General features: G+C 71.0%; 48 protein-coding genes (2 of these 48 cut by a window edge). 18 read left to right on the forward strand and 30 right to left on the reverse strand.

Annotation, left to right across the window (positions count from 1 at the left end; all coding sequences use genetic code 11):
* From IEY56_RS14240 to sigE, 3 genes are all read right to left on the reverse strand, one after another.
* On the reverse strand, positions 1–582 hold the beginning of the coding sequence (locus IEY56_RS14240) for a S1C family serine protease (RefSeq protein WP_229711878.1). 1,191 nt of this gene lie to the left of the window's left edge; only the first 582 of its 1,773 coding nucleotides appear in the window; it begins with the start codon at positions 580–582; the stop codon falls past the left edge of the window.
* Positions 583–687: 105 nt separating this feature from the next.
* Positions 688–1,740 (reverse strand): anti-sigma factor family protein, encoded by a 1,053-nt coding sequence (locus IEY56_RS14245; RefSeq protein WP_444544890.1) that lies wholly within the window; start codon positions 1,738–1,740, stop codon positions 688–690.
* On the reverse strand, positions 1,737–2,510 hold the full coding sequence (gene sigE, locus IEY56_RS14250) for an RNA polymerase sigma factor SigE (RefSeq protein ID WP_175439707.1): 774 nt from the start codon (positions 2,508–2,510) through the stop codon (positions 1,737–1,739). The genes IEY56_RS14245 and sigE overlap by 4 nt, the downstream gene beginning before the upstream one ends.
* A gap of 162 nt (positions 2,511–2,672) precedes the next feature.
* On the opposite strand from sigE, the gene IEY56_RS14255 reads away from it, so the two are divergent.
* Positions 2,673–3,359: an O-methyltransferase gene (locus tag IEY56_RS14255; protein WP_189037529.1), complete on the forward strand. Its 687-nt coding sequence runs from the start codon at positions 2,673–2,675 to the stop codon at positions 3,357–3,359.
* A gap of 136 nt (positions 3,360–3,495) precedes the next feature.
* Here IEY56_RS14255 and IEY56_RS14260 read toward each other — a convergent pair whose 3' ends face one another.
* The gene (locus IEY56_RS14260) at positions 3,496–3,663 is read right to left on the reverse strand and encodes a DUF3117 domain-containing protein (RefSeq protein ID WP_016469583.1); all 168 of its coding nucleotides are present in this window, start codon (positions 3,661–3,663) and stop codon (positions 3,496–3,498) included.
* A 306-nt stretch (positions 3,664–3,969) separates the two neighbouring features.
* On the opposite strand from IEY56_RS14260, the gene IEY56_RS14265 reads away from it, so the two are divergent.
* Positions 3,970–4,758: an enoyl-CoA hydratase-related protein gene (locus IEY56_RS14265; RefSeq protein ID WP_189037530.1), complete on the forward strand. Its 789-nt coding sequence runs from the start codon at positions 3,970–3,972 to the stop codon at positions 4,756–4,758.
* 42 nt (positions 4,759–4,800) lie between these two features.
* Here IEY56_RS14265 and IEY56_RS14270 read toward each other — a convergent pair whose 3' ends face one another.
* Both IEY56_RS14270 and IEY56_RS14275 read right to left on the reverse strand, forming a co-directional pair.
* Entirely contained in the window at positions 4,801–5,409 is a 609-nt protein-coding gene (locus IEY56_RS14270; protein ID WP_189037531.1) for a DNA-3-methyladenine glycosylase I, read from the reverse strand.
* A complete protein-coding gene (locus tag IEY56_RS14275) occupies positions 5,399–5,848 on the reverse strand; it encodes a DivIVA domain-containing protein (protein WP_189037532.1) in 450 nt (149 codons plus the stop codon). Before IEY56_RS14275 ends, IEY56_RS14270 begins: the two co-directional genes overlap by 11 nt.
* 178 nt (positions 5,849–6,026) lie before the next feature.
* Between IEY56_RS14275 and folP the strand changes: the two genes are divergently transcribed.
* Positions 6,027–6,896: a dihydropteroate synthase gene (folP, locus tag IEY56_RS14280; RefSeq protein WP_189037533.1), complete on the forward strand. Its 870-nt coding sequence runs from the start codon at positions 6,027–6,029 to the stop codon at positions 6,894–6,896.
* Positions 6,897–6,963: 67 nt separating this feature from the next.
* Here folP and IEY56_RS14285 read toward each other — a convergent pair whose 3' ends face one another.
* Together IEY56_RS14285 and dapE are read right to left on the reverse strand one after the other, a co-directional pair.
* The gene (locus tag IEY56_RS14285) at positions 6,964–7,710 is read right to left on the reverse strand and encodes an LOG family protein (protein ID WP_189037534.1); all 747 of its coding nucleotides are present in this window, start codon (positions 7,708–7,710) and stop codon (positions 6,964–6,966) included.
* A 141-nt stretch (positions 7,711–7,851) separates the two neighbouring features.
* A complete protein-coding gene (gene dapE, locus IEY56_RS14290) occupies positions 7,852–8,931 on the reverse strand; it encodes a succinyl-diaminopimelate desuccinylase (protein WP_189037535.1) in 1,080 nt (359 codons plus the stop codon).
* 45 nt (positions 8,932–8,976) lie between these two features.
* On the opposite strand from dapE, the gene IEY56_RS14295 reads away from it, so the two are divergent.
* Positions 8,977–9,981, forward strand: coding sequence for a VldE C-terminal domain-containing protein (locus IEY56_RS14295; protein ID WP_444544891.1), 1,005 nt, complete (start codon positions 8,977–8,979; stop codon positions 9,979–9,981).
* Positions 9,982–10,480: 499 nt separating this feature from the next.
* A complete protein-coding gene (locus IEY56_RS28460; RefSeq protein WP_229711879.1) occupies positions 10,481–10,951 on the forward strand; it encodes an ATP-binding protein in 471 nt (156 codons plus the stop codon).
* A 146-nt stretch (positions 10,952–11,097) separates the two neighbouring features.
* Here the strand turns inward: IEY56_RS28460 and dapC are convergent, their stop codons facing one another.
* Both dapC and fdxA read right to left on the reverse strand, forming a co-directional pair.
* Positions 11,098–12,201 (reverse strand): succinyldiaminopimelate transaminase, encoded by a 1,104-nt coding sequence (gene dapC, locus IEY56_RS14305; protein ID WP_189037537.1) that lies wholly within the window; start codon positions 12,199–12,201, stop codon positions 11,098–11,100.
* A 156-nt stretch (positions 12,202–12,357) separates the two neighbouring features.
* Entirely contained in the window at positions 12,358–12,684 is a 327-nt protein-coding gene (gene fdxA, locus IEY56_RS14310; protein WP_027764481.1) for a ferredoxin, read from the reverse strand.
* A gap of 138 nt (positions 12,685–12,822) precedes the next feature.
* Here fdxA and IEY56_RS14315 point away from each other — a divergent pair, with 138 nt between their 5' ends.
* Both IEY56_RS14315 and IEY56_RS14320 read left to right on the forward strand, forming a co-directional pair.
* A complete protein-coding gene (locus tag IEY56_RS14315) occupies positions 12,823–13,935 on the forward strand; it encodes a GNAT family N-acetyltransferase (protein WP_189037538.1) in 1,113 nt (370 codons plus the stop codon).
* Entirely contained in the window at positions 13,925–14,854 is a 930-nt protein-coding gene (locus IEY56_RS14320) for a transglutaminase-like domain-containing protein (RefSeq protein ID WP_189037539.1), read from the forward strand. Before IEY56_RS14315 ends, IEY56_RS14320 begins: the two co-directional genes overlap by 11 nt.
* Before the next feature lie 141 nt (positions 14,855–14,995).
* Here IEY56_RS14320 and IEY56_RS14325 read toward each other — a convergent pair whose 3' ends face one another.
* The 4 genes from IEY56_RS14325 to IEY56_RS14340 form a co-directional block, all read right to left on the reverse strand.
* Positions 14,996–17,119, reverse strand: a complete 2,124-nt coding sequence (locus tag IEY56_RS14325; protein WP_189037540.1) for a peptidoglycan binding domain-containing protein — start codon at positions 17,117–17,119, stop codon at positions 14,996–14,998.
* A gap of 128 nt (positions 17,120–17,247) precedes the next feature.
* A complete protein-coding gene (locus IEY56_RS14330) occupies positions 17,248–17,724 on the reverse strand; it encodes a DUF6113 family protein (RefSeq protein WP_229711880.1) in 477 nt (158 codons plus the stop codon).
* A complete protein-coding gene (gene mshB / locus IEY56_RS14335; RefSeq protein ID WP_189037541.1) occupies positions 17,721–18,650 on the reverse strand; it encodes an N-acetyl-1-D-myo-inositol-2-amino-2-deoxy-alpha-D-glucopyranoside deacetylase in 930 nt (309 codons plus the stop codon). The genes IEY56_RS14330 and mshB overlap by 4 nt, the downstream gene beginning before the upstream one ends.
* A 30-nt stretch (positions 18,651–18,680) precedes the next feature.
* Positions 18,681–18,875 carry a hypothetical protein gene (locus tag IEY56_RS14340; protein WP_045862799.1) on the reverse strand — a complete coding sequence of 65 codons (195 nt, stop codon included), beginning with the start codon at positions 18,873–18,875 and terminating at the stop codon, positions 18,681–18,683.
* Between the two features lie 218 nt (positions 18,876–19,093).
* On the opposite strand from IEY56_RS14340, the gene IEY56_RS14345 reads away from it, so the two are divergent.
* Positions 19,094–21,349 (forward strand): S9 family peptidase, encoded by a 2,256-nt coding sequence (locus IEY56_RS14345; RefSeq protein WP_189037542.1) that lies wholly within the window; start codon positions 19,094–19,096, stop codon positions 21,347–21,349.
* A 90-nt stretch (positions 21,350–21,439) separates the two neighbouring features.
* Here the strand turns inward: IEY56_RS14345 and IEY56_RS14350 are convergent, their stop codons facing one another.
* The 5 genes from IEY56_RS14350 to IEY56_RS14370 all read right to left on the reverse strand — a co-directional run bounded on the left by IEY56_RS14350 (position 21,440) and on the right by IEY56_RS14370 (position 27,684).
* Positions 21,440–22,546, reverse strand: a complete 1,107-nt coding sequence (locus IEY56_RS14350) for an ABC transporter ATP-binding protein (RefSeq protein WP_189037543.1) — start codon at positions 22,544–22,546, stop codon at positions 21,440–21,442.
* An 11-nt stretch (positions 22,547–22,557) separates the two neighbouring features.
* Positions 22,558–23,631: an ABC transporter ATP-binding protein gene (locus IEY56_RS14355; protein ID WP_189037544.1), complete on the reverse strand. Its 1,074-nt coding sequence runs from the start codon at positions 23,629–23,631 to the stop codon at positions 22,558–22,560.
* Between the two features lie 10 nt (positions 23,632–23,641).
* Complete coding sequence (locus tag IEY56_RS14360; RefSeq protein WP_045862803.1) at positions 23,642–24,619, reverse strand: ABC transporter permease; 978 nt, start codon at positions 24,617–24,619, stop codon at positions 23,642–23,644.
* 141 nt (positions 24,620–24,760) lie between these two features.
* Positions 24,761–26,554: an ABC transporter substrate-binding protein gene (locus IEY56_RS14365; protein ID WP_189037545.1), complete on the reverse strand. Its 1,794-nt coding sequence runs from the start codon at positions 26,552–26,554 to the stop codon at positions 24,761–24,763.
* Between the two features lie 86 nt (positions 26,555–26,640).
* The gene (locus tag IEY56_RS14370; RefSeq protein ID WP_074467702.1) at positions 26,641–27,684 is read right to left on the reverse strand and encodes an ABC transporter permease; all 1,044 of its coding nucleotides are present in this window, start codon (positions 27,682–27,684) and stop codon (positions 26,641–26,643) included.
* 466 nt (positions 27,685–28,150) lie between these two features.
* Between IEY56_RS14370 and IEY56_RS14375 the strand changes: the two genes are divergently transcribed.
* On the forward strand, positions 28,151–29,140 hold the full coding sequence (locus IEY56_RS14375) for a hypothetical protein (RefSeq protein WP_189037546.1): 990 nt from the start codon (positions 28,151–28,153) through the stop codon (positions 29,138–29,140).
* Here IEY56_RS14375 and IEY56_RS14380 read toward each other — a convergent pair.
* The 7 genes from IEY56_RS14380 to IEY56_RS14410 all read right to left on the reverse strand — a co-directional run bounded on the left by IEY56_RS14380 (position 29,104) and on the right by IEY56_RS14410 (position 39,546).
* Positions 29,104–30,225, reverse strand: a complete 1,122-nt coding sequence (locus IEY56_RS14380; protein WP_189037547.1) for an ABC transporter ATP-binding protein — start codon at positions 30,223–30,225, stop codon at positions 29,104–29,106. The genes IEY56_RS14375 and IEY56_RS14380 overlap by 37 nt on opposite strands.
* Entirely contained in the window at positions 30,215–31,243 is a 1,029-nt protein-coding gene (locus IEY56_RS14385) for an ABC transporter ATP-binding protein (RefSeq protein WP_229711881.1), read from the reverse strand. Before IEY56_RS14385 ends, IEY56_RS14380 begins: the two co-directional genes overlap by 11 nt.
* 11 nt (positions 31,244–31,254) lie before the next feature.
* On the reverse strand, positions 31,255–32,283 hold the full coding sequence (locus IEY56_RS14390; protein ID WP_189037548.1) for an ABC transporter permease: 1,029 nt from the start codon (positions 32,281–32,283) through the stop codon (positions 31,255–31,257).
* 95 nt (positions 32,284–32,378) lie between these two features.
* The gene (locus IEY56_RS14395; protein ID WP_189037549.1) at positions 32,379–33,302 is read right to left on the reverse strand and encodes an ABC transporter permease; all 924 of its coding nucleotides are present in this window, start codon (positions 33,300–33,302) and stop codon (positions 32,379–32,381) included.
* Between the two features lie 14 nt (positions 33,303–33,316).
* Positions 33,317–34,957, reverse strand: a complete 1,641-nt coding sequence (locus IEY56_RS14400) for a peptide ABC transporter substrate-binding protein (protein ID WP_189037550.1) — start codon at positions 34,955–34,957, stop codon at positions 33,317–33,319.
* 281 nt (positions 34,958–35,238) lie between these two features.
* Positions 35,239–37,107, reverse strand: a complete 1,869-nt coding sequence (typA, locus tag IEY56_RS14405) for a translational GTPase TypA (RefSeq protein WP_189037551.1) — start codon at positions 37,105–37,107, stop codon at positions 35,239–35,241.
* Positions 37,108–37,293: 186 nt separating this feature from the next.
* Entirely contained in the window at positions 37,294–39,546 is a 2,253-nt protein-coding gene (locus IEY56_RS14410) for an ABC transporter family substrate-binding protein (RefSeq protein ID WP_229711882.1), read from the reverse strand.
* 286 nt (positions 39,547–39,832) lie between these two features.
* On the opposite strand from IEY56_RS14410, the gene IEY56_RS14415 reads away from it, so the two are divergent.
* The 6 genes from IEY56_RS14415 to IEY56_RS14440 all read left to right on the forward strand — a co-directional run bounded on the left by IEY56_RS14415 (position 39,833) and on the right by IEY56_RS14440 (position 47,406).
* Positions 39,833–40,777 carry a bifunctional helix-turn-helix transcriptional regulator/GNAT family N-acetyltransferase gene (locus IEY56_RS14415; protein WP_189037552.1) on the forward strand — a complete coding sequence of 315 codons (945 nt, stop codon included), beginning with the start codon at positions 39,833–39,835 and terminating at the stop codon, positions 40,775–40,777.
* 282 nt (positions 40,778–41,059) lie between these two features.
* Positions 41,060–41,365, forward strand: coding sequence for an Rv0250c family protein (locus IEY56_RS14420; protein ID WP_189037553.1), 306 nt, complete (start codon positions 41,060–41,062; stop codon positions 41,363–41,365).
* 116 nt (positions 41,366–41,481) lie between these two features.
* Positions 41,482–42,357, forward strand: a complete 876-nt coding sequence (gene sdhC, locus IEY56_RS14425) for a succinate dehydrogenase subunit SdhC (RefSeq protein WP_373292087.1) — start codon at positions 41,482–41,484, stop codon at positions 42,355–42,357.
* Between the two features lie 30 nt (positions 42,358–42,387).
* Complete coding sequence (locus tag IEY56_RS14430; RefSeq protein ID WP_189037555.1) at positions 42,388–44,367, forward strand: fumarate reductase/succinate dehydrogenase flavoprotein subunit; 1,980 nt, start codon at positions 42,388–42,390, stop codon at positions 44,365–44,367.
* The gene (locus IEY56_RS14435; RefSeq protein WP_229711883.1) at positions 44,367–45,263 is read left to right on the forward strand and encodes a succinate dehydrogenase/fumarate reductase iron-sulfur subunit; all 897 of its coding nucleotides are present in this window, start codon (positions 44,367–44,369) and stop codon (positions 45,261–45,263) included. Before IEY56_RS14430 ends, IEY56_RS14435 begins: the two co-directional genes overlap by 1 nt.
* Before the next feature lie 349 nt (positions 45,264–45,612).
* A complete protein-coding gene (locus tag IEY56_RS14440; protein WP_189037556.1) occupies positions 45,613–47,406 on the forward strand; it encodes a serine hydrolase domain-containing protein in 1,794 nt (597 codons plus the stop codon).
* 125 nt (positions 47,407–47,531) lie between these two features.
* Here the strand turns inward: IEY56_RS14440 and IEY56_RS14445 are convergent, their stop codons facing one another.
* The 4 genes from IEY56_RS14445 to IEY56_RS14460 all read right to left on the reverse strand — a co-directional run bounded on the left by IEY56_RS14445 (position 47,532) and on the right by IEY56_RS14460 (position 53,352).
* Positions 47,532–49,325: an ATP-binding SpoIIE family protein phosphatase gene (locus IEY56_RS14445; protein WP_189037557.1), complete on the reverse strand. Its 1,794-nt coding sequence runs from the start codon at positions 49,323–49,325 to the stop codon at positions 47,532–47,534.
* A gap of 338 nt (positions 49,326–49,663) precedes the next feature.
* On the reverse strand, positions 49,664–52,114 hold the full coding sequence (locus IEY56_RS14450) for a SpoIIE family protein phosphatase (RefSeq protein ID WP_229711884.1): 2,451 nt from the start codon (positions 52,112–52,114) through the stop codon (positions 49,664–49,666).
* A gap of 90 nt (positions 52,115–52,204) precedes the next feature.
* The gene (locus IEY56_RS14455) at positions 52,205–52,441 is read right to left on the reverse strand and encodes an SPOR domain-containing protein (protein ID WP_189037559.1); all 237 of its coding nucleotides are present in this window, start codon (positions 52,439–52,441) and stop codon (positions 52,205–52,207) included.
* Between the two features lie 158 nt (positions 52,442–52,599).
* Positions 52,600–53,352, reverse strand: a complete 753-nt coding sequence (locus tag IEY56_RS14460; RefSeq protein ID WP_189037560.1) for a GntR family transcriptional regulator — start codon at positions 53,350–53,352, stop codon at positions 52,600–52,602.
* 1,074 nt (positions 53,353–54,426) lie between these two features.
* Between IEY56_RS14460 and IEY56_RS14465 the strand changes: the two genes are divergently transcribed.
* The 3 genes from IEY56_RS14465 to IEY56_RS14475 all read left to right on the forward strand — a co-directional run.
* On the forward strand, positions 54,427–54,744 hold the full coding sequence (locus IEY56_RS14465) for a hypothetical protein (RefSeq protein ID WP_189037561.1): 318 nt from the start codon (positions 54,427–54,429) through the stop codon (positions 54,742–54,744).
* A gap of 416 nt (positions 54,745–55,160) precedes the next feature.
* Positions 55,161–57,035 (forward strand): TIGR03767 family metallophosphoesterase, encoded by a 1,875-nt coding sequence (locus IEY56_RS14470; RefSeq protein WP_189037562.1) that lies wholly within the window; start codon positions 55,161–55,163, stop codon positions 57,033–57,035.
* Between the two features lie 31 nt (positions 57,036–57,066).
* On the forward strand, positions 57,067–57,671 hold the start of the coding sequence (locus IEY56_RS14475; protein ID WP_189037563.1) for a LuxR C-terminal-related transcriptional regulator. 2,083 nt of this gene lie beyond the right edge of the window; only the first 605 of its 2,688 coding nucleotides appear in the window; the start codon lies at positions 57,067–57,069; its stop codon lies off the right edge, out of view.

A 57,671-nucleotide genomic window follows, 5' to 3' on the forward strand; every position in this document is an offset into this window, starting at 1 on the left:
CGGGACGGGCGCGGGGGCGGGAGGCGTCGTCCACGGGTCGTAGCGCGGCTGCCGGGGCCCGGAGGGCCGCGGCTCCCGCGGCAGCGGCGCGGGCCGGGCGGCCGCCGCCCCGGGAGCGGGCGCCCCGGCGGCGGGCTCGGGAGCCGCCGCAGCGACGGGCGTGCCGGCGGCGGGCGTTGTGACGGGAGAAGGCAGCGGGACGCCGTGCGCAGGCGTCGCAGCGGGCCGCTGGACCAGCGGGGCGGGCGCCCAGGGGCCAGGGCCGCCGTAGGGAGGCGTGCTGTACGGGTCCGTGCCGTGAAGCGGCTCCGAGCGCTCAGGCGGGAGCCTGCCGTTCGCGCCGCTCGCGCCGGACGCGCCGGACGCGCCGGACGCGGCACCAGCGGTACGCGCGCTGACCGGGGGCGGTGCCGCACCGTCGAACGCGGGGCGTGCGAGCCGTCCGTCCGACGATCTGTCAGGCCCTCCCGTGCCCCGCGGCGCCGACATACCGGACGCGTCCGGGAGCGGCAGTCGCCAGGCCGGACTCTCACGGGGGCGGTCCGGCGCCTTCGGACACGACTCCGCGGACTTCTCGTCCATGCTCACCCCGTTGCTGTTCGTGCAGGGCAAATCGCCCTGTATGCAACGGAATTCAACCAGGCCCAGGGGCGGTTGGGCAGGGACGCGGCGCCGGAACCCTTCGGCTCAGCCCTGCGGAGGCGCCGCGGTGACGAACGGGGAAGGCGCCGGAACAGGTGCTTGCCCGTCCTGCGCGCCGATCGTGAAGGCGTCGACGGTCGTCCCCTCGTACTCTTCCGCGCCGCCGGAGCCGGCGAACGAGGGCAACTCGGAACGTGTGAACGGCGATTCCAGAAGCGCTTCACGGAGCAGCGGCAGCACCGCGTCCGGCCGCTCACGCGAGGAACGCGACGCGCTCGGCGCCGCCCACGGCGCTCCGCGGTGGAACGCGGCGGCCTCCTGCTCAGCGCTCGCGGACGCTCCGGCTGAAGAACCCGCCGCCGCGCTCACGCTGAGGGCACCGCCGCCGTACTCGTTCCGCGAGCCGCCGGTGTCCCTGCGCCGCCTGTCCCGTTCGGCGCTGGCGCCCGCCGTCGAAGTCGTACGGACGGAGCTCGCCGAGGCTCCCCCGGCGTCGCCCTTCGCCGCCGCCGGTGAACTGCCGGCAGGCCCCGATCCCAGCCCGCCGCCGAGCGCGAGGGCCGCGAGCGAGACCGCTCCCGCGGCGGCGAAGGCGAAGCGCCGCCCGCGCGAGGCCAGCCGGTCCGTCTCGTGCAAGCCGAGGCCGCGGCCCGGCGAGAGCGCGCTCTCCGCTCTGCCGCCCCGCAGGTAGTCGAACGTCCAGGACGAGTTGCCGGAGCCGCCCGGCAACGAGGACGACGCCGGACGGGGACGTCCGCCCAGCAGGCCGCCGCCCGCACCACGGTGCGGGCCGCCGGAGTCGTCAGCGTCGGACGGGCCGCCGGGATCGACCGCGGGAAGCCCCTGCAGACGCGCCAGAAGGCCGTCCGAGGGAGGCGGCGGCGCGGTGTCCGCGAAGACGTTCTTCACGCGGCGCTGCGCGTCGGCCTCCGCCTTGCAGCCCCGGCACGTCGCCAGGTGGGCCAGCACCCGCTCCCGGGCGTCATGTCCCAGCTCTCCGTCGATCAATGCCGCCAGCCTGTCGCCGAGATGCTGCTCGGCCGGCGTGAGACCCCTTTCGGGATGCGGCAGTTGACGGTCCATGCCTGTGCCACTCACGCGGCACCGACCTCCCCACTTCCGCCGCCGGGGACGGCCGCGCTCAAGGCGCGCTGCTGCTCGGCACGCGCCTCGGGAGAGCGGTGCTGCAGCGCCTTGCGCAGTTGCGAACGCCCCCGGTGGATCCGGCTGCGCACCGTCCCGAGCTTGACGCCCAGAGTGGCAGCGATCTCCTCGTACGACAGGCCTTCGATGTCGCAGAGCACCACCGCGGCACGGAACTCAGGCGCCAGGGTGTCCAGGGCCTGCTGGACGTCGGCGTCGAAGTGGGTGTCGTTGAAGTGCTGCTGCGGGGTGGGCTCACGGCTCGGGAGCCGCTCCGCCGCGTCGTCGGCGAGCGCGTCGAACCGGATGCGCTGCTTGCGGCGGACCGTGTCAAGGAACAGGTTCGTGGTGATCCGGTGCAGCCAGCCCTCGAAGGTGCCCGGGGTGTACGTCGACAGGGACCGGAAGACGCGGACGAAGACCTCCTGCGTGAGGTCCTCGGCGTCGTGCTGGTTTCCGGTCAGACGGTAGGCGAGGCGGTAGACCCGCGCGCTGTGCGTGCTGACGATCTCCTCCCAGGTGGGAGGGGTCCATGCCTGGCTCTCCGCATCGGTGTCGAAAGTCGCCGTGGTCGCGGAATCGGCGGCGTGGACCTTGTCAGCGTTGTCGCTCACGGATTTCGGCTCGCCCCCGGACCTGCGGAAACGCCTCAGCATTCCACGGTCCCGGACCGTAGCCGCACCTCCCCTGTCGGCTCTGGTGGTGTCCAGTGGACCCCCAACCATAGCCACCCCGCCCGTTAGCTCCGGATAAGCACTTTTGACCGGCTCGCGGCCGGCCCGCTCCGCCTGCTGCACAGAATCCGTCACGACACCCCCTGAGACCTTCCACCTGATTCAACGCCCGGTCCCATCAGCGGGTTCCCGGGGCAACGGATACAGTCACGGTTGCGTGGAGGACGGGGACAGGAGAGGGCCATTACCGGCAACCGGCAGTCGAGCTGGGCGTTCGCCGACGCCTACGACGCCGAGCTCGTCGACGACGCCGAGATCGCAGCGCTGCGCTGGGCCCGCGAACGGGCCCGGCAGGCAGGCGTGCGCGCGGTGTCCGCCGGCACCGGAGCCACCCTGCGCCTGCTCGCCGCGACCACGGGCGCCAAGGCCGTCGCCGAGATCGGCACCGGCACCGGCGTCTCCGGCATCCACCTCCTGGCCGGCATGCGTCCCGACGGCGTGCTGACGACCGTCGACGTCGAGCCCGAGCAGCAGCAGTTCGCGCGCCAGGCGTTCCGTGCGGCGGGCTTCGCCGGCAACCGCGCCCGCTTCATCCCCGGCTCCGCGCTCGACGTGCTGCCCCGCCTGGCCGACGGCGGCTACGACATGGTCTTCTGCGACGGCGACCGCAACGAGTGCCTCGCCTACTTCGACGAGGCGCTGCGCCTGCTGCGCGACGGCGGGCTCGTCTGCTTCGAGGGGGTGTTCGCGAACGGCCGCACAGTCGATTCGGCGCCCCAGCCCTCGGAGGTGCTGAAGCTGCGTGAACTGCTGCGGACCGTGCGGGAGAGCACGCAGCTCGTGCCCTCGCTGCTGCCCGTCGGCGACGGACTGCTGTGCGCCGTCAAAAGGGGCCGGTGAACACGCGGCCGCGAGCCGCTCCGCCGAGCCGGGTACACGACTGCCCCGGAGCACCTGGGGTGCTCCGGGGCAGTGGAAGACTCTCGGAGGCGGGACGTCGCTCCGCGCTCCGGCCGCTCGGGGCGGCCGCCGGGCGTCAGCCGCAGACTTTCTTGAGCTCCTCACCGAGCGCAGTCGCCTCGTCCGGGGTCAGCTCGACGACGAGTCGCCCACCGCCTTCGAGCGGAACGCGCATGACGATGCCCCGCCCCTCCTTGGTCACCTCGAGCGGGCCGTCACCCGTCCGCGGCTTCATGGCCGCCATGCTCGTTCCCCTTCCTGAAACCAGCTGATGCAGCCGACAACTCGCGTGTCACCGGCATCGAACACATTGCTCCTGGGTCATTATCCCGCATGGCAGGACCCGATGACCAACAAGAGGTCGCATCTCTTCTCACTCGCTCTCGCACAAAACCACTCAATCCGTCGGCGAGACTGCGATACTGCTCCGCCTCACGGGTCCCGGGCCCCCGCGGATCGCCTCACTGTTTGACACAGTTCACACGCCGCACACGGGCGAGCGCCCGGGGACGCCCTGTCGGCGCACGTTGATCTGGGCCATGCTGTCCCCATGTCGGACACAGTGCTCTATGACGTGACCGAGGGTCTCGCGACGATCACCCTCAACCGCCCGGACGCGATGAACGCCCTCAACGACGAGCTGAAGGCGGCGCTCCGCGACACCCTCCGCGCGGCCGCGGCGGACGAAGCCGTGCGGGCCGTGCTGCTCACGGGCAACGGACGCGCGTTCTGCGTCGGCCAGGACCTCAAGGAGCACGTCGGCGCCCTCCAGAGCGGCGGCGGCAGCGCGCTGCGCACCGTCGAGGAGCACTACAACCCGATCACGCTCGCCATCGCCGGCATGCCGAAACCCGTCGTCGCGGGGGTCAACGGGGTGGCCGCCGGCGCGGGCGCGGGCTTCGCCTTCGCGGCCGACTACCGCCTCATGGCGGAGTCCGCCGCTTTCAACACCTCGTTCGCCGGGATCGCGCTCACCGCGGACTCCGGCATCTCCTGGACGCTTCCGCGGCTCATCGGCCCGGGGCGGGCCGCCGACCTGCTGCTCTTCCCGCGCAGCGTGCGGTCGGGCGAGGCACTGGAGCTGGGCATGGCGCAACGCGTCGTGCCGGACGGCGAGCTGGCGGAGCAAGCCGCCGCTGTGGCACGGGAGTTGGCGCAGGGTCCCACGGCCGCGTACGCGGCGATCAAGGAGTCGCTGGCCTTCGGCGCCGGCCACTCGCTCGCCGAGACGCTGGAGAAGGAAGCGGAACTGCAGGTGCGCGCGGGCGCGTCGCAGGACCACAAGGCCGCGGTCGAGGCGTTCGTGAAGAAGGAGAAGCCCCGCTTCACGGGCCGCTGACCCGCTGCCCGCGGCGCCTCCGCCGCTCCCGCCGCCGGTGCGTCACTCCGGCGGCTCGTGTACGCGCTCCCGCACCCAGCAGTCCGCGAGGTGGTCGTTGACCAGGCCGCAGGCCTGCATCAGTGCGTACGCGGTCGTCGGACCGACGAAGCGGAAGCCCCGTTTCTTCAAGTCCTTGGCGAGGGCCGTCGACTCGGCCGTCACGGCGGGGATGTCCGCGTGCGAGCGGGGCGCCGGCCGGTGTGCGGGGTCGGGGGCGTAGGACCAGATCAGCGCGTCGAGATCGCCCTCGGCGAGTCCGGCTGCCACCTTCGCGTTGGCGACGGCCGCCTGGATCTTCGCGCGGTTGCGGATGATGCCGGTGTCGGCCAGCAGGCGCGCTTCGTCGGCCTCGGTGAAGGCGGCCACCTCCCGGATCCGGAACCCCGCGAACGCGGCGCGGAAGCCTTCCCTGCGGCGCAGGATCGTCAGCCAGGAGAGGCCGGACTGGAACGCCTCCAGCGTGAGGCGTTCGTACAGGGCGTCGTCGCCGTGCACGGCGCGGCCCCACTCGGCGTCGTGGTACGCGACGTAGTCGTCGGCGGACAGACCCCAGGGGCAGCGGAGACGTCCGTCGGGGCCGGGCTGTGCGCTTCCGTCGTCAGCGCTCATCGGGGCCCTCCGTACCGTCCGGGCCGAAGCCCTCGCTCCTGCCGGCCGGCCCGGCGCTCTCGCGGAAGTCCGCCCCGGCGCTGCCCGCGGCGTGGCCGCCGTACGCCCCGCTCCCCATGGCCGCCGCCTGCGCCCCGGCCAGCGCCGCCTCCAGTTCGGCGATGCGGGCGTCCCGCTCGGCCAGCTCCGCGCCCAGGCGGTCCAGCACGTCGTCCACCTGCTGCATGCGGTATCCGCGGGCGGTGACGGGGAGGCGCAGCTCGTCGACGTCGGCGCGGCTCACCGGGCGCGCGGCGGGGAGCGGCTCGTCGAGCTGGTCCGGCCAGCTGTCGGCGAGGCCGCCCGACGCGGTGCCGCCGCGCTCGGCGCCGCTGCCCACCACGGCGAGCGTGACCGCGGCGACGACCACGACCAGTGAGATCAGCAGGAACCAGAACACGGCCAACTCCCCCGACGTCCGTCCGGATGACTACGGCAGTCCATGGTCCCCGATCGTGTCATGCCGCGCCGGCACGCACCGGCCCGATCCCGAAGGGGACGGCCGCTGCCCTGCGGTTAAGGTCGGCACCGGGGAGGAGCCGGCGTGGAACCCCCTGTTCTGACCGAGAGGATGGCGGATGCTGCGCCTGGGGACACGCGAGTTCGGTCCGCACGAGAACGTGATCATGGCGATCGTGAACCGGACCCCCGACTCGTTCTACGACCGGGGCGCCACCTTCCGCGACGAGCCGGCCCTCGAACGCGTCGAGCAGGCAGTGGCCGAGGGCGCCGCCGTCATCGACATCGGCGGTGTGAAGGCCGGCCCCGGGGACGAGGTGAGCGCGGAGGAAGAGGTCCGCCGCACGGCGGGCTTCGTCGCCGAGGTCCGCCGCAGGCATCCTGACGTCGTCATCAGCGTCGACACCTGGCGGCACGAGGTCGGTGAAGCGGTGTGCGCCGCGGGCGCCGATCTCATCAACGACGCCTGGGGCGGGGTCGATGCGGAGCTTGCCGAGGTCGCCGCCCGGCACGGCGCGGGCCTCGTCTGCACACACGCCGGAGGCGCCGAGCCCCGTACCCGCCCGCACAGGGTGAGCTACGACGGCGAGGGCGGAGTGCTGTCCGACATCCTCCGCGTGACGCTCGGCCTCGCGGAGCGCGCCGTGTCACTCGGCGTGCGGCGCGACGCGATCCTCATCGACCCGGGCCACGACTTCGGCAAGAGCACGCGGCACTCGCTCGAGGCCACCCGGGGACTGGAGGAGATGACCCGCACGGGCTGGCCCGTGCTCGTATCGCTGTCGAACAAGGACTTCGTCGGCGAGACGCTCGACAAGCCCGTCAAGGAGCGGCTGACGGGGACGCTCGCCACCACGGCGGTCTCGGCGTGGCTCGGGGCGCGGATGTTCCGCGTCCACGAGGTCGCCGAGACCCGGGAGGTGCTCGACATGGTCGCGTCCATCGCGGGGCACCGGCCGCCCGCCGTAGCCAGGCGCGGGCTCGCCTGACGACGCCGGGCCCCGCGGCCCGGACCGGGCCGCGGGGAACCGCGTGGGCGCACCGGAAGGGATCTGCTCAGCCGGCTTCCTTGGTGACCACGGCGACGGCCTCGTCGATGTCGTCGGTGACGTGGAAGAGATCGATGTCGCGAGCCGACGCCTTGCCCTGGGCGACCACCGACTTGTGCAGCCAGTCGATCAGGCCCTGCCAGTACTCGCTCCCGAACAGGACGATCGGGAACCGCGTCACCTTGCGGGTCTGCACCAGGGTCATCGCCTCGAAGAGCTCGTCCAGCGTCCCCAGCCCGCCGGGCAGCACCACGAAGCCCTGCGCGTACTTCACGAACATCGTCTTGCGGACGAAGAAGTAGCGGAAGTTGACGCCGATGTCGACGTACTGGTTCAGCCCCTGCTCGAAGGGGAGCTCGATGCCCAGCCCGACCGAGGTGCCGCCCGCTTCGAGCGCCCCCTTGTTGGCGGCCTCCATCGCCCCCGGCCCGCCGCCGGTGATCACGCCGAACCCCGCCTCGGTGAGCGCCCGCCCGATGCGTACGCCCGCCTCGTACTCCGGCGAGTCCAGGGGCGTACGGGCGGACCCGAAGACGCTGATGGCGGGGCCGAGTTCGGCGAGCGCGCCGAAGCCCTCGACGAACTCCGACTGGATGCGCATGACCCGCCACGGGTCCTCGTGGACCCAGTCGGCCGGCCCGGTCGTGTCCAGCAGCCGCTGATCGGTCGTCTCGGCCTGCATCTGCTTGCGGCGGCGCACCACCGGGCCAAGACGCTGCTCCCGCGGCTTCTGCCCACGCTCCGGGCTGCTCATCTCGTGCTCCCTCCGACTGCGATCAGTCGTTTCAGCGTACGCAGGGACGGCCCGTACCGAGGTGACGCTCAGCGGCATTCCGGCCGCCGGGGCGGTGACCGCCCGGTGACGGCCCTCCGCCTCAGGCCGGCCGGCCCGGGCTCAGGCCGTCAGCCAGGCCCGCAGCCGCTCCTCGCAGTGGAGGATCTTCGCCGTCTCCACGTGCTCGTCCCGCTTGTGCGCGAGGTTCGGGTCGCCGGGGCCGTAGTTCACCGCGGGGACGCCGAGGGCGCTGAAGCGCGAGACGTCCGTCCACCCGTACTTGGGTTCCGGTTCGCCGCCGACGGCGTCGATGAACGCCTTCGCCACCGGATGCGACAGGCCGGGCAGAGCGCCGGGCGAGCTGTCCGTGACGGTCGCCTCCCACTCCCCGCAGCCCGCGAAGACCTCCCGTACGTGGGCCAGAGCCTGCTCCTCGTCCCGGTCCGGCGCGTAACGGAAATTGACGGTGACCGTGCAGACGTCGGGGATGACGTTGCCCGCGACGCCGCCCTCGATGCGCACCGCGTTGAGCCCCTCGCGGTACTCCAGTCCGTCGATCATCTTCCGCCTCGGCTCGTACTCGGCGAGCCGGGCCAGGATCGGGGCCGCGCCGTGCACGGCGTTCTCGCCCAGCCAGCCGCGGGCCGAGTGCGCGCGGACGCCGCTGGTGCGCAGCTCCACGCGGAGCGTGCCCTGGCAGCCGCCTTCCACGTGACCGCTGGAGGGTTCGAGGAGCACCGCGAAGTCGCCCGCCAGCCAGTCGGGGTGGGCGGCGGCGACGTGCCCGAGGCCGTTGCGGTGGGCCTCGACCTCCTCGTTGTCGTAGAAGACGAACGTCAGGTCGCGGTTGGGCCGCTGCACGGTCGCCGCGACGCGCAGCTGCACGGCGACGCCCGCCTTCATGTCGCTGGTACCGCATCCCCACAGCACGCCGTGCTCGTCCAGCCGGGAGGGCACGTTGTCCGCGATGGGGACGGTGTCGATGTGGCCCGCGAGCACGACCCGCTCCGGCAGTCCGAAGCGGGTGCGGGCGACGACGTTGTTGCCGTGGCGGTCGACGGCCAGGTGCGGCAGCGGACGCAGCGCCTCCTCGACGGCGTCCGCGATGGCCCGCTCGCTCCCGCTCTCGGAGGGGATGTCGACGAGCTGAGCTGTCAGCGCAGCGGCGTCCTGCTGCAGATCCAGTGCGTAGTGCGGCATGAAAACAGCCTACGGCCCTGGGATGTTGGCGCACCGGCTACCTTGGTGCCCGTGTCCCGCTCCGATCCCCGCCCCGGGAAGCCCCACGTGAAGAAGAAGCTGCGGATAGCAGCGGCGTTCGCGGTGCTGCTCGCGATCGCCGGTTACGTCGCCACCCAGTACGTCACCAGTTCCACCGGGCCCGCTCGCTGCACCGTCGCAACGGCGGGCGCCAAGTCGCAGGACTACGAGCTGAGGCCGGAGCAGGCGGCGAACGCGGCCACGATCACGGCGGTCGGCTCGCAGCGGCGGCTTCCGGAGCGGGCGGTCACGATAGCGCTGGCCACGGCGATGCAGGAGTCCTCACTGCGCAACATCAGCCACGGGGACCGCGATTCGCTCGGGCTCTTCCAGCAGCGGCCCTCGCAGGGCTGGGGGACGGAGAAGCAGATCACCGATCCCGTGTACTCCACGGGGAAGTTCTACGACCACCTCGTGCGCATCCCGGGCTACTCGCGTCTGCCGCTCACGGTGGCGGCGCAGCGCGTGCAGCGCAGCGGCTACCCGCAGGCGTACGCGAAGCACGAGGCCAACGCGTCCCTGCTGACAGCGGCGTTGACGGGCCGGCGTGCCGCCGCCTTCAACTGCACGACCGGTCCCGCGGGCGGTGCGAGCGAGGCCGGCAGCCCGGCGAAGGTCCGGGAGCTGCTCATGCGGGAGTTCGGAAAGGACGTGCTGGCAGGCTCGGAGCGGCCGGCCCCGGCCGGGGCCTCCGCGGGCGCGGGACGGAGTGGGGACGCGGGTGCCCGCGCGAACGCGGCCGCGCAGCTTTCGGCGGACGGCGAGGATCCCGAAGTCCTCATCCCCGCAAGGGCGGACGAGCGCGGCTGGGAGCTGGCCCACTGGGCGGTGGCGCACGCCGCGGAGCTGCACATCGCGCAGGTCTCCTTCCGCGACCGCGTCTGGGACGCGTCCAGTTCGGAGCAGGGCTGGCGCACGCGCGACGACTCGGGCAACGGCTCGAAGGACGGGCGGAGTCCGGTACGCGTCAGGCTTGCCACGGCCGACTAGCCGAGCGTCCCCCTGCTCACTGCGGGGCCTTCATCACGCGAGCGGTCCGCGCGGGTCCGGTGCGCTCAAGAGCGGTTCCGAGAAGGCCCGTTCAAAGTGCGGTTCGCTGTGCGAGCGGTCAATGCGTAAGCCGTCCCCGCGGTCTGCCGGAACGGGGTCGGCACCGCCCCCGTCAGTGCGGCCCGGCGCCTTCCACCTTCGAGGGATTGCGCCGACCCCGTGTGGACGCCCGTGCTGACGCGCGCCGCACCCCGAGCGCTGCCGCGGCTCTTCCAACACCCCCGCGCCGACCGAGCCTTGACGTGGCCTCCCGCCTCAACTGCGCCCGTCAGGAGCCGGGTTGGGAGAAGCGATTATGCGACGCATTGCCAATCCTTTACCCCGCTGACCCGCAACTTTCCCCCCTTCCGGGGCGATAGGCACAGCGCCCGACCGGGCGAGTCTCCCGGCGAGCGGGCACCGTTTCCGTAGCAGTAGATCTCTCCGTCAAAGGAGCAACATGTCCCTCCCTCTCACGCGCCGGATCGCCAAGACCGTGCTGCTGACGGCCGCTGGCGCCGCCTCGGTCGTCGGTACGGCCGGTGCCGCGAGCGCCGCCGAACTGCCGTCGACCGCAGACGTGGGCGGGCTGAGCAACCTGGACACCCCGCTCGACCACTCCGTCGACGGAGCGCGTAGCACCGCCGAAGGTCTCACCCCGAAGAGCACCACCAGCACGCTCGACAAGAGCGCCCCGAAGGTCCAGAAGGCCGTCATCGACGACACCCGGTCGGCCGCTCCGGGCGCCCTGTCCACCGCGGACAAGGCCGCGGGCAACCCTGTGTCCACCGTCGGCCAGCAGGTGCCGGCTGTCCCGGGCACCCAGCTGTCGCAGGCCCCGAAGACCGTGCTGGGCGGCGTCGCCCCCGGCAGCGACCTCACCTCTGTCAATGGGCTCACCAGCGGCAACGCCCTGAACGACCTCGTCTGACACCCGAGTACGGCGGGCCCGGCCCGGCGTCCGGCGCAGCGACTGCAGCGAGGGCCGCGAAGATCTTCTCCGCGGCCCTCGCCCATGTCCCGCTCCGGCCCGTGCCGCTCGCCGCCCGGGGCTCCGGGCAGCGAGCGCCGAGCCCTTCAGGCCGTCAGCCTCCGCACGGCCTCGGAGACCCTCTCGTCCGTCGCCGTGAAGGCGATCCGCACGAACCGCTCCCCGGCCGTGCCGTAGAAGTCGCCCGGCGCGACCAGCACACCGAGCTTCGCGAGATCGCCGACGGTGTCCCAGCACGGCTCGTCCCGCGTCGCCCACAGGTAGAGCGACGCCTCGCTGTGCTCGATCCGGAAGCCGTTCGCCTCCAGCGCCGTACGCAGCGCCGCCCGCCGGGCCCTGTACCGCTCGCGCTGCTGCTCCACGTGTACGTCGTCGCCGAGTCCGGCGACCGTGGCCGCCTGGACGGGCGCGGGCGCCATCATCCCGCCGTGCTTGCGGACATGGAGCAGCTCGCCCAGCACCGAGGCGTCCCCGGCCGCGAAGGCGGCCCGGTAGCCGGCGAGGTTGGAGCGCTTCGAGAGCGAGTGGACGGCGACGACACCCTCGTAGCTGCCGCCGCACACGTCGGGGTGCAGGACGGACACCGGGTCGGCCTCCCAGCCGAGTTCCAGGTAGCACTCGTCGCTGACGAGGAGCACCCCGTGCTCGCGTGCCCAGGCGACCATGCGCTTCAGCTCGCCCGCGTCCAGCACCTTCCCGGTGGGGTTGGAAGGCGAGTTGAGCCACAGCAGGCGCAGGTTCTCCGGGTCCAGGGACGTCGGGTCGTCGGTCGGTACGGGCTCCGCCCTGGCGAGCCGCGCTCCCACCTCGTACGTCGGGTAGGCGAGCCGGGGGAACGCCACGCGGTCGCCGGGGCCGAGGCCCAGCTGCGTGGGCAGCCACGCCACGAACTCCTTGGACCCGACGAGGGGCAGGACGTTCCCGTGCGCCATTCCGGAAGCGCCGAGACGGCGCCCGCACCAGCCGGTGATCGCGTCCCGGAGTTCGGCCGTGCCCCACACCGTCGGGTAACCGGGGCTGTTCGCGGCGTCGGTGAGGGCCCGCTGGACCACGTCGGGGACGGGGTCGACGGGTGTGCCCACGGACAGGTCCACGATGCCGTCGGCGTGTGCCGCGGCGGCAGCCTTGTGCGGCTCCAGCTTGTCCCAGGGGAAGGCGGGGAGCAGCCCGGAGACGGTTGAAGGGGGCACGTGGTGACTCACTTTCCGATGCGAGTTTCCGATACGAGACGCCGCAGTCCCGCACCGCAGCCGGCCGGACCGGACTGCTGTGCGGGACCACGGGCGGGACTCATGGACGGGAGCTGCCGGCTTGGGCGGAAAAGGCCGGCGCCGGCGGCCCGGTCGTCACTCGTCGTGGCTCTGCGGGGGGAGCGCGGCGATGACGGGGTGGTCCCGCTCGATCAGGCCGAGCTTGCTGGCACCACCGGGCGAGCCGAGCTCGTCGAAGAACTCGACGTTCGCCTTGTAGTAGTCCTTCCACTCTTCGGGAGTGTCGTCCTCGTAGAAGATCGCCTCGACCGGGCAGACCGGTTCGCAGGCCCCGCAGTCGACGCATTCGTCCGGGTGGATGTACAAGGACCGCTGGCCCTCGTAGATGCAGTCGACGGGGCACTCCTCGATGCAGGCCTTGTCCTTAAGGTCGACACAAGGCTCCGCGATGACGTAGGTCACGCTGTCGTTCCTCCTCAATAGGGCCGGCGGACCGGTGTCCGGCTCCGCCGCTGGGCGCGCGGGAGCGCGGCGTCGTCGATGCCCGTCCTAGTATCTCCGTTCCCGGTACGGAGACGAACAGGAGGGGCGGGTAGAGCTGTGGAATTCACCACGGGCGGACGCCTTGAAGTCCGGATCACCGCGTCTGACGTGGGAAAACGTGTCTCTGTGCGGTCTTTGACCGGATCGGGAGGACGGCACGCCACCTTCACCGACACGGTCGGAGTTCTCACATCGTGGGAAGAGGGCGTGCTGCACATCACGCGCCGCGGTGGGCAGAGCGTCCCGATCGACGAGGCGGCACTGGTGGCGGGCAAGGTCGTGCCGCCAGCTCCGGCCCGCCGCCGGGGGCTGCCGTCGGCGAGCGTACGGGAACTCGTCGAGGTCGCGGCCCGCGGGTGGCCCGCCGTCGAGACGGAACGGCTGGGCGGATGGACGCTGCGGGCGAGCACGTCCGGGCCCGGAGAGGCCGGTCCGGCGGGCGGCGGCACGGTGCCCGAAGGGGGCGCTTCCCGCTCGGGCGGGGAGGATGCGGCCCCGTGTGAGGGCTTCACCGCTCGCGCCAACTCCGTGCTGCCGCTCGGCGATCCGGGGATGCCGCTGGACGAGGCGGTCACCGCCGCGATGCGCTGGTACGAGGCGCGGAACCTCGTGCCGCGCGTGCAGGTCACCACCGGCGGCGAGCGGACCGACGAACTCCTCGCCGCCGAACTGGAAAAGCGCGGGTGGAGCGGCGAGAAGTACGCGCTGCTGCGCGTCGCCGCGCTGGCGCCCCTCGCCGACAGGGAACCCGACCCGCGGGTACGGCTGAGCCGTACGCCCGACGAGCAGTGGCTGTCGCTCTATCCGAGGTCCCGGCAGTGGCCCGAGGCGGCCTTGAGGGTGCTCACCGGCGGTCCGTCCGTATGGTTCGCCACCGTCCCCGGAGAGGACGGCCGGGGGCCCAGCGCCATCGGACGGTGCGTGGTCGACGGGCGGTGGGCGGGCTTCGCCGCGGTCGAGGTCGCTCCCGCCCGTCGGCGGGAGGGCCTGGGGACCGCCGTGATGGCCGAGTTGGCCCGCCAGGCGCTCGCCGAGGGCGCGTCGGCCGCCTACCTCCAGGTGGAGAGCGCCAACGACTCCGCGCGTGCGCTCTACGACCGGCTGGGCTTCGCCTTCCACCACGCGTACCACTACCGCCGCGCACCCCAGGAGAGTTCCCATGCCGGATGAGGAAGCGAGCACGGGCGCGGAGGGTGAGGAGCACGGCAACAGACGGCGGTTCGCGGAGGCCGCGCGGGAGGAGCGGCCGGATCTCGCGCTGCTGTGCCTGCTGATCGGCGTCGAGGCGGCGACCGTCCCGTCCGGGCGGCTGCGGGACGGCGTACGGCACCCGCCCGTGGACGTGGACCCGGGTGAGCCGGGCGTACTCGAAGCGCAGATCGAACTGGACAAGCTGGCCGGTCTGTTGCCGTACGCCCCCTCCCGCACGCCCGAGGAGTGGGCCGAGCGGCTGCGCACGCTGCTGGGCGGCCGGGTGGGCTTCCGGGGCGGCCCGGACGACTACCGGCGGCTCCAGTCGTCGCTGCTGCAGTCGGTTCTCCGGTCCCGGCGCGGGCTGCCGATCCTGCTCTCCGTCGTCTGGACGGAGGTTGCCAGGCGTGCGGGCGCCCCGGTGTACGGCGTGGGGCTGCCCGGCCACTTCGTCGTCGGCTTCGGCGACCCCGGGGATCCGGACGGCGCGCAGGCCTTCGCCGACCCCTACGACGGAGGGCGTCTGCTCAGCACGGGCGACCTGGAAGCGGTGGTCGCGGGAGCGACCGGCTCCCGGACGCCGCTCTCCCCGTCGATGCTCCAGCCGGCCGGCCCGCTGGACGTCGTGCTGCGGATCCTGAACAACATCCGCGCCTGGGCGTCGGCCCGTCCGGAACACTCCAGCGTCCAGCTGTGGGCTCTGGAACTCTCCCTGCTGCTGCCGCGCCACCCGGCGCGGCTGCGCTACGAGCGCGGTCAACTGCTCGTCGAACGCGGGGACTTCATGGAGGGCGCCGCCGAGATGGAGGAGTACGCGGAAGCCGTCGCGCAAGTGGAGCCCGCGACGGCGGAGGCCGTGCACAAGGCCGCGCACGCGGCGAGGGCCCGGCTGAACTGACGCCGGCCGCGGGGCGCACCGCACGTGCGGGCCGCCCTGGCGGCCTCGCCGGCGCACGGGACGGCCCCACGGCCGGACGTGCCCGCGTACGGCCACGCCTGGGGCGCGACCCCAACGCGTTCCGGCCGGGAGGGCTCTCCCTCAGTTCCGGTTGAGCGGGATCTCCCTGATGCGCTTCTTCGGGGACGTCTCCTTCAGCGCGAGCCTGAGCTCACCGGCCACGTCCTGGGGCGTGACGGGCGACTTGCTGCCGTCGCCGCGCGTGATCTGCACGCCCTCGAAGGTCGTGCCGTACAGGTCCTGGAGCACCGGCAGGTCGTAGGTGTCGACGAGGGTGCCGTTGACCGGCTTCATGGACAGGAACTTGGGCAGCGACTTCTCGGGACTGAACTGGATCGAGGCGTTGCCCGCCTTGATCGTCACCAGTCCTGACATGGCCGGCTCGCCGAACTGCTCGATGGCCCGCTTGAGTTCGGCCTTCCCTATGCGCGGCTGCTGGAGGGAGACCGGAAGCCGGACCGGGCTGTTGTCGCCGGTGGCCGCGCGGTCGCGGTACGCCTTCTCCAGCGCCGAGCTCGCCTTCTCCGGGTCGATGCCCTTGTACGGCTTGCCCGGAACGGCCACCGCCTTGCCCCTGACGAACTTGACCGCGCCGTCCTTGGGGGCTCCGCCGCCGCCCGTCTGCTTGGAGACCGTCTGCAGGGCGGACTCCATCTTCTCCTTGTCCACCTTGAGCGCGGGCTGTGCCTCCCGTCCCGCGCCGAAGAGCGACCCGATGACGGTGACCGGGTTGTAGTCGCGGCCCGCCGCCTCGCGCACAGTGGCCTCGGTGTCGAGAGTCAGCCCCGCGACGCTCGGCTTCAGTTCGGCCCGCTGACCGTTGGCCTCCACCCGGAAGGGCTGGGTCGTGCGGTTGCCGAACGCGGCGTCGAGCTTGTTGACGGCTTCGTGCCTGCTCGTGCCGCCGATGTCGACGCCGAGGACCGTCGTGCCGTTCGGGACGTCGGCGTGGTCGAGCAGCAGGCCCGCGCCGTAGGCGACCGCGACCAGCCCGAAGATGCCGACGCCCGCGAGCACCAGCTTGGAGCGCCCGCCCGAGGACGTCTCGTCGTCGAAGTCGTCCGAGCCGTCGGCGGCGCCCGGGAACTGCGGTGCCGCGGGAGGGCTAGAGCCCTCCGCCGGGGTGCGCGGCGCCCGGCCCATGAGCGTGCCGCCGGCCACGGGTTCGGCCTCGGGAGCACCGGAAGGGGCCGGGCCGCGCAGCGCGTCGGGAGTGGCGGAAGGCGCCGGACCGCGGAAGGCGTCGGGCAGCAGATGCTCGCCCACGCCGCCCGTCGCGAACGGCGCGGGACCGGCGCCGAGTCCGAGCGTCGAGCCCGCGGGGCCCTCGGCCGGACCGGGCGCTCCGTCGGGCCTGGGCGGCAGGGGCATGTCGCCGCGCGCGGGGCCGGTGGTCGGTCCTGCCGCGCCGTCGGCCGTGGGGGCGGGGCCGGGGCCGGGCACCGGTCCGTCGGGGCCGAGCGGACGCGGGGCGCCGCCCTGCGTCCGCTCGAAGCCCTCCTGGCGGATCGACGGCGTGCCGTGCGCGGGCGTACCGCTGCCCGGCAGGGAGTGCGAGCCGGTGTCGTACGGGTCGGCGTTCGGTGCGTACAACTCGCTGACGCCGTAGGGGTTTCCGCCGCCGTACGGGTCGTGCGTGCCGTACAGGGGCTCGGCGCCCGGCGGGATGCCGGCGCCGGGCGGGCCGCCCTGGGGGCCGCCGGGCCTGGGGGCACCGGAGCCGCCGGGGCTCGCGGAACCGCCGGAGCCGGCCTTGCCCTTGCGCGGGGCGAACCAGTCGCTCGTCTCCTGGGTGAACTCGCCGCCGCCCGGGCCTTCGCCGGGGCCGCCGGGAGCGGGGGCGCCGCTCGCCGCCCTCGGACCCGGCAGGGGCGAGGAGGGCGCATCGCCCGGAGCGATGGGCCCCGGAGCGCCGTCGTCCGGAGTCGCGCCGGCCTCGTCGTCGTTCACCGTCTTGCGCACCACGACGGGCGGGATCGGCCGCGAACCCGGGATCTTGATCCGGATGCGGGTCGTCAGCGTCTTCTCCGTCTTGCTGTCGCCGGAGCGGCCCTTGGCACCCGCGTTCGGACCGGCACCCGCGGCTCCCGCGGGGTCGGCTGAGTTCCCGGCGGCGCCGGAGCCGTACGGCTCTGCGCCCCGCGGGTACGGCCCACGGCCCTGGCCCTCTGGCCCGGAGGACGAACGGTCAGTTTCACGACTCAAAGCAGGTACTCCCGGTTGGGTTCGCCGCCCATCATGCTTGCTCACAGCGGCTCGCCGGCGGCCACCACCATACTTGGACCGGCCGTTCCGGGACCCGGTCCCACACAATCCCCTGGACAGCCGTCCCGTCAGCGGTACTTGTGCCCTGGCACCGGTGGTGCCGGCAGCGCGATGGTGGCACACATCACAGCGGCGAGCATCCCGCCCAGCAGAAAGACATATGAGCCGATTCCGGCTCCGAAAAGGAAGTCCCCTTCGGGACGGGCCGTGGTCAGCAGCACTACCGTGACCGCCCAGCCCGCTGCCGGCACGGCTGCTCCGGCCCTGGTGCGGCAGAGTTTCCCGCCGCCCCAGAAGAGCCCGACCGCCCCCGCGAGCGCGAGCAGCAGCCCTCCGGGGAACCAGCCGCTCTGCACCAGCGAACCGGCGACTCCGGCCACCACACCGAGCACCAGCAGCACGGCGTAGACGCCCAGCCTGGCGGCCCGGCCGGCGGGCACCGGCTGCGGCCACCCGTCGGGCCACCGCCCGCCGCGCGGACGCGTCGTGTCACGCCCCCCGGCACGCTGCTCCCGTCCGGCTCCGCTGTCTGCGCTGCCGCTCATACACCTGCTCCCGCGAACAAGTCCTGCGCCGTGCCGCCGTCATGCCGCCCCGCCGGAGCGGCGCGGCGATAGTACTCCGTGCTCAGCAGCGGCTGCCCGAGTCCGTTGGAGAGGGCGAACGTCTCGCCGGCGACGGTGATCTGCGTCGCGTGCGCGCTCATGGCCGCCTGCTTCGCCTTCGCGTACGCGCGCGCGTCGACGACGACGTCCACCGCGGCGTCGTCCACCACGCCCGGCACGTCGGACACTTCGGCGATCTGCGGGAACGGGGCGGCCTCGCCGGAGGCGCACAGCCGCGCGAACCCCTCCTCGACGGCGGAGCGGGGCACGCAGTTCCAGTAGATCCGGGCGACCTCGTGCGGCGGCCCGGCGCCGGGCTCGCACCGCGGGTCGGCGGCCAGCTCGGCGCCCCGCATGGCGACCCGGTGCGCCTTGATGTGGTCCGGGTGCCCGTAGCCGCCGTCGGGGTCGTACGTCACGAGCACCTGGGGGCGGACCTCCCGGATCACGCGGACGAGGTGCAGCGCCGCCTCGTCCAGGGGCGCCTGCCAGAAGCTGCCGGGACGGTCGTTCGTGGACAGGCCCATCATCCCGGAGTCGTGGTAGCGGCCCCGGCCGCCGAGGAAGCGGTGGTCGGTGACGCCCAACTCCCGCATCGCACGGGCCAGTTCCTCCGCGCGGTGGCGCGCGAGAGGGGTCAGCTCACCAGGGACGGGGGCGCTCTGTGCGGGCTCCGCGTCGTGACGGGGCTCCAGGTGCGCCAGTTCGGGAGGGATCACTTCGCCCTCCTCGCCCAGGGTGCACGTCACCAGCGTCACGCCGACGCCCTCCGCGGCGTACTTGGCCATCGTGGCGCCGTTGTTGATCGACTCGTCGTCGGGGTGTGCGTGCACCAGGAGCATGCGGCGGTCAGGGGCTGCGCTCATGCCCCCGACCCTACGGCCACGACGGTGACGTCAGAACTTGATGTCACCGAGCATGCCGGCCACGTTCGACGTCAGCTCGTTGATGGTCGGCGCCACGGACGAGCTCGCCAGGTAGAAGCCCAGCAGCACGCAGACCACCGCGTGCCCGGCCTTCAGCCCGGACTTCTTCACGAGGAGCACGACGATGATCAAGAACAGCACGACCGCCGAAATCGAGAGTGCCACGGCGGTTCACCTCCAAGTACGCGCGGTCGGCGGACGGTTCCGGACAGCATGAGCCCATGACACGAGCGGGCCACCGGCTTCCTACCCGGCTCCCGCCTCGCGCAATGGATCATAACTATCCGTCAGATGGCATGGGCCAGGTGCACGGGAGCAGAAGAGGGGCGCATATTCGGTTCCGGCCACCGCGCCGAGCGCCGCCCCGGCTTACGCTCTGCCCCATGACCACCTCGTTTCCCCGCCAGTCCGCACGCACCCAACGCTTCACGCTCGGCTCCCCGCGCGCGTTCACCGTCTCGCCGGACGGCTCGCGCATCGTCTTCCTACGCTCCGGCGGCGGCACTGACCGGGCGAATCGCCTCTGGGTACGGGACGCGCGGGGGACCCGGGAGAGCGTCGCCGCCGAGCCCGGCGAGCTCCTGGGGGGCGCGGCGGAGGAGCTGTCGCCGGAGGAGCGCGCCCGCCGTGAGCGGAGCAGGGAGGGATCGGCCGGAATCGTCGGATATGCCACTGACATGGCGGTCGAGCGTGCCGTGTTCGCCCTGTCGGGCCGCCTTTTCGTGAGCGATCTCATGTCGGGCGGCACGCGCGAACTGGACACTCCGACGCCGGTGGTGGACCCCCGCCTCTCCCCCGACGGCCGGCTCGTCGCGTACGTCTGCGACGGCGCCCTGCGCGTCATCGGCGCGGACGGCGCGGGCGACCGCGTACTGGCGGCTCCCGAGGCCGCCGGCGTCACCTACGGACTGGCCGAATTCGTCGCCGCCGAGGAGATGCAGCGCAGCCGCGGCTTCTGGTGGTCCCCGGACAGCGGCAGCCTCCTCGTGTCCCGCGCGGACGACGCGCCGGTCCGGCGCTGGTGGATCGCCGACCCCGCGAACCCGGAGCAGGAGCCGGCGAAGGTGGCCTACCCCGCGGCCGGTACGCCCAACGCCGAGGTCTCGCTGCACCTGCTGCGCCTCGGAGGTGACGGCGGCGACGGCGCGGACGCGAAGCCCGGCGGGCGGCCGCGGCCCGTCGAGTGGGACGCGGAGCGGTACCCGTACCTCGCCCGCGTCCACTGGTCGCCGGACGGCCCTCCACTGCTGCTGGTGCAGGCCCGGAACCAGCGCGAGCAGCGCGTGCTCGGCGTGGACGTGGAGACGGGCGCCACCAGGACCCTCCACGAGGAGCAGGACCCCGACTGGCTGGAGCTGTTCCCGGGCATTCCCTCGTGGACGCCGGACGGGCGCCTCGTACGCATCGAGGACACCCCCGGGGCACGCACGCTGCACGTCGGCGACGAGGCCGTCACGACGGACGCGTTGCTCGTGCGCGCCGTGTTGGACGTCAGCGCCGACGGAGTCCTCTTCTCCGCCTCCCCCGGGGCGTCGGCCCCGTCCGGGGAGGGGAAGTCCGAGGCCGGGACCAGGGGCGTCGGGGACATCGGCGTGTTCCTCGCCCGACGCGCCCCCGACGGCTCGATCGCCGCCTGCGAGCGCCTCACCGGCGAGGACGACGACGGCGCGGCGCACGTCGCGTCCGCGGTGCGCGGCGGCCCGACGCTCGTGCTGTCGACCGCCTCGCTGGGCCGCGCGGGCTCGCGCGTCAGCGTGCTCGGACTCACCGGCGCGGACGGCGAGGAGTCCCGGGGCGGCCCGGCGGGGGCGTTCAGCCCGCTCGGCACAGTCCCCTCGTACGCGCAGGAGCCGACGCTCACCACGGAGCCGCTCCTCACGCGCACGGGCGAGCGGGAGATCCCCGCGGCCGTCGTCCTGCCCACCGGCTACAGGGAAGGCGACGGTCCGCTCCCCGTCCTGATGGACCCGTACGGGGGACCGCACGGGCAGCGCGTCGTAGCCGCCCACAACGCGTATCTGACGTCCCAGTGGTTCGCCGACCAGGGCTTCGCGGTCGTCATCGCGGACGGCCGGGGAACCCCCGGGCACTCCCCCGCGTGGGAGAAGGCGATCTCCCACGACATCGCCGGAGTCACGCTCGACGACCAGGTCGACGCACTCCACGCCCTCGCTGAGGAGCACCCGCTGGACCTGTCGCGCGTCGGCATCCGCGGCTGGTCGTACGGGGGTTACCTCGCGGCGATGGCCGTGCTGCGCCGCCCGGACGTCTTCCACACGGCCGTCGCGGGCGCGCCCGTCACGGACTGGCGGCTGTACGACACGCACTACACGGAGCGGTACTGCGGCACCCCGCAGGACGACCCGGACGCGTACGCGCGCGCGTCCCTCATCACGGACGACGGGCTCTCGGGGGCGGCCGGGCAGCACCGGCCGCTGCTGCTCGTCCACGGGCTCGCCGACGACAACGTGGCGGTCGCGCACACGCTGCGGCTCTCGTCCGCGCTGCTGGCGGCGGGGCGTCCGCACGAGATGCTGCCGCTCTCCGGCGTCACCCACATGACGCCGCAGGAGCAGATCGCGGAGAACCTGCTCCTCCTTCAAGTGGCGTTCCTCAAGCGGACGCTGGGCATGTCCTGACGGCCATCGCAGTGTGACCGCACAGCGGGGCGCCGCCGCGGAGATCTCCGCGGCGGCGCCCGTCCTGCCTTACCCCTGGCGTCTTCTTGCTCAGCTCTCCATGGCCTTGAGCGCCGAGTCCAGGATGACGTCCTCCTCGCGGGCGGTCGTCGATCCCTCTTCGGGGAAGTGGCACGCGGTCAGGTGACCGGCGGTGTTCCCGGAGATCTGCACGAGCGGCGGGTCCTGCGTCGCGCACTTGTCCTGCGCCTTCCAGCAGCGCGTACGGAAGCGGCAGCCCGACGGCGGGTTGATCGGCGAGGGCACGTCGCCGGCGAGGCGGATGCGCTCGCGCTCCTCCTCCTCGCCGTCGCTGAGCTTGGCCTCCGGCACGGCGGAGAGCAGCGCGTGCGTGTAGGGGTGGCGGGGTCGGGTGTAGATGGAGTCGCGGTCGCCGACCTCGACGATCTTCCCCAGATACATCACCGCGAGACGCTGCGAGAAGTGCCGCACGATGGCCAGGTCGTGCGCGATGAACACGAACGCGATGCCCATGTCGCGCTGCACCTGCTGGAGCAGGTTGACGACCTGGGCCTGGATGGACACGTCCAGCGCGGAGACGGGCTCGTCCGCCACGATCAGCTTCGGCTCCAGGGCCAGGGCCCGCGCGACGCCGATGCGCTGCCGCTGCCCGCCGGAGAACTCGTGCGGGAAGCGGTTGTAGTGCTCCGGGTTGAGACCGACGGTCTCCAGCATCTCCTGGATGCGCTTCTCGCGGCCCCCGGGCGGGTTGATGCCGTTGACCTCCATCGGCCCGCCGATGATGGAGCCGACCGTCTGCCTCGGGTTCAGCGACGAGTACGGGTCCTGGAAGATCATCTGGATCTCGGAGCGTACGGGCGCCATCTGCTTGCGGTTGGCGTGGGTGATGTCCCGGCCCTGATAGGTGATCTTGCCCTTGGTGGGTTCGAGGAGCCTCGTCAGCAGGCGTCCCGTCGTGGACTTGCCGCAGCCCGACTCGCCGACCAGGCCGAAGCTCTCACCCGGCATCACGCTCAGGTCGATCCCGTCGACGGCCTGGACCGCGCCCACCTGCCGCTTGAAGGGGAAGCCGCCCATGATCGGGAAGTGCTTGGTCAGGTTCTCGACCTCGAGCAGGGCTTCGCCCGAACCGGGTACGGCGTCCTGCGGCTTGGTCAGGGTGAGTTCTTCGCTCATTGTCATTCTCCCTAGCCCAGCCGGGGCTTGATCTGCTCGGTGAAGAAGGTCTGCTTCTGCTCCGCCGTGAGGTGGCAGGCCGCGCCGCGCCCCGGGGGGAGCACGGGCCGGTCGGCGGTGCAGGAGTGGTCGCCCGCGACGTGGTTCACGTACTCGCAGCGGGGGTTGAAGGGGCAGCCGGGCGGCGGGGCGAGGAGGCTCGGCGGTGTTCCCTTGATGGGGACGAGCTCCTCGTTGACGTCGCCGGTCAGCCTCGGCATGGACGTCAGCAGGCCCCACGTGTAGGGGTGCCGCGGCTGGCGCAGCACCTCCTTGACGCTTCCCCGCTCGACGGCCCGGCCGCCGTACATCACCAGGATGTCGTCGGCCACGTTGGCGATGACGCCCAGGTCGTGCGTGATGAAGATGATCGCCGAACCGAACTCCTGCTGGAGGTCCTTGAGCAGGTCGAGGATCTGCGCCTGGACGGTCACGTCCAGCGCCGTCGTCGGCTCGTCCGCGATCAGGAGGTCCGGGTTGCACACGAGCGCCATGGCGATCATCGCGCGCTGCCGCATGCCGCCGCTGAACTGGTGCGGGTAGTCGTTGACGCGGAGCTTGGCGTTGGGGATGCCGACCTTGTCCAGCATCTCGATCGCCCGCAGGTGCGCCTCACGCTTCGAGGCGCCGGTGTGCTTGCGGTACGGCTCGGAGATCTGCCGTCCCACCGTGTAGTACGGCGAGAGCGCCGTCAGCGGGTCCTGGAAGATCATCGCCATCTTGTTGCCGCGCAGCGACTCCAGGGTCTTCTCCCGGGCGCCGGTCAGCTCCTGCCCGTCCAGCAGGATCTCGCCGGAGACGGCGGTCTTCCGCGGGTTGTGCAGGCCGAGGATGGAGAGGTTGGTGACCGACTTTCCGGAGCCGGACTCGCCCACGATCCCCAGGGTGCGGCCGCGCTCCAGGTCGAAGGAGAGGCCGTCGACGGCCTTGACGGTGCCGCCCTCGGTGTCGAAGTGGACGTAGAGGTCGCGCACGGACAGGAACGCACCGGAGGCGCCCGCGTCACGCGGAGCCGGGACGTCCGCTTCCTTGGTCAGGGTGTTCACAGCGGTACTCCTAGGCCAGCCGCACGCGCGGGTCGATGAACGCGTACGCGGCGTCCACGAGGACGTTGAACAGGACGATGAAGGTCGCCGAGAAGAGCATCACGCCCATCACCATGGGCAGGTCGGTCTGCTCCACCGATTCGACCGCGAGCTTCCCGAGCCCCGGCAGCGAGAACGTCCACTCGGTGATCATCGCGCCGCCGAGCAGGGACCCGAGGTCCACGCCGAAGATCGTGACGATCGGGATGAGCGAACCGCGCCAGGCGTAGCGGAAGAAGACGAACTTGCCCGACATGCCCTTGGCCCTGGCCGTGCGGACGTGGTCCTCGGCCAGCTGCTCGATCATCGAGGAACGGGAAAGACGCGTGTAGTTCGCGGTGAAGATGATCTGGATGACCATCCAGGGGATGAGCAGCCCCATGAACCAGCCGGCCGGATCCTCGGAGAGCGGTACGTACTTGGGCTGGTCGAGGAGACCGAGGTTGAAGACGAGCAGCGCCATCACCAGGGGCCCGACGAAGTAGATCTGCATCGAGCTGAGCACGAGGGAGGCGGTGCTGAAGACCTTGTCGGCGAGCGTGCCGCGCTTCCAGGCGGCGATCATGCCGGCGCCGAGACCGATGGTGAGGAAGACGACGGCTCCGCCGAGGGACAGCGAGACCGTGGTCGGGAAGCGGTCCAGGATGGTGTCCCAGACGGGGTCCGAGCTCGCGAAGGAGTAGCCGAAGCACGGGGCGGGGCACGAGCCCTGGGCGAAGTCGCGTCCGGTGACGATGCCGGACATGAATTCCCAGTACTGCACAGGCACGGGCTTGTCGATGCCCATGTTCTTGCGGATGACTTCCAGCGCGTCCGGCGTGCAGTTCTTACCGCAGGCGAGCATCGCCGGGTCTCGCGGTATCGCGTAGAAGAGGAAGAACGTGACCGCGCTGATGACCAGCAGGATCACGATCGCGCCGAGCAGCCGGCGGCTGAAGAAACGTAGCATGACGGAACGCAGCTCTCGTGGGCAGCGGAATCGTGGACGGGGCGACGGGCCGGTGGTGCCCGCCCCCTGGGGAAGACCCCCGGGGGGACCCCAGTGGGGCGGGCACCACCTAAGGCGCGAGCAACAGCGCTGTGTGTGCTGTTACTTCTTGATGTACAGCTGGGTCGGGTCGATGCCGCTGATGACGTCGTTCAGGACGGCACCGCCAACCTTCGAACCGTGCAGCTGAATCTGCTTGTAGTACATCAGCGGGACGTCGGGCAGGTCCTCCTTGAGGATGCTGTCCGCGAGCTTGCCCCACTCCTTGGCCGCCTGGTCCGCGTCAGTGATCTTGGAGATGCGGTCCATCTCCTTGTTCATCTGCGGGTTGTCGTAGTGCGAGTAGTTCGACGCACCGTCCTGCACCTGACGACCGTCCAGCGTGGGCGGGATGACCGTCGAAGCGCTCGGCCAGTCAGCACCCCACGAGGAGTGGTACATGTCGTACTTGTTCTTGACCTTGCCGATCTGGTCGTAGTACGTGTCGCTGACGATGTCCTTGAGCTGGACGTCGAACCCGGCCTTGGACAGGTTGTCCTTCGCCGCGATCGAGAACTCCTGCCACTCGGGCGAGTTCTGGAAGGCGAAGGTCAGCTTCATACCGGTCTTGCCGGCTTCCTTCAGCGTCTTCTTGGCCTTCTTGACGTCGCCCTGCGGGTTCTTGATCTTCCCGTAGGGGTCGGCGCCGGTGTGGCCCGCGACGGTCGGGCTGAGGTAGCTGCCGCCGAGCTCGCCGCCGCCGGAACCGCCGAACGCCTGCATCAGCGACTTCGCGGGGAGGGCGTAGGCGATCGCCTCACGGACCTTCTTGTCCTTCAGGCGGTCCATGTTGAAGGAGATCTTGCCGACGTAGGGCTGGTAGCCCGACAGCGAGCGCTTCTTCACGTCCGGGTTCGAGCGCACCTCCTGCATGCTGGAGGCGTCGACCTGGTTGCTGTAGCTGACCGCCGTCTGGTTCTCGGCACTGTCCGAGGCGAGCCGCTTGGTGGAGGCCTCGTAGGAGACACCGAACTGGATGTCGTGCGAGTCCGGGTAGGCGTGACGCACCGCGTCCGTCTTGGCGTCCCAGTGCTCGTTGCGCACCAGCTTCATACTCTTGCCGGACTTGAAGGACTCGATCCTGTACGGACCCGAAGCCACCGGCTTCTTGTCGTACTTCTCCTTCGTGTCGCCCTTCTCCTGGACCGCGGCGTATCCCGCCATGCCCAGCGCGTAGGGAAGGTCAGGCTGCGGGTCCTTGAAGTGGAAGACGATCGTCTTGTCGTCCGGGGTCTCGAGGACCTTCTTGGGCAGGTGGTCACCCTTGTAGGGGCCGTCCGGCAGGAGCTTGCGGTAGTCCGTGCCGCTCTTGCCCGCCAGCCACTGCTGGATGAAGACCGGGCCCTCCGAGACGAACGGCGCGAACTGCCGCTCGAAGGTGTGCCGGATGTCCTTGGACGTGATCGGGGAGCCGTCCTCCCACTTGACCCCGTCCTTGAGCTCGTACTTCCAGGTCCGGTCGCCGTTGGACGACTGGCCGCTGTCCTTGGCGAGGTCGCCGACGACTATGTACTTGCCGCTGTTGTCGCGCTTGTAGGTGGTCAGGCGACGGTGGATGAGGGTCGACATCGAGCCCTCGTCGCTGACGTACATCTGCGCGGGGTCGAGGTGGGCGAAGCTGTCCCGCTGGTAGACGGTGAGCTTGCCGCCCTTCTTCGCGCCCTTCACGGCCTCCGCGGGCCCCGTCGAGTCCTGCTCGTCGCCGAACTCGTACTTGACCTGCTGCTTGGCGGCGTCTTCCTTGCTGACGCCCCCGTCGTCGCCGCCACCGCCGCTGCTGCATCCGGTGAGGATGAGCGCGCCTGCGGCGAGCCCGACGACGGAGACGCGCGCCGTACGCATCCTGAATCTGCTCATGGTGGTGGTAGCACCTGCCTGTCGGTTGTCCGTTGCTGCCTGACTGATGCGGTGCCGGGGTGGCAGCGCCCCCCTCTTCTCGGTCGTCAACGTCCCGATTTCGGGTCGAAGGCGTCCCTGACCGAGTCCCCGAGCAGGTTGAACGCGACGATGAAGATCACCATCGCGACGCCGGGGAAGATCATGTAAGTGATGTCGCTCTGGTACACCTCGGCACCCGTGGCGAACATGCGGCCCCAGTCGGGCGTGGAGGCCGGCATGCCCACTCCGAGGAAGGAGAGACCCGCGACGGCGGTGACGAAGTTGGGAAGCATGTAGGTCGACTGCACCAGGATGGGCGTGACCACGTTCGGGAGCAGTTCCTTGCGGATGATCCGCCAGGGCGGGGTGCCGGCGACCTTGGCCGCTTCGACGAACTCCCTCTCGCGCAGGGTCAGTACCTGACCGCGCAGGAGCCTCGCCAGCGTCATCCAGCCGAGCAGCCACATCACGAAGATCAGGACGGCGGCCCGCAGCCCGGTCGGCATCTCGTCCTGGGGGTCGACCATCAGCGCGCCGATGACGGGGACGAAGGCGACGAAGAACAGCTGGCTCGGGAACGACATCATGAGGTCGGTGAGCCGGCCTAGGAGGTAGTCCGTCTTGCCGCCGAGATAGCCGCCCGCGACACCGATCACGATGGCCAGCAGCACCGACAGGAGCGCGATCACCACGGCCAGCGAGAGGGAGGTGCGCATCCCGTAGACGAGCTGCATGAACACGTCGCGGCCCAGGCCCGGTTCGAGACCGAACCAGTGCTCGGCGTCGATGCCGCCGTTGGGCTTGATCGGGTAGCCGTTGTCGTTGAGGAGGCCCTCTTTGAGCTGCCCGTAGCGCGTCCACGGATCCTTGCCGTACAGCCAGGAGATCACCGGCGCGAGGGCGGCGACGGCGAACATCGAGAGAACGACGAACGCCGATATGACGCCTGTGCGGTCTCGCTTGAACCGCATCCACATCAGTTGGCCGGGGGACCGGCCCACCTGCTGGTCTTTGCTGCCTTCTCGGCCGACCGGCTCGGTGGTCAGGCCGACGCCGTCGGGATCTGGGGTCTCTGCCCCGGCGATCGCGGCCTGGGATGGACTTGTCATCGTGATTGCGCCCCCGCGCTCGTCATCTATGCGGATAGATCCGACTGTTGGCCGGCTGGCATCGGGTGCCATGGGTTGAGGAGACTTTGCAAGTGAATAACTGCTCAGTCAAGGGGTACCGGCGGCAGCATGTGGACCCCGAGCGCATAGTGAGCGAAGGTTTTGCAGATTGAGGTCAGCGCGTGCTTGACGGCCTCCGCACCTAATAGACATATGGTCATAAGCGCTCCTGAAACGCTTTAACACGGCCGCAACTCAGTTGACGCCGCACCGATATACGAACCCGCCACCCTGAACTTCGTACGGCCCGTGCGGGTGCCGTAGACCGGGCCGGAGCCGCGCCGCCCCGGCCCGGTCGCCGTGACCAACGGCAGTAGGCTTGTCCGATGCTGTGCCGAATCCGCCGCCTCGGTTGCGGCCGAAGAGCGGTGCGGCGCACGGACGTCCGTACCGCGGGGGGCGGCACATGAGTCGGTTCGCGACATTGAGACCCGGTGCGCACAGAACGGGCGCCGCACTGCTGGCGGCGCTCGCCGGGCTCGACCTCGTCTGGATCGTCCGCGACTTCAGCAAGGCAGCAGACGTCACCGACGCCTGGTGGATGTGGTCCGGTCTGCTCTTCCGCGCCCAGGACGGTATCTGGACCAGCTCGTTCGTGGAGCCGACACTGCTGGTTCTTTACACCGTCTGCGCAGTCACCGCCCTTCTCTCCTCGGCGACCGCGGGCGTCCTCCTCTCGGCGGGCGCGCTGACGGTCCTGCTGCGCGTCCCCACCCTGTGGAACCTGAACGCCGGCTGGGTGCAGGGCGGCGTCTCGGACGGGCTGCGCACACAGGTCCTGATCAGCGACATCGCCATGCTGGTGCTCGGAGTGGCGCTGATCGTCACCGTGTTCGCCGGCCGCCGCTCCGGTGCCCGCGCCGGAGACGGCCCGCCCTCCGCCGGCGGCCGCCACGACGTGCCCGCGCGTCCCACGCCCGCGGGCGGCCTCGCCGCGTCGGTGCTGCTGGGCGCGGTGGCCGCGGTGCTCGTCGCCTGGGAGATCCGCGCATGGGCGGAGCAGGGCTGGGGCCCGTACTGGGAGCACTTCACCGGTGACGGCACGCTCGTCACGCTCCTCGCCGTACCCGAGAGCTGGTACGGATGGTCGCTCGCGCTGCTGGCATCCGCCGGCGCGGCCGCCGCGTACCGGGGCTCGCCGTTCGCCCGCCCGCTGGGCATGACGGTCTGCGCCCCGCTGCTCGGACTCGGGCTGTTCCGCCTGTCGTTCGCGGCCAAGGCGGGCCTGCTGGAGAGCATCGGAACCCTCGGCCTGCGCGACCGCCTGTCGATGGCCACGTCCCTGTTCGAGGTCCTCGTCTCGCTGGCCGTGCTGGCCGCCCTCGCCGGCCGCGGCGAAGAGGCCCCGGGAACCGCGCCTCAGCCGGGGACGATCCGCTCCTTCTCCTCGGCGTAGTGGCAGGCCGACGGATGGTGCGCCGGCCCCTCGGCATGCCGTAGGACCGCGGGGACCTGAAGCACCGGCTCCTCCTGCGCGCAGCGGTCCGCAGCCCTCCAGCACCGCGTGCGGAACCGGCAGCCCGACGGCGGGTTCGCCGGGGACGGCACGTCGCCCTCCAGCACGATGCGTGTGCGCCGCTCCCCTGCCGAGGGGTCCGGTACGGGCACCGCCGAGAGCAGGGCCTGGGTGTACGGGTGCGTGGGGTGCTCGTAGATCTCGCGCTCCGTGCCGATCTCGACGATCTTGCCGAGGTACATGACGCCGACGCGGTCGGAGATGTGCCGCACCACTGAGAGGTCGTGCGCGATGAAGACGTAGGACAGGCCGAACTCGTCCTGCAGCCGCTCCATCAGGTTCACGACCTGCGCCTGCACGGAGACGTCCAGGGCGGAGACCGGCTCGTCCGCCACGATGACCTCCGGGCGCAGCGCCAGGCCCCGGGCGATGCCGATGCGCTGCCGCTGCCCGCCGCTGAACTGGTGCGGATAACGGTTCACGTACTCGGGGTTGAGGCCGACGACGTCCAGCAGCTCCTGCACCCGCCTGCGGCGCTCGCCGCGGGGTGCCGCCTCGGGGTGGATGTCGAAGGGCTCGCCCACGATGTCGCCCACCGTCATACGGGGGTTGAGCGACGTGTAGGGGTCCTGGAAGACCATCTGGATGTTGCGGCGTACCGCCTTGAGGGCGCGCCCGGACAGGCGTGTGACGTCCTCGCCCTTGTAGAGGATGCTCCCGGCGGTCGGGGTCTCCAGGCTCGTGACGAGCTTCGCGACAGTCGACTTCCCGCAGCCGGACTCCCCCACGAGGCCGAGCGTCTCGCCGCGCCGCAGGTCGAACGAGACGCCGTCGACGGCCTTCACCGCGCCCACCTGCCGTTTGACGACGACGCCCTGGGTGAGCGGGAAGTGCCGGACCAGGTCGCGGACTTCGAGGATCGCCTCACGCGGCGCGTGCGGCGCCGGCGGCTCCTTCTCCGGCAGTACGCCCAGACCCTCGCCGTCCTGGGGCCGCGCCGTCCCGTCCAGGCTGTCACTCTGCATCGAGCAGCTCCTCCCAGAAGTGGCAGGCACTCGCCCTGCCCCGGCCCACCTCGTACAGCGGCGGCTCGTCCGCGTGGCAGAGGGGACGCGCCACGGGGCAGCGCGGGTGGAAGCCGCACCCCGGCGGGATGCGCAGCAGGCTCGGCGGCAGCCCCTTCACCGCGTCGAGTTGCTGCCCCTTCTGGTCGAGGCGCGGGATCGAGTCGAGGAGGCCCTTCGTGTAGGGGTGCGCGGGCGCCCGGTAGAGCTCGCGGACGGGGGCGGACTCCACGACGCGTCCGGCGTACATCACGACGATCTCGTCCGCCACGTCCGCGACGACACCGAGGTCGTGGGTGATGAGGATCAGGCCCATCCGGAACTCACGCTGCAGATCGGCCAGCAGCTCCATCACCTGGGCCTGGACGGTGACGTCCAGGGCGGTGGTGGGCTCGTCCGCGATGATGAGCCGGGGCTCCAGCGCAAGCGCCATGGCGATCATGATGCGCTGCCGCATGCCGCCGCTGAACTGGTGCGGGTAGTCGTCGACACGCGTCCGCGCGGCGGGGATCCGCACCCGTTCCATCAGTTCGACGGCCCGCTCCCTCGCCTCCTTGCGCGAACTGCCGCGGTGCACGCGGAACATCTCGCCGAGCTGGTAGCCCACGCTGAGGACGGGATTGAGCGCCGACAGCGCGTCCTGGAAGATCATCGCCATGCGCGCCCCGCGCACCGAGCGGCGTTCCTCCTCCCGCAGCGCGAGGAGGTCGCGTCCCTCGAAGAGGATCCGGCCGCCTGTGACCCGCCCCGGCGGCGTGTCGAGGATCCCCATCACCGCCTGCGCCGTCACGGACTTGCCCGAGCCGGACTCGCCGAGGACCGCCAGCGTCTCGCCTTCCGCGACGTCGAGACTGACGCCGTTGACGGCCTTCGCCACACCTTCACGGGTGCGGAACTCCACGTGCAGGTCCCGTACCTCCAGCAGCCGTTCCGGCCCGGACGGCGAAGGCGGCACCGGCTGCGTCTGGGTCTGTGTCACGTACGCCTCCCTCAGCGCAGCTTGGGGTCGAGGGCGTCGCGCACCGCGTCGCCGAGCATGATGAACGCCAGGACGGTCAGGCTGAGCGCCGCCGCGGGATAGAGCAGGATGTGCGGCGCGTTCCGGAACTGCATCCCCTGCGAGGCGTCCGAGATGTCGGCGCCCCACGAGACGGTGGGGGGCTGCAGGCCGACGCCGAGATAGCTGAGGGTCGCCTCCAGGGCGATGTAGGTGCCCAGCGCGATCGTCGCGGTGACGATCACCGGGGCGACGGCGTTCGGGAGGATGTGCCGGACCAGCATCCTGGCGTTGCCGGCCCCCAGCGCGCGAGCGGCCTGCACGTAGTCGTTCTGCTTCGCGGAGATGACGGAGCCGCGGGCGATGCGCGCGATCTGCGGCCACCCCAGCAGCACGATGAACGCGATGACCGTCCACACCGAGCGGCTCCCGGTCATGGAGAGGAAGACCAGCCCGCCCAGCATGATCGGGATGCCGAAGAAGACGTCCGTCACGCGCGAGAGGAGCGCGTCCCACCAGCCCCCGAAGAAGCCGGCGAGCCCGCCGAGCACCGAGCCGGCGACCGCCACGCCCAGCGTCGCGCACACGCCGACGGTCACGGACGTGCGGGCGCCGTAGACGACGCGGGTGTAGACGTCGCAGCCCTGGGTGTCGTAGCCGAACCAGTGGCCCGGCGAGGCCGGGTCGAGGGACTTGTTCAGCTGGCAGGACAGCGGGTTGCGGGTCGCGATCAGCCCGGGCCAGACCGAGATGAGGACCAGGAAGAGGATCAGCAGCGCGGAGACGACGAAGACCGGGTTGCGGCGCAGGTCGTGCCAGGCGTCCGACCAGAGGCTGCGCGCCTGGCCGCTCGGCCCCGGCTCCGTGCCGGGCGGGGCCGCCGGGCCGGGTGCCTGCTCGCCGGGGGCGGCGAGGCCGGCGGCCGCGCCCGTCCCCCCGCCGCCGCCCGCCGCCGCGGCCGTCGGGCTCCCGGCGGGGGGCTCGTCGGCGGCGGACGGGCTCTCCGGTGCGCGTTCAACCATGCGGCACCCCCTCGGGCGACGTCTCGGCGGTACGGGGCGGCGCGGACTCCGCGCCTGGGCTGCCCGGGCGCATGGCGGCGCCGGCGGGCTCGGGCTCACGCATAGCGGATCCTCGGGTCGAGCACGGCGTAGAGGAGGTCGACGATCAGGTTCGCGAGCAGGAAGACGATGACGAGGATGGTCACGAAGCCGACCACCGTCGGGGAGTTCTGCCGCACGATGCCCTGCCAGAGCTGGAAGCCGACCCCCTGGATGTTGAAGATCCGCTCCGTGACCAGTGCGCCCGCCATGAGGTTGCCGACGTCCGTGCCGAGGAAGGTCACCACGGGGATCAGCGAGTTGCGCAGCAGGTGCCGCACCGTCACGCGCGAGCGGGGCAGCCCCTTGGCGAGCGCGGTGCGTACGTAGTCCGCGCGGGAGTTCTCGCTGATGGACGCGCGGGTCAGCCGCGTCACGTACGCCAGCGACAGCAGGGCCAGGACCACACCCGGCAGCAGCAGTTCGCCGACCGGCGCCGCGGGGGAGACGGCCGGCGCGATCCATCCCCACTTCACCCCCAGCACGTACTGCACGAGCGTGCCGGTCACGAACGTGGGGACCGAGATCACGATGAGCGTCATCATCAGCACGGAGCTGTCGACGGGCCTGCCGCGGCGCAGGCCCGTGACGACGCCGAGGGCGATGCCGAAGATGATCTCGATGACGATCGCGATGAGGGCGAGCCGCAGCGTGACCGGGAACGCGGTGCTCATCAGCTGGGTGACGGGCTGTCCGTTGAACGCGTTTCCGAAGTCACCTGTGAAGATGTCCGCCATGTAGAGCAGGTACTGCTGCCACACCGGCTTGTCGAGGTTGAATTCGGCGCGCAACTGGGCGGCCGTGGCCGGGTCGGGCGCCCGCTCGCCGAACATCGCGTTGACCGGGTCGCCGACCGCGTACACCATCACGAAGATGAGGAAGGTGGTCCCGGCGAACACCGGGACCATCTGGAGCAGTCGCCTGACGACGTAGCGCCCCACCGCCGTTCACGCCCTCACTTGACTCTGATGTCGGTGAACACGGGCACGGAGAACGGATTCAGCCGCACGTCGCTCACTCTGTCCGAGTAGCCGGCGTTCCCGTCCTGGTACCAGAGGGGAATGGCGGGGAGGTCCTCCAGCACGATCTGCTCGGCCTCCTGGAACTTCTTCACCGCCTCCTGCTCGCCGGATTCGTTGGCCTGGTCGATGAGGCTGTCGACGCGCTTGTCGGAGTATCCGGTGTCGTTGGACGAGGCGCCGGTGTAGTACAGCGGCTGCAGGAAGTTCTGGATGAGCGGGTAGTCCATCTGCCAGCCGGTGCGGAAGAGGCTCTTCAGCTTCTTGTCCGCGATGTCCTTTCGGAATTCCCCGAACGTCGGGACGGGATTGACGCTGCACGCGTCACTCTTGTCGAGGACGTTGTTGATGCTGTTGCACACGGCGTCCATCCACTGCCGGTGCGAGCCGGTGTCGACGTTCGAGGTGATGCTGATCTTCCCGCCCGGCAGGCCGCCCGCTTCCTCGATCAGCTTCTTCGCCTTCTTCGGGTCGTACGTGCAGGTCTTCCCGCACATTCCGGGCTTGTACCCGCCGGACTTCTTGATGACGGGAGAGGTCAGTTCCGAGGCCGGCTTGCGGGTGCCGTGGTAGATCTTCCGCGCCACCTCGTCACGGTTGATCGCCATCGACAGTCCGCGCCGCACCTGCTTGGCCTTCTCCGTCTGCCACTCCTTCTTGTAGAGGGGGAAGGAGAGGGTCTGCAGAAGTCCCGCGGGCTGGTTGATGTAGCGGCCGTCGAGGTCTCTTTCCGCGTTCTTCAGCTGCCCTGCGGGAAGCTCGTCGAAGACGTCGAGGTTGCCTGCCTGGAGGTCGGTGTAACCGGTGTTCTGGTCGGTGTAGACCTTCAGCTCGACGCCCTTGTTCTTCGGCTTGTCGGGACCCGCGTACTTCTCGTTCACCGAAAGGCGCATCGACTGGCCCTGGGTGTACGAATCGATCTTGTACGGGCCGTTGCCGATGGGCTTCTTCAGCCATGCGGCGTGGTCGGTGAAGAATTTCTCCGGAAGCGGCGAGAACGCCGCGTATCCCAGGGTGTCCGGCCAGAGGGAGAACTTCTGGTTCAGCTTCACCTTGAAGGAGTGCTTTCCCGTCACCTTCAGTCCGGACATCTTCTGCGCCTTGGGCTTGGCGTTCTCGTCCTCGGGGTGCACGTCGTCGTAGCCGTCGATGTACTCGAAGAAGTACGAGTTCACCTGCTTGTTGGTGACGAGCGCACCGTAGTTCCAGGCGTCGACGAAGGATTTCGCCGTCACCGGCGATCCGTCGGAGAACTTCCAGCCCTTCTTCAGCCGGATGTCGAAGTTCTGCTGGTCGTCGGTCTTGACCGACTCGGCCACGGCGTTTTCCGCCTTGCCGGTGTCCGGGTTGTACCGCTTGAGCCCCCGGAAGGTCATCTCCAGGACCTTGCCGCCCTGGACCTCGTTGGTGTTGGACGGCTCCAGCGGGTTCTGCGGGTCGGTCCAGAAGGCACGCACGACACCGGCCGACGATCCGGCGGCAGCGCCCCCACCTCCTCCCCCGCCGCACCCGGCAGCCGCCAGGGTGACCGCCGTCGCACAGCCGACTGCCCACGTGAGACGCGTGGCTCCGCGCATGGGGTGCCTCCTCGGTACCGCAGAATCTTGCCTTGCGGACCAATTAACACCCTTTGCGCACTTTCATCTCGGCGTCGCCCGGGGGCCGTACGCGTGACCACCGCCCGGAATCCCCCCGCGCGGCACGGGATTTCGGGCCTCCGGACACGACGAAGCCCCCCGCAAACCGCGGCCCCCCGTTCGTCCGGGAGGGTTATCCGGAGGAGCGAGGGGCCGTGGGAGCCGTTCCCGGCGGAGTGCCGCGGCGGGACGGCCGGTTCAGCGCTCGGGTGGCGACCGGTTCAGCGCTTGGCGCGGGCAGCCGCCCGGGACCGTGCCTTCTGGTCGAGCTCGACCTTGCGGATGCGCACGGTGTCGGGGGTGACCTCGATGCACTCGTCCTCGCGGCAGAACTCCAGCGACTGCTCAAGCGAGAGCTTCCGCGGCGGTACGAGGTTCTCCGTGGTGTCGGCCGCGGCCGCGCGCATGTTGGTGAGCTTCTTCTCCTTGGTGATGTTCACGTCCATGTCGTCGGCGCGCGAGTTCTCGCCGACGATCATGCCCTCGTACACCTCGGTGCCCGGCTCGATGAAGATCGTCCCGCGCTCCTGGAGGTTCATCATGGCGAACGGCGTCGCCGAGCCCGGACGGTCCGCCACGAGCGACCCGCTCCGCCTCGTGCGCAGCTCCCCGAACCACGGCTCGTGGCCCTCGAAGATGCTGTGCGCGATGCCGGTGCCGCGGGTCTCCGTCAGGAACTCCGTACGGAACCCGATGAGGCCCCTGGCAGGAACGATCCACTCCATGCGGATCCAGCCCGAGCCGTGGTTCGTCATCGTCTCCATGCGCCCCTTGCGCGTCGCCATCAGCTGGGTGATGGCGCCCATGTACTCCTCGGGGGCGTCGATCGTCATCCGCTCGACCGGCTCGTGCAGCTTGCCGTCGATCTCCCGCGTGACGACCTCCGGCTTTCCGACGGTCAGCTCGAAGCCTTCCCGGCGCATGGTCTCCACGAGGATGGCGAGCGCCAGCTCACCGCGGCCCTGCACCTCCCAGGCGTCGGGGCGCTCCGTCGGCAGGACGCGCAGCGAGACGTTGCCGATCAGCTCGCGCTCCAGGCGGTCCTTCACGAGGCGGGCGGTCACCTTGTGGCCCTTGCCGCCCTTGCCGACGAGCGGCGAGTTGTTGGTGCCGATCGTCATGGAGATCGCCGGCTCGTCGACGGTGATGAGCGGCAGCGCGACGGGGTTCTCCGGATCGGCCAGCGTCTCCCCGATCATGATGTCGGGGATGCCGGCGACGGCGCAGATGTCGCCCGGCCCGGCCTCCTCGGCGGGCTTGCGGGTCAGCGCGTCCGTCATCATCAGTTCGGTGATGCGGACGTTCTGCTCGCTGCCGTCGCGCTTGAGCCAGCTGACGGTCTGGCCCTTCTTCAGCGTGCCGTTCTTCACGCGCAGCAGCGCGATGCGGCCGAGGAAGTTGTCGGCGTCGAGGTTGGTGACGTGCGCCTGGAGCGGGGCGTCCTGCTCGTACGTGGGCGCGGGGACCGTCTCCAGCAGCGTGGTGAAGAAGGGCTCCAGGCTGTCGCTGTCGGCCGGGACGGTGCCGTCCTCGGGCTGCGTCAGCGAGGCGACGCCGTCGCGTGCACACGCGTAGACGATCGGGAACTCGATCTGCTCCTCGTCCGCGTCGAGGTCGAGGAAGAGGTCGTAGGTGTCGTCCACGACGGCGGCGATACGGGCGTCCGAGCGGTCCGTCTTGTTGATGCAGAGGATCACCGGGAGCCGCGCCTCGAGCGCCTTGCGGAGCACGAACCGGGTCTGCGGGAGCGGGCCCTCCGAGGCGTCCACCAGCAGCACGACGGCGTCCACCATCGACAGTCCGCGCTCGACCTCGCCGCCGAAGTCGGCGTGGCCGGGGGTGTCGATGATGTTGATGACGACCGAGTCGCCGCCCTTGGGGTGGTACTTGACCGCGGTGTTCTTCGCGAGAATGGTGATGCCCTTCTCGCGCTCGAGGTCGTTCGAGTCCATCATGCGGTCGTCGACGGATTCGAGCTGGTGCGCGGCGAACGTACCGGCCTGCTTGAGCATGGCGTCGACGAGGGTGGTCTTCCCGTGGTCGACGTGGGCGACGATGGCGACGTTGCGGATGTCATGGCGCGTGGGCATGGCTGGCTGCGCTTCTCCCGGATCGTGGGTGGGGCGCGGTGCGTAGGTGCCTCTCACGCGCCCTGCCGGGCAGATCTCGCCGCGGCTCCGCCGTCCATCGTAAGGGCCGACCCACGTTCGGCCTATTTCAGGCCTCGCCGCGGTCTCCGGGGGCGCCTCGCCAGGGCCCCCGGAGGCCGGAGCGCGCTACTGCTTCTCGTAGCCGATGTCCTGGTACCGCGGCGTCTCGAATCCGAAGGCGCCCGCGTTCGCGATCTTCTCCCGGGCGGCGACGAGCTGCGGGCGCTGGTACAGGGGCACGGAGCCCGCCGCGGCCCAGATCCGGGCGTCGGCACGCTTGATGAGGTCGTTGCGGGCGCCGTCGTCCAGCTCCTTCGACGCCTGGTCGAAGAGCTGGTCGATCTGGTTCGTCCCTACTCGCGTGTAGTTCTGCTCCACGAGCAGCGAGCCGTCGGCCGCCGCCGCGGGCTTGGCGTAGATGGGACGCGCGTCCGTGGCGGGGTAGGCGGTCCCTGGCCACGAGTAGAGCGCCAGGTCGTAGTCGCCCTCCGCGATGTGGTTGGCGAAGTAGTCCTCGTCGGCGACCTTCTTCATCTGCGTGCGGATGCCGATGCGGGTCAGTTCGCGGGCGATGCGCGCCCCGGTGGCCCTGATGGACTCCGAGCCGGGGCCCGCCGGGAGGACGAAGCGCAGCGTGAGCGGCTTGCCCTCCTTGGTGCGCTGCGTCTTCGCGCCGCCGTCGGACAGCAGCCGCAGCTCGTCCGCGTTCGCACGCGCCCGCGTGGCGTCTTTCAGCGCGGCACGCGCCTTGCGGATCCCGCGCTCCGAGCCGCTCTCCTTCGCGCTGCGCAGCTTGACGCGCGCCGCCTGCGTCAGCACGGAGGCCCGCTGCCCGGCCGTGACGGACGAGAGATTGAGGGGCTGCCCGGCGAGGCGGGCAGCCACGGCGGCGGTGACGGGCGCGAGCCCGGGCGCGCCCGCGGCACGGTTCTGCGGGCCGCCGCCGGCGTCGTCCTGGCTGTCCTTGTCCTCACCGTCGTCGCGGCCGGCCTTCTCGCCCCCGCCCTTGTCCTCGTCCCGCTTGCCGTCGTCGGCCTTCTTCGCGTCCGCGTCCGCCGTGGGACGCGACCCCGTTGAGCCGTCCTCCCAGCCGGCCTCGGCGAGCAGCGACTGCGCCGACTCCACATCCTGGTCGCCGAGGGCGTCGCTGTTGTCGGCGTATCCGTCCTGGTCGATCATCCGCAGGTGGCTGCCGAGCGCCTTGACCGGCAGCCCGGTCCCGCGAAGCGCCTTCTCCGCGAGGGCTTCGCGGTCGATGGCGCGGGCGACGGCACGCCGCACCCGCTCGTCCGCGAGCGGGCCCTCGGCCCCGTTGAGGGCGAGCTGGGTGTAGGCGGGCTCGAAGGCGTGGCGTACCGCGATGTGGCGCAGGTACCGGTCCTGGGCCGCGCGCTTGCGCGCCTCTTTCTTGGACGAGGCCGCGTGCTTGCCGTCGCCGCGCTCGCCGTCGCGCTTGGACTCGCTCTTCGCGTCCTCTCCGCCGGCCTGGCCCTTGTGGGCGGAGACGATGCGGCGGAGCGTCGAGACGTCGATCTCGGCGAGGTCCAGCTTTCCGCGTGCCAGCGCGGACTTCCGCTCGTCGCGCGGCACGACGCGCAGCACGATCCGCTTCAGCTTGGCGGTGTCGCCCCACCACTTGCCGTTGCGCACGAGCGTGACGGAGGTGTCGTTCCTGCTGATCCGTTTGACCTTGAACGGCCCCGCCGACACGGGCAGCGAGGACCGGGCGCCCCGCTTGAAACCCTTGGCGCTCCCCATCACCGACTTCGGGTAGAGCGGCGTGAAGAGCGACTTCCAGTCGGCGTAGGGCTTGCGGAAGACGACCTTCACCTCGTGGGCGTCCTTCCCCCTGGTCACCTGCTTGATCCGGTCGTATCCCGCGTTGCGGGCCGCACCGAAGGAGTTCTTCTCGCCGCCCAGGGCCTTCCACTGCGCCTTGAAGTCGGCCACGCCGATCCGGCGTCCGCTGCTCCACCGCGCCTCGGGGTTCAGCTTGTAGACGACCGTCTGCCGGGGTTCCTTCTCCGTGACGTCGGCCGCCTGCAGGAAGTCGGTGTTGAGCTGGGGGCGCGCCGCCGGGTCGAGCGTGAAGAGGGAGGGCAGCACGGCTCCCGTGACGCGTTCCGTGCTGGCGTCGGCGGAGGGCTGGAACGCGTTGAGCGTCGGGGGCAGCGTGTCGACGGCCCAGCGCAGCGTCCCCCCGGAGGCGACCTGCTCGCGGTCCAGGTGCGGGACGTCCCTGGAGGCACCGCTCCCGCCGCCCTCCGACGACGGGCCGTCCTCTCCGGACGTGCACGCGGCCAGCGGGAGCAGCGCGCCGGCCATGAGGATGGCGAGGGATCGCCGGGTGGCTGTGTCGAGGGCTGGCACGGCTTTCATGGCTGACCTCCGAGGCTGACCGCGGACGGGCTGTCCGTACACGCCCTGCCTGCGCGGACACGTTCGGCGGCATAGGCGTTTCATCACATCTATCGACCACTGAAGGCGAGCCCGCTCGGCCTCGCTCGCAGACTCGGCCGCGTGCCACGGCATGCCACCCGTGCGGAGCAGGAAGCCCCCGCGCTCAGAGCGTTTCGCTCCGGTCTCCGCGCGCTCGTGGCGAGGGCGGGACGTACGGCCGGACACCGGGATACCTTTGACTGAGTCAAAGACTGGGGGATGGACGATGCCGAAGGAAGCAGCCCGGGAGATGCGGGCGTTCAACCGCTTCTACACGAACCTCATCGGCGCACTCGACTACAGCCGCCACCTGCACACCCCGTACACCCTCACCGAGGCGCGCGTGCTGTACGAGCTGGTGCACTGCTCGCAGACGGACGCGGCGGACCTGCGGGCCGCGCTCTCCGTGGACGCCGGCCAGCTCAGCCGCATGCTCGGCCGGTTCGAGAAGCAGGGCCTCGTCCGGCGCGAACCCTCCACGCGGGACGGGCGGCGGCTGAGCGTCCGTCCGACGCCGCAGGGCCGGGAGGCCGCCGAGCAGCTGGAAGTGCGCTCGCAGCGGGCAGTGGAATCGCTGCTCGCCCGCGTCCCCGAACCCGACCGGGACACACTGACGGAGGCGCTGCGCACCGCCCGCGCCGTACTCGACGGGCGCGGCGCCGGGCGCACGAGCGCCGGGAGCGGGCGCCCGAGGACGAGCGTGCGGGCGCCCCGCCCGGGCGACCTGGGCTGGATCGTCGAACGCAACGCCGCCGTCTACGCCGACGAGTTCTCCTGGGACGGCACCTACGAGGCGCTCGTCGCCCGGATCGTCGCCGACTTCGCGGAGGGGCACGATCCGCAGCGGGAGGCCGCCTGGATCGCGGAGCTGGACGGGCGCAGGGCGGGCTGCGTCATGTGCGTCGCGGACGAGGCGCCGGGCACGGCACGCCTCCGGCTGCTGCTCGTCGACCCGGGGGCCCGCGGGCACCGCCTCGGGGACCGCCTCGTCGACGAGTGCGTCGGATTCGCACGAAGGGCGGGATACCGCGAGCTCGTGCTGTGGACGAACGACGTGCTCGCCGCCGCCCGCCGCATCTACCAGCGCGCGGGGTTCGAACTCGTCAAGGAGGAGCCGCACCGCAGCTTCGGCCACGACCTCGTGGGGCAGGACTGGCGCCTGCGGCTCTGAGCCCGCCCGCCGCGGTCTTCTTCTCAGCTCTTCCGACGTTCCAACTGCGGTCCGGCGGCCCGTAGTTGCCGGAACTCGACGGTGCCCGCGGCCGTCGCCGGCACCACATCTCCGTACGCCGGGCGGGTGACGGGAATCCGTGATCGTGCCCCGGACGAGGTAAACCCGTGCAGCGCCCTTCACAACGGGGAGAGTGACGCGCGACACTCGCCATCGCACCTTGACACGCAAGCCGCTCCTGAACACCGGCCAGCCGCCACGACCAGCGGAGGTAGGCACGTCATGTCACCTCAATCGTCACTGTCCGACGACCTGACGGCGGCCCAGCGCTGCCTCGACGAACTCACCCGAACCGTCGACCGCCTGGAACGCCAGGTCGGCACGGGGCTGGAGATCCGGCGCGTCCGGAGCGACGCCGAGCATCTGCGGGAGTCCCTGGCACTGCTGCGCGCTTCCTCACCTGCCGCAGGGGCGGCGAGCACGGTCCGCCCCGAGATGGTCACGATCCCCGACAAGCCGTACGACCACGTTCTGTGGTCGGACGTCGACGACGAGGGGGTGGGTGCGAAGGACCGGCACGCGCCGTGAGCCCCGCGCGGCCCCACTGACCCTGCCCGGCCACCACCGGGCAGGCAGGCCGGAGACCCCGGACGTCGGCCGTGGCCGCCGCACCAGCTATCAAGTCGCCCATACCGGAGAAACCGTTGGCCACTGGCACCCAACCCCAACCGAATACGAGCAGCGCGGGCAGCTCTGAGCCTGCGAGCACCTCACCCGGTGCGACCGGCACCGGAGGCGTGCGCACCGGCACGCGTGCCGCGATCGCCGAACGCCACCTGCGTACCGACAGGTGGTGGCTCGCCCCCGCGGGAACCGCGTTCGGCCTCTTCGCCTTCATCGTCTACTCGACGTGGCGGGCGTTCGCGAACGCCGACTACTACCACGCGCCGTACGTCTCACCCTTCTACTCCCCCTGCCTCGCGGAGAGCTGCGAGCAGATGCAGGGCGGGCCCAACTGGGCCCTCTTCGGGGAGTGGTGGCCGCTGTCGCCCGCGCTGATCATCCTGATCTTCCCGCTGGGCTTCCGGCTCACCTGCTACTACTACCGCAAGGCCTACTACCGCTCGTTCTGGGCCTCTCCCCCGGCGTGCGCGGTGGCCGAGCCGCACAAGAGCTACTCCGGTGAGACGCGCTTCCCCCTCATCCTGCAGAACCTCCACCGCTACTTCTTCTACGCCGCAGTCCTCGTCGCGGTCATCCTGACGTGGGACACCGTCCTCGGGTTCCGCAACGCGGACTACGAGTGGGGCCACATGGGCCTGGGCACGGTGGTGTTCCTCGTCAACATCGTGCTGATCTGGGCGTACACCATCTCGTGCCACTCGTGCCGGCACATCGTCGGCGGGCGGCTGAAGCACTTCTCGAAGCACCCCGTGCGTTACCGCATGTGGAGCGTGGTCGGACGGCTCAACGCCCGGCACATGCAGCTGGCGTGGGCGTCACTGCTGAGCGTGGGACTTGCCGATCTGTACGTCTACCTGCTGGCGACCGGTGCCATCACCGATCTGCAGCTCTTCTGACCACGCTTCTCTGAGAGGGATGCTCCACAAATGACGCAAGTCGAACGCCAGCAGTGGGATGTCGTCATCGTCGGCGCAGGCGGTGCGGGACTGCGGGCCGCGATCGAAGCACGTGAGCAGGGTCTGCGTACGGCCGTGATCTGCAAGTCCTTGTTCGGCAAGGCGCACACGGTGATGGCCGAGGGCGGCATCGCCGCCAGCATGGGGAACGCCAACGAGAGCGACAACTGGAAGGTCCACTTCCGGGACACGATGCGCGGCGGCAAGTTCCTCAACCACTGGCGGATGGCGGAACTGCACGCCAAGGAGGCCCCGGACCGGGTCTGGGAGCTGGAGACCTGGGGAGCGCTGTTCGACCGGACGAAGGACGGCCGGATCTCCCAGCGCAACTTCGGAGGCCACGAGTACCCCCGTCTCGCCCACGTCGGCGACCGCACGGGCCTGGAGCTGATCCGCACGCTCCAGCAGAAGACCGTCGCGCTCCAGCAGGAGGACTACAAGGAGTTCGGGGACTACGAGGCCCGCCTGAAGGTCTTCCAGGAGTGCACCGTCACCCGCATCCTCAAGTCGCCGGCCGAGGGCGGCGCCCCAGGGGAAGAGCGGGTCTCCGGCGTCTTCTGCTACGAGCGCGAGTCGGGCCGCTTCTTCGTCGTCGAGGCGCCTGCCGTGGTGCTGGCGACCGGCGGCATCGGCAAGTCGTTCAAGGTCACCTCCAACTCCTGGGAGTACACGGGCGACGGGCACGCACTGGCCCTGCTGGCCGGCGCCTCGCTGATCAACATGGAGTTCGTGCAGTTCCACCCCACGGGGATGGTCTGGCCTCCCTCGGTGAAGGGCATCCTCGTCACCGAGTCCGTGCGGGGTGACGGAGGCGTCCTCCGCAACTCCGACGGCAAGCGCTTCATGTTCGACTACATCCCCGACGTCTTCAAAGAGAAGTACGCGCAGTCGGAGAGCGAGGCCGACGGCTGGTACGAGGACCCGGCCAACCACCGGCGCCCGCCCGAACTGCTGCCCAGGGACGAGGTCGCCCGCGCGATCAACTCCGAGGTCAAGGCGGGCCGCGGCTCCCCGCACGGCGGCGTCTTCCTGGACGTCTCGACGCGCATGCCCGCCGACGTGATCCGCCGCCGCCTCCCGTCCATGCACCACCAGTTCAAGGAGCTGGCGGACGTGGACATCACGGCGGAACCCATGGAGGTCGGCCCCACCTGCCACTACGTGATGGGCGGCGTCGAGGTCGACCCCGACACGGCGGCCGCGGTCGGCGTCACCGGGCTCTACGCCGCGGGCGAGGTCGCGGGCGGCATGCACGGGTCGAACAGGCTCGGCGGCAACTCGCTCTCCGACCTGCTGGTCTTCGGTCGCCGCGCGGGCCTGCACGCCGCACAGTACGCGGCGGGCCTGAAGGACGCGCGGCCCGCCGTCAGCGAGGAGCAGATCGAGAGCGCCGCGTCCGAGGCCCTGCGCCCGTTCAGCGCCGCGGAGGTCCCCGACGGCGCGCCGGCGGAGAACCCGTACACCCTCCACCAGCACCTGCAGCAGTCCATGAACGACCTCGTCGGCATCATCCGCCGCGAGGAGGAGATGGCCCAGGCGCTGGAGCGGCTCGCGGAGCTGCGCGTACGGGCGACGTACGCGGGAGTCGAGGGGCACCGCCAGTTCAACCCGGGCTGGCACCTGGCGATCGACCTGCGCAACATGCTGCTGGTCAGCGAGTGCGTGGCGCGGGCGGCGCTGACGCGGACCGAGTCGCGCGGCGGTCACACCCGTGACGACTACCCCGCGATGGACCGCCAGTGGCGGCGCTCGAACCTCGTGTGCACCCTCGCCGACGAGCCGGTCTCCCTCGACGCCTCGACGGAGCCCGGCGAGGCCGCGGAGCGCGCCGAACGCGGCCGCATCGACCTGCACCGCCGCGACATGCCGCCGATCCGCGCGGATCTGCTGGAGCTCTTCGAGAAGGAGGAGCTGATCAAGTACCTGACGGACGAGGAGCTGACTACCTGATGAGCGCGGAGACGCATGCGGGCGAGGGCGCGGGCACACACACCCGCCCCGCCGCGGAGGACGCAGCCGGCACCGCTCCGGGAACCGGCACACCGGGTGCGGTCGCCGGCGGCGCACCGGACGCGACGAGCACCAGCTACACCGCGCACTTCCGGGTCTGGCGGGGCGACATCGACGGCGGCGGCCTGACGGACTTCGAGGTGGAGGTCCACGAGGGCGAGGTCGTGCTCGACATCGTCCACCGGCTGCAGGCGACCCAGGCACCCGACCTCGCCGTCCGCTGGAACTGCAAGGCGGGCAAGTGCGGCTCGTGCAGCGCGGAGATCAACGGACGCCCGCGTCTGCTGTGCATGACGCGGATGTCGGTCTTCGAGCGCACGGAGACCGTCACGATCACCCCGCTGCGCGCCTTCCCCATCGTGCGGGACCTGGTGACGGACGTGTCGTACAACTACGCCAAGGCCCGCGAGGTGCCGGCGTTCGTCCCGCCGCAGGACCTGGGGCCGGGCGAGTACCGCATGCAGCAGGAGGACGTGGAGCGCCCGCAGGAGTTCCGCAAGTGCATCGAGTGCTTCCTGTGCCAGGACACGTGCCACGTGGTGCGCGACCACGAGGAGAACAAGCAGGCGTTCGCCGGCCCGCGTTTCCTCATGCGCGTGGCGGAGCTGGACATGCATCCGCTGGACGCCGCCGAGGAGACGGGCCTGGACCGCAAGACGACGGCCCAGGACGAGCACGGGCTGGGCTACTGCAACATCACGAAGTGCTGCACCGACGTCTGCCCGGAGCACATCAAGATCACCGACAACGCGCTCATCCCGCTCAAGGAACGGGCAGCGGACCGCAAGTACGACCCGATCGTCTGGCTCGGGAACAAGATCCGCCGCCGTTCCTGAGCTCGTCCCCGGCCTCGCTCGTGAGGCCGGGGACGCGGGATCGTGACACGATGTGACAGCACGTGACGGGAGCTGTCGCGGAACCACTGCCGCGGGCAGCGGCTTTCCGCGGCGGCTCCCTTCGTGTGTTTCACGTGTGCTCGCCTGTGTTCAGCGCCACCTCCGCACCGCGCTGCGGCCGGAGCGGAGGGGTACCCGGCCGTCGGCGCCAGTGGTCGGACCAACGGCGTCGCCGTCTCCACGACACAAGGACCGTCCCGCTGTATACGCTGAACAGCTCCGGCGTACCGGATCCGGTGCACCGGGACCTCAGCATCCGCATCGTCCTTACCAGTGCAGAGGAACCGCGATGAGACGTCGGCACTTCCTGGGAACCGTGGGCAGCCTCGCCGTGGCGTACGGCGCCGGGCCGAGTTCCGCTCCCGCCCTGGCCGCCTCCTGGAACGGCTCCGGCTCCGGAGGGCCGCCGACAGTGACACCGGACGACCTCGAATTCCGGCCGCACCGTCTCCGCCCCGGCAGCCCGCACCGCGCGGGGCTGCTGCGCGGGCAGGTCGAGAAGATCGTCCCGGCGGCCGAGGAGTACATGCGTCCCGGCCCCGGGCGCCCCAACCCCTCGCACCCGGGCTTCGTGCTGCTCGCGGCCAGAAACGGCGTGGTCGTCGAGCACGAGGCCCGCGGCCACGCACTGCGCTACGCCAAGTGGGACGAGGCGACGCAGACGGCGCAGGAGCTGCCGCGCGAGCAGTGGGTCGGGATGCGCCGCGACACGATCTTCGACGTGGCGTCGGTCTCGAAGCTCTTCACCTCCGTCGTCCTCGTGAGCATGGCCGAGCGCGGCGAGATCGACCTGGACGCGCCGGTGAAGCGCTACCTCCCCGAGTTCACCGAGAGCGACCCCGCCAAGTCCGCGATCGTCGTCCGGCAGCTGGTGACGCACACCTCGGGCATGAAGGCCGACATGGACCTCCAGCCCTACCCGGACCGGGAGGCCCGGCTCGCCGCCGTCTACGCGTCGCCCCTCGACAACCCTCCCGGCGAGCACTACACCTACTCCGACCTCGGCCTCATCACGGCGGGCGAGCTCCTCGCGAAGGTGGCGGGCAAGGGCCTGGACGACCTCGTCGCCGAGATCGTCACCCGGCCGCTCGGGCTGGACGACACCGGCTACAACCCGCCGAAGTCGAAGCTGGACCGCGTCGCCGCGACCGAGTACATGCCATGGACGGGCAGGGGCATGGTCCGCGGCTCCGTGCACGACGAGAAGTCGTACTACCTGGGCGGCGTCGCCGGCCACGCGGGCGTCTTCTCCACGGCGTCCGACCTCGCCGTCTTCGGACAGATGGTGCTCAACGGGGGCACGTACGGCGGGCACAGGGTCCTCGGCGAGAAGTGGGTCCGGAAGATGCTCACCAACCAGAACCCGGGCATGGGCGCCGAGGCGGCCCGAGGGCTGGGCTGGCAGCTCGACCAGCGCTTCTACATGGACGCGATGACCTCCCCCGTCAGCTTCGGCCACACCGGCTACACCGGGCCCTGCCTGGTGGGCGACCCCGTCAGCGGCAGCCTCTTCGTCTTCATGGCCAACAGGGTGCATCCGACGCGTGAGTGGGGCACGGAGAGCGTCTACCGCCGCGCTCCCGCACGCCGCCTGGCGCGCGCCGTCCCCGTACGCCCGGCGGTCTCGCGGGCCTCCTGGTACTCCGGCCAGCGCGACGGGACGACCAGCACGCTGCGCGTCCCGCTGAAGGAGGCCGTCCGCAAGGACGCCTCGCTCACCTTCAGCCTCTGGTACGACACCGATCCCGCCGACGTGTGCACGCTCGAAGCCACCACCGGCACCGGCGGGGACGCGGAGTGGAAGGCCGTGCCGCTCCGCATGCGGGTGGAGGACCACCGCTGGCGCACCGACGGGGAGATCTCCGGCTTCTCGGGCCGCCAGTGGCTGCACGCCCAAGCGGCGCTGCCCGACGGTGTGACCGGTGTGCGCTGGCGCTACGTCAACGACGAGGACCAGCAGGGCCGGGGCGTCTACCTCGACGACGTCCGCGTACTCGCGGGCTCCCGCCCCGTGTTCATGAGCGTCCGGCCGCGCGACAACGCCCGTGTCGAGGCCGACGGCTGGGAGCTCTCCGGGAACTAAGGCCGCTCGCCGGGGCCGTCCGCCGTGCGGGCGGGCGGCTCCGCGGGCCCGACCGGCGGACTCAGCCCCGGGAGCGAGCCCGTCCGGGCGGCGCCCGGTGAGCCGGTGGCGGCGCGCGGGCGCCGTCAGAAGAGGCTGAGCAGCGCCTCTGTCGGGTCGACGGGCTTGGAGTCCCGCCCGGGACGGGCGAGTTCGAACCAGACGGTCTTCCCCCGGTGCGTCCGCCTGCTCCCCCACGCGGTGCTCAGCAGCCCGACAAGCTGAAGGCCCCGTCCACCCTCGTCGGTCACCTGAGCGCGGCGCCGACGGGGCTGGACGAGGCCGGAGTCCCATACCTCGCACACGAGCGTGCGGTCCAGCAGCAACCGTATTCGTATGTCGCCTTCGCCATGCCGGAGCGCGTTCGTCACCAGCTCGCTGACGAGCAGCTCCGCCGTGTCCGCGAGCCCGTCCAGGTCCCATGCGCCGAGCTGCTCGCGGGTCAGCTCGCGTGCGCGGGCGACCGAGCGCGGTTCTGCCGACAGCGTCCAGTCTCCGACCGCGCCGTCCGGCAGCCCCTGCACCCTGGCCACCAGCAGGGCGATGTCGTCCTCGCCGTGGTGGACGTTGAGGGTGGTGAGCACCCGGTCCGCGACGTTCTCGAGTTCCTCCGTGGCGTCGGTGAGGGCCGCGCGCAGCGCGCCCAGCCCCTCGTCGATGGGGTGTTCGCGCGACTCGACGAGGCCGTCGGTGTAGAGCGCGATCATCGCGCCGTCCGGCAGTTCGGTCTCGATCTCCTCGAAGGGCTCGCCGCCGACCCCGAGCGGCACGCCCTTGGGGACCTCGATCATCAGCGCCGACTCGCCCGGTTCGACGAGCACGGGCGGCAGATGCCCGGCGTTGGCGATGGTGCACCGGCGGGAGACGGGGTCGTACACGGCGAAGATGCACGTCGCGAGGTAGACCTCCGCCAGGTCGTCGCCGCCGCGCTGGGAACCGGGAGCGTCGCCGAGGCCGCGGGCGATCTCGTCCAGCGCACCGAGCACCTCCGCCGGCTCCATGTCCGTGGTGAGGGCCAGCGTCCGTACGGCGGTGCGCAGTTCGCCCATGGCGACGGCCGCGCGCAGGCCCCGCCCCATCACGTCGCCGACGACGACGGCGGTGCGGTGCCCAGGGAGTTCGATCACGTCGAACCAGTCGCCGCCCACCTCGGTCGCCGGGTTGCCCGGCAGGTAGCGGCAGGCGATCTCCAGTCCGGCCGCCTCCGGGTCGCCCGGCGGGAGAAGGCTCCTCTGGAGGATCAGCGCCCGTTCGTGCTCCCTGCGGTAGAGCCGGGCGTTGTCGATGCAGACGGCGGCGCGGGAGGCGAGTTCGGCCGCGAGGGCCGCGTCGCGCTCGCCGAACGGCTCGCTGCCCTTGACCCGGGAGAACTGGACGAGCCCCAGCACCCGGTCCCTGGCGACCATCGGCACGGCGAGCGTCGACTGCACGACGGCGCCGAACTGCAGCGGCACCGTGCCGTCCTGGCCGGGTATGTACTGAACCCGCCCGCTGCGCAAGGCGTTCGCGCACGGAGTGTGGAAGGGGTAGCAGTGCGTCGCACCGACCGACACCGGGCTCGACACGCTGGTGGAGCCCGCGCCTTCGCGGGCGAGCGAAGGGGGCGCCTCGGACACCGAGCTGGCGAATCCGACGCGGCGCAGCTCGCCGCTGCCGTCACCGGGGCCGACGGGCCGCGGTTCGTCGCCGGCGAGGACGTCCATGTACAGGTCGACCGACGCGAGGTCGCAGAACTGCGGGACGCCCACGTCCAGCAGTTCTCGTGCCGTGGTCTCGAGGTCGAGCGAGTTGCCGATGCGTGCCCCCGCCGCGTTGAGCAAGGCGAGAGCGCGGCGAACGTCGTCCGGCTTGCCTGCCGCCTCCACAGGGATATCGCTCAACGCCGCCCCTTCCCGTGACCAGTGTGGCACCGGTTCCGAGCAGTGTGGCAGGCGTACGGCACCCGGAACACGCTCTTCCCGATCGCTGCACAGATTTCCGCAGTTCCTGTCGGTTCCCACAAACCGTGCGGCCCCACACCTCCGTGCGATCTCCCCCCTGACATCCGCAGGGACACCAGACTCCTAACCCGGCCAGGGGTGTTCGAACCATTTTGTGCTCGGGCGCACATCGGCAGCAGGGGTGCGGAAGAAAGCTGAACCAGCCGCGCAAGCGCACAAGAACGGCACGGTGCCTGACGGGCGGTCTTCCCCGATGTGCCGTACGCCCCGAACACCCCTCAGGGCAGGGCGATCTCGAACCAGACGGTCTTGCCCATGGGGCCGTGCCGCGTCCCCCAGCGCCGCGCCTCCCTGGCCACGAGACGGATACCGCGACCGCCTTCGTCGTCGGGCAGCGCGCTGCGCTCCCGCGGAGGATCGGGAAGCGGGTCGGAGACCTCGACGAGCAGCGAGCTTCCACGCACCATGCGCACGCCGATCGGACCGTGCGCGTACCGCATCGAGTTGGTGACCAGCTCGCTCACGAGCAGAACACTCGTGTCCTCCAGCGGTTCCAGCCCCCACTCGCGCAACGTCCTGCGGACCACCTCGCGGGCCCGGCGCACCGCGTAACTCTCGGCGGGGAACGTCCAGGAGGCGGCGCTCCCCTGCGGGAGGCCACCGAGTTTCGCCATCAGCAGGGCGACGTCGTCGATGGGCTGGGCGGCCGTCCTGCCGTCCAGGTCGCCGATGACGCTGTCGCAGGCCTCCTCCAGCGTGGCGGGGGTCTCCGGGTCCTCCCCCGCGGGGCCGCCGGACAGCATCGCGCACAGCCGGTCGATGCCCTCCGTGATGTCCTCGCCCCGCGCCTCGATGAGCCCGTCCGTATAGAGGATCAGCACGGAGCCCTCGACCACTTCGAGGTCGTAGGACTCGAACGGGACACCGCCGACGCCGAGCGGTGCCCCCGAGGGAAGGTCGAGCGAGTGCGCCTCCCAGCTGCCGTCGGCAGTCTCGGTGAGCAGCAGGGGAGGCGGGTGACCCGCCTTGGCGAGGCTGCACCGGCGGGTCGAGGGGTCGTAGACGGCGTACACGCAGGTCGCGATGAGCGGCTCGTCAGGGGTCTGGACGAAGTCGTCGGCCAGGTCGTTGACCCGCCGCAGCAGCTCGTCCGGCGGCAGGTCCAGGCCCGCGAGCGTCCGTACCGCCGTACGCATCCGCCCCATGGTCACGGCCGCGTGCAGCCCGTGCCCCATCACGTCGCCGACGACGAAGGCGACCCGGCCGCCGGCCAGCGGGATGACGTCGAACCAGTCGCCGCCGACCTCGGTGCCGCTGCTGCCGGGCACGTACCGGTAGGCGACGCGGACGCCGGGTGGCTCGGGCACCCGCTGCGGCAGCAGGCTGCGCTGGAGCATGAGGGCCCCGGCCCGTTCACGCGCGTAGAGCCGGGCGTTGTCGAGGGAGATGCCGGCGCGGTCGGCCAGCTCCATGGCCAGTGCTATGTCGTCCCGGTTGAACTGGTCGCGCCCTTCCGCACGGCTGACGACCAGCAGCCCCAGCACGACTCCGCGGGCGCGCAGCGGCACGGCCATCAGCGAGTGGACGCCGAGGTCGAGGGCCGCCTGCATCTTCGGGTCGCCCGGGTAGGTGGCCGCCAGCAACTCCCGCGGGGAGGACGCGAGATGGGGAACGCCGGTCGCGAGCGTACGGCCGAAGAAGGAGTCCGCGAGAAAGGGGACGTCCTGGCCCACGCGGAGCATCCGGTTGACCGTCGGGCTCTCCTCGCGGGCCGCCACGCCGAGCTGGAAGAGCGGCGTACCCGTCAGGAGCTCGATGTCGGGCAGGTCGCCGCCGTGCGCGGCGGCACCGATCAGCATGACGCCCGCGTAGTCGGCGAGGCGGGGCACGAGGCTGGAGGCGAGTGCCTGCGAGATGGCCGTCACGTCGAACCGGTCCGCGAGGCCGACGCCGACGTCGTCGAGGAGCGCCAGCCGCTCCCGCGCCGCCTCGATCTTCTCCAGGGCCTCGCGCCGTTCCGTGATGTCCATGATCACGCAGCTCACGCCGAGCACTTCGCCCTTGTCGCTGGTGAGCCTGCTGTAGGACACGGAGCGGGAACCGGGACCGTCGGGCGCCGGCATCACGACGTCCACGACGGGCTCGCCGGTCTCCAGCACGGTCGACTGGACCGCCGAGACCTCCTCCGCCATCCACGGGGGGAAGACCTCGCCGACCTCCTTGCCGAGGTGCTGCTCGGGAGGGAGCTGATCGAGCCTCGCCAGCGCGTCGTTGACGCGCACGAACCGCTTGTCGTTGTCGAAGAGCGCGATGCCGAGCGGGGAGGAGGCGAAGAGCGCGTCGAGAGCCGCGAGGTCGTGTTCGACGGAGCGGAGCCTGCTCGTCTCGACGATGTTGGCCAGCACGACGGGGCGGTCCGCGGTGTCGTACAGGAGCGAGACCCTGCCCTCGACGGCGACGCGGTGACCGGCGCTGTGCAGGATGTTCATCGTGCCGCGCCAGCGGCGTTCGCGCTTGAGGGCTTCGTCGCGCTTGCGTTCGCCCTCCCCGTATCCGTCCTCGAGGAAGTCCTGGATGCGGTGCCCTATGACCTGCTCGGCGCGCCAGCCGAGGATCTCCTCCGTCATCGGGTTCCAGAGCAGGATTCGTCCGTTCCCGTCGAGCATGACGGTCCCGACTCGGAGGGTGTCGAGGATCGAGGCCACTCCCTCGGAGGGTCCTGTGCTCACACCGCCCACGTCCCTGATCGGGTAGCTGACTCACCCGGGCATTCCGGATGAGTAGGACTTAATAGTCCATATACCCGATTTTGGGCCTAGTCAGGCGTACTCGCCGCTCGCGCACGTCACAGGCTCGACCAGATAGCGGGCGCCGCCGTTGCCCTCCACGGGCCTCTCCTCGGCCGCGCGCTCCCCGTGGCCGGAGAGGCGGTCGGCGACGCGCTGCGCTTCCGTCCGGGTGGAATAGCCGCCGACGCGGTATCTGTGGCCGTCGCCGTCCTCGCGTATGACGTGCCAAGGCAGTGCCGCCTCGCCGTCCGCGTTCACCCTTCGCATATGCCGCAGCTTACGCCCGGCATTCACTCAGCGCATTCGGCTTTGCACGAAGAGGTACGATTTTCGGCCATGCGTCCGCCCTGGCTCCTCGGCGATCCACCCGGAGCGCCGAAAGGTGCCGAAAGGGACAGCCGGGGCCCGCGAGGGCCCCTCCGGCGTCATTTCACGGGCAGGTGGTACGAGACCCGGAACCGGTCCGCCGGGACGACCACGTCGGCCGTCTCGACCGGGCGCCCGCCCGCGAAGAACGTTCGGGTAACGACCAGGACCGAGTGCCCCGGAACGCCGCCCAGGTCGATCATCTCCTCCGCCAGCCCCGGGCGGGCACCGACCTCCTCCACGACGTTGTCCACCACGACGTCGATGGCGGCCATGCGCTCCACGACCCCCTTGCCGCCGAGCGGCCCGTCCTCGGGCAGCACCACCGGCGTACGCCCTGTCACCGCGAGCGGCTCCCACGAGGTGGAGATCATCGAGGGCTCGCCCTCGACCCTGAAGACGTACCGCGTGCGCATCACGCGGTCGCCGGCCTCGATGCGCAGCCGCTCCGCGACGAGGGGGCTGGCCTCCTCCTGCTCGCTGCGCGACTCCCAGGTGCCCTTCACGTCCTCGTCGGACTGCTCCTGACGGAAGGGCGAGGACTCGCCCAGCGCGCGGTAGCCGGTACGGGAGACGCGGCGCGGCACCGGGTGCTCCCGGACGTAGGTGCCCGATCCGGAGCGGCCCTCGACGAGGCCCTCCGCCATGAGCACCTTGCGGGCCTCCAGCGCGACGGTGTCGGATACGCCGTACGCAGCCCGGATCTTGGCCTGGGAGGGCAGCCGGGTGTGGGGCGGAAGATCGCCTTCGACGATCTTCTGGCGAAGATCCCCGGCGACGCGCAGATAGGCGGGCTGTTCACCGAATGGCACGAGTGCCCTCCCCGTTCCCGAGAGTCACGACAAGTAGTCAAAGTTGACAATGGGCAACAGCTTGGCAACTCACCGTTGAGGCTCGCAACGTACACCCAGAGTTTCACCCGAAGTGATGAGTAGCTGCTCAGAGCCTCCACACAAGGCCCTGAAGCGTTCACATTCGGGGGGCGCGGAGGCCCGGGAGAGCACCCCTTCGGGAGCGTCCGGAAGCACCCTCCGACGCAGGGGATTCCGGACCGGGAACCGGAGCCGGGCGGCGGCGGACGGCCGCGAACGGGAAGCGGGAGCTCCGCCTCGGACGGGGGCTCACAACCGGACCCGCCGCCTCAGGGGCGCCGCCCCGCGGGCCGCCGAGTACCGGCACCGCCGGGCCGTCCCGCATACGGAGTCCGCGCCGCAATGCGAGAGGCCCCGCTTCGACGGCGCCCGCCGCCGCAACCGGAACGGAACGTGACGGCGCACCAGGGCACATCGGGGGTTTCGCCCCACTTCACCGTCGCTCTCCGTGCGATGGCGGCGCTTCCTCAGTGAGGCCGAAAAAGAGCTACTTGTGAGTACCCCCTACTCGCGACCCGCCGCACAGCGGCGAGTCAGCTCGGCCGGTGCGGTGGTGAACTGCCGGTGGAGCCGCGGAACACCTCCCGAACGGTCCCGCCGCCGCACTACCGATGACCGTTCGACGTGCACAAGGAGACGAGCAATGCGTCTTCCCCTCAGGCTCTGGGCCGCGAGCACAGCCCCGCCGCGTGCAGTCTGGTGATCACCGGCTGCGGTCCTGGGGCACCGGCGCCGAAGAGCCCTCCGGAAGCCCTGCTTCGGCTTCCGCTCCGGCGAACTCCGGTGCCACGGAAAGGGGTTCGCAGGGTGACGGGGCAAAGGGGAGCGCCGGGGGCGGCTCCGGCACGGACGGCGGGACCGGGGGCGGGGAGGGGAACCACAAGCCCGACGCGCCTGCCCGCACCGAGAAGACCGCCTCGGTCGTCATCAGGTCGGTCAGGGGCTCGGGGGAGGCCGCGATCCAGCTGGTGAACAACTGCCGCAACCTGCACGGTCTTCGACGCGCCGGAGGTCGTGCTGAAGACGTCCGACGACGAGGTCCTCGACTCCGAGCCCGGCACCGACGAGAAGCAGAGTGCTCCGCTCGTCCGTCTCGCCCCTCGCGGAGGTGTCGCCACCGCGGATCTCACCTACGGCGGCGGCTCCGTCAGCGAAGGCGGAACCCAGGCCGAGACCAGGTGCGGCAAGGAGGCGACGTCGGCCGAGGTGTCGGACAAGGACGCGACCTGGCAGGCGGAGATCCGCTCCGGCGAGGCGGGCAACGCGGACTCGGTGCCCGGCCGGCTGATCGTCTGCGGCCCGGAGGCCACGGTCACGGCGTTCCAGGAGTGAGCACGGGCCGGGCGTGACGCCCGGCGGGTCCGGCCGCGGTCGGTGCCGTCCGGGGGCGGCACCATGCACCGGGCGGGGCCTCCTCCGGCGGGGCCACCGGTCCGCGGCGCGCAGGAAGAGTAGTGATTCCTCATGCGCTCGCGCCGGACCCGTTCGAGAATCCTCGCGGCCGTACGGAGGGCCCCGCTGTCGACCAGGCGGGGCCCTCCGCTCCGGCCGTGCCCCGGCGGCGGTGCGATCCGGCGGTCCCGCCGCCACCGGGGCTGTTCCAACGGGGGTGCCCCCGCCTACGTACTGCGCCGCGCGGCGATCGCGGGGCGCGGGCGGCGCGGCTGCCGCGCAGGAGCCCCCGCACCGACCGGGCGGGGCCGAAGTCCCAGCGAACGCGCCGGCGTTCGAGCGAGGAGTGATGAACGGTGTCGGTTTCCCGCAGGAAGTTGTTCGCGTTCGCAGCGGCGGGCGTCGCCGCCGCGGCGATCGATCCCGGTGGGGTGGGCCGTGCCGCGCAGGCCGCCGCCGGCCTCGTCTCTCCCGGTGGACCGCGGGCACAGGCCGGTGGCGGGGCGACGCTCAGCAGGACCGTCCTGCCAGGTACGCCGGACGCCAAGGGCTACCGCAAACTCATCGAGGCCGCCGGGGAGAAACACCTCCCGCGCACCGACATCACCACTGTGCGCCCCGACAAACCCCAGCCCCTCGCGGCGTTCGGGCACCTCAGCGACCTCCACGTCATCGACGACCAGTCCCCCTCACGCGTGGAATTCCTCGACCGCTACAACGACGACCCCGACTCCGGCTACCCCTTCAACTCCGCCTACCGCCCCCACGAATTCCTCTCACTCCACCTCGTCGACGCCATGTGCCGCTCCCTCAGACAACTCACCGAAGGACCAGCCACCAAACTCCCCCTCACCTTCACCGTCGTCACCGGCGACGCCGTCGACAACGCCCAACTCAACGAAACCCGCTGGTACATCGACCTCCTCGACGGCGGCAAAACCATACGCGCCGACTCCGGCACACCCGACCGCGACGAAAGCGTCGCCAACGGCACCTTCGGCAAAGACCCCCACTACTGGCGCCCCGAAGAACCCGCCCAGAACGGCAACAAGTACAGCGACCGCGGATTCCCCCAGATCCAGGGACTACTCGACGCGGCACGCCGCCCCTTCACCTCCACCGGCCTGGGCATGCCCTGGTACGCCGTCTACGGCAACCACGACGTCATGGTGCAAGGCAACATCCGCACCGACACCGACCTGCCCTTCGTCGGCTCCCTCAAAGAACACACCGTCAACGGGAGCAAATGGACACAAGGCCCCGAACTCCCCGACAAACTCGAAGACCTGGACCTGCTCGACATCATCAAAGCCGTCTTCGACGGCATCGACTCCGAAGGCGTCACCGCCGACCCTGGACGCCGCCTGCTGACACCCGCCGAATTCATCGAGGAACACCAGCGCACAAGCGGACTACCCGTCGGACACGGCTTCGAAGCCGGCAGCGACAAGACCTATTACGTCTTCCCCGCCCAGGAGAAAGACCCCATCCGCTACATCACCCTCGACACCACCAACCCCGCCGGACTCACCAACATCCACAACAACGCCGACGGCGGCATCGACGAAGACCAGTTCACCTGGCTGGAAGAACAACTCAAAACCTTCAGCAGCACCTACTTCACCGACTCGGGCAACCCCGTCCGGCAACAGGACGTCGAAGACCGGCTCATCGTCCTCTTCTGCCACCACACCCTCGCAACCATGACCAACACCGCGGACGACCACCGCTCCGGAGACGAACTGCGAGCCCTGCTGCTGCGCTTCCCCAACGTCATCCTCATCGCCAACGGCCACACCCACCGCAACGAGATCACCCCCCACACCCGCCCCACCGACCACACCAAACCCGGCGGCTTCTGGGAAGTCTCCGCCGCCGCCCACATCGACTGGCCGATCCAAAGCCGCATCATCGAAATCACCGCCGGCAGCGACACAGCAGGCAAAGAAGCCCTCGCCATCTTCACCACCGTCCTCGACATCGACGCACCCCTCAGCAACAACGGCACGCTGGACAACCCCAAGGCACTGGCCTCCCTCGCACGCGAACTAGCCGCCAACGACATCCAAGTCGACGACTCACACAGAGGCGACGAAGACGACCGCAACGCCCAACTCCTCCTCCCCGCACCCTTCCCCCTCCCCGCCCCCACCACGAAACCCCACAAAGCACCCACAGGCCGCGGCGGATCCCGTCGCGCCGCCGGTGAGGAGCCCGCCCTGTCCCGGTGATGGCGCAGGCCCCGATACGTAGAATCACGGCATGGAGGACTCGCACCGCGCAGCCCGTACGAGGGCCGACTGGCCCTTGTTCGGGCGGGATGAGGAGCTCTCCTACCTCACGCACGCACTGTCCGGGAACTCCGGTCTCGTCATCTTCGGCGAGGCGGGCGTGGGCAAGTCCCGCCTCGCCGAGGAGTGTCTGGCCGAAGCGGAGAAGGCGGGCTTCCGCGTCGCGCGGGCCGTGGCGAGCACCGCGGCCCGGACGGTTCCTCTCGGGGCCATCGCCCACCTCCTCCCCGACGGGGTGGACCTGTCCGACCCCGTGAAGGGGTTCACCGTCGTCGCGGACGCGCTGCGAGGCGACGCCCCCGGGCGCCGTTACGCGATCTTCGTCGACGACATCCACCTGCTCGACGCGACGTCGGCCATGCTGCTGCGCCAGTTGATGGACGCGGGCGTCATCACCCTCGTCGCCACCATCCGCACGGGGGAGCCGCCCACCGAAGCGGTGCAGGCGCTGACGTCCGGGGAGACCGTCCGCCACGTGGAGCTCCGGGCGTTCGGCCTGGACCAGACGGGCGAGCTGCTGCAGCAGGTGCTCGGAGGGCCCGTCGGCCAGGGCACCGTGCGGGACCTCCACCAGGT

The sequence above is a fragment of the Streptomyces daqingensis genome (assembly GCF_014645895.1).
Classification (GTDB): domain Bacteria; phylum Actinomycetota; class Actinomycetes; order Streptomycetales; family Streptomycetaceae; genus Streptomyces; species Streptomyces daqingensis.

Coding starts and splice junctions, on each gene's coding strand:
- sigE (WP_175439707.1), bottom strand. CDS start 2,510: ATGGTTGGGGGTCCACTGGACACCACCAGAGCCGACAGGGGAGGTGCG.
- IEY56_RS14260 (WP_016469583.1), bottom strand. CDS start 3,663: ATGGCGGCCATGAAGCCGCGGACGGGTGACGGCCCGCTCGAGGTGACC.
- IEY56_RS14265 (WP_189037530.1), top strand. CDS start 3,970: ATGTCGGACACAGTGCTCTATGACGTGACCGAGGGTCTCGCGACGATC.
- IEY56_RS14270 (WP_189037531.1), bottom strand. CDS start 5,409: ATGAGCGCTGACGACGGAAGCGCACAGCCCGGCCCCGACGGACGTCTC.
- folP (WP_189037533.1), top strand. CDS start 6,027: ATGCTGCGCCTGGGGACACGCGAGTTCGGTCCGCACGAGAACGTGATC.
- IEY56_RS14285 (WP_189037534.1), bottom strand. CDS start 7,710: ATGAGCAGCCCGGAGCGTGGGCAGAAGCCGCGGGAGCAGCGTCTTGGC.
- dapE (WP_189037535.1), bottom strand. CDS start 8,931: ATGCCGCACTACGCACTGGATCTGCAGCAGGACGCCGCTGCGCTGACA.
- IEY56_RS28460 (WP_229711879.1), top strand. CDS start 10,481: ATGTCCCTCCCTCTCACGCGCCGGATCGCCAAGACCGTGCTGCTGACG.
- IEY56_RS14320 (WP_189037539.1), top strand. CDS start 13,925: ATGCCGGATGAGGAAGCGAGCACGGGCGCGGAGGGTGAGGAGCACGGC.
- IEY56_RS14330 (WP_229711880.1), bottom strand. CDS start 17,724: ATGAGCGGCAGCGCAGACAGCGGAGCCGGACGGGAGCAGCGTGCCGGG.
- mshB (WP_189037541.1), bottom strand. CDS start 18,650: ATGAGCGCAGCCCCTGACCGCCGCATGCTCCTGGTGCACGCACACCCC.
- IEY56_RS14345 (WP_189037542.1), top strand. CDS start 19,094: ATGACCACCTCGTTTCCCCGCCAGTCCGCACGCACCCAACGCTTCACG.
- IEY56_RS14350 (WP_189037543.1), bottom strand. CDS start 22,546: ATGAGCGAAGAACTCACCCTGACCAAGCCGCAGGACGCCGTACCCGGT.
- IEY56_RS14360 (WP_045862803.1), bottom strand. CDS start 24,619: ATGCTACGTTTCTTCAGCCGCCGGCTGCTCGGCGCGATCGTGATCCTG.
- IEY56_RS14365 (WP_189037545.1), bottom strand. CDS start 26,554: ATGAGCAGATTCAGGATGCGTACGGCGCGCGTCTCCGTCGTCGGGCTC.
- IEY56_RS14370 (WP_074467702.1), bottom strand. CDS start 27,684: ATGACAAGTCCATCCCAGGCCGCGATCGCCGGGGCAGAGACCCCAGAT.
- IEY56_RS14375 (WP_189037546.1), top strand. CDS start 28,151: ATGAGTCGGTTCGCGACATTGAGACCCGGTGCGCACAGAACGGGCGCC.
- IEY56_RS14380 (WP_189037547.1), bottom strand. CDS start 30,225: ATGCAGAGTGACAGCCTGGACGGGACGGCGCGGCCCCAGGACGGCGAG.
- IEY56_RS14390 (WP_189037548.1), bottom strand. CDS start 32,283: ATGGTTGAACGCGCACCGGAGAGCCCGTCCGCCGCCGACGAGCCCCCC.
- IEY56_RS14400 (WP_189037550.1), bottom strand. CDS start 34,957: ATGCGCGGAGCCACGCGTCTCACGTGGGCAGTCGGCTGTGCGACGGCG.
- typA (WP_189037551.1), bottom strand. CDS start 37,107: ATGCCCACGCGCCATGACATCCGCAACGTCGCCATCGTCGCCCACGTC.
- IEY56_RS14410 (WP_229711882.1), bottom strand. CDS start 39,546: ATGAAAGCCGTGCCAGCCCTCGACACAGCCACCCGGCGATCCCTCGCC.
- IEY56_RS14415 (WP_189037552.1), top strand. CDS start 39,833: ATGCCGAAGGAAGCAGCCCGGGAGATGCGGGCGTTCAACCGCTTCTAC.
- IEY56_RS14420 (WP_189037553.1), top strand. CDS start 41,060: ATGTCACCTCAATCGTCACTGTCCGACGACCTGACGGCGGCCCAGCGC.
- IEY56_RS14430 (WP_189037555.1), top strand. CDS start 42,388: ATGACGCAAGTCGAACGCCAGCAGTGGGATGTCGTCATCGTCGGCGCA.
- IEY56_RS14435 (WP_229711883.1), top strand. CDS start 44,367: ATGAGCGCGGAGACGCATGCGGGCGAGGGCGCGGGCACACACACCCGC.
- IEY56_RS14440 (WP_189037556.1), top strand. CDS start 45,613: ATGAGACGTCGGCACTTCCTGGGAACCGTGGGCAGCCTCGCCGTGGCG.
- IEY56_RS14455 (WP_189037559.1), bottom strand. CDS start 52,441: ATGCGAAGGGTGAACGCGGACGGCGAGGCGGCACTGCCTTGGCACGTC.